Genomic DNA, 57,671 nt, shown 5'->3' on the forward strand with positions numbered 1-57,671 from the left:
GTTGTTAAAGAGCGGTTGGTTAAGATCTTTYGTCTCAACCGAGGCGCGCATTCTACAGCAGCCTCTGTTGCTGTCAAGCGGTTATTTTCCGAAGTTTTCAAAGTTTCCTCTGCAACTTCAACCACTTGCGCTTTCGATCTCTCGTTAGCGGGAGGCGAATTCTACAGCGTTAGTCGCTGCTGTCAACACCTCTTTTCACCGCTTTCGACCGAGAAGATCGAATCGTTAAAAGAGCCAAACAACCTCGCTCTTTCAACTCCTTCTGGGCTTCGRTRACCTGAAGCAACTCGCTGTCGAAAACYGCGTAACTCATTGTTTACCAAGGAGTTTTCCGTTTCGACTGCGCCGGAAGTGGGGCGAATTATAGACTTCCGTCGAAAACTGCGTAACTCATTGTTTACCAAGGAGTTTTCCGTTTCGACTGCGCCGGAAGTGGGGCGAATTATAGACTTCCAGAATCTGCCGTCAACCCTTAATTATGCTTTTCTATAAGGATGCTCAAAATCGCTGCTTATATATAGACGCGCCCGCCATGAATGCGCAGTATATTGCCCAATAACACTCTCGCTTCCTACTTCGGACGATGCCACGCCATGAATGACCAACCTCGCAGCCTTGCCTCGACCCTGTTTTCGGTTGGCCTGCTATTGATAGCCATGGCATCAATCCAGTCGGGAGCCTCCCTGGCTAAAAGCATGTTCCCCATTATCGGCGCGCAAGGGACCACCACCCTGCGGCTGATCTTCGCCAGCGTGATAATGATGTTGATACTGCGCCCCTGGCGAGCGAAGCTCACCGCAAAATCCCTGCGCACTGTCATCGTCTACGGAATGGCGTTGGGCGGCATGAACTTCCTCTTCTATATGTCGTTGCAAACCGTCCCCCTCGGTATCGCGGTTGCGCTGGAATTCACCGGCCCACTGGCGGTAGCCATTTACGCCTCACGTCGCGCGATCGACTTTTTGTGGATCGCCCTGGCAGCCGTCGGCTTGCTGCTGTTAATACCTATGGGAGAGACGACCGCGGGGATCGATCTGGTAGGCGCCGGTTACGCATTGGGCGCAGGTGTCTGCTGGGCGCTGTACATTCTGTTCGGCCAAAAGGCCGGCGCCGACAATGGCGTGCAGACCGCGGCACTGGGGGTGATGATTGCGGCACTTTTTGTAGCCCCTATCGGCATCGTCCATGCTGGCGCCGCGCTGCTCACTCCCTCACTGATCCCCGTGGCCATCGCTGTCGCCATTCTGTCCACCGCCGTGCCCTACACGCTGGAGATGGTCGCCCTCACCCGAATCCCGACCCGGACCTTCGGCACGTTGATGAGTATTGAACCTGCGATCGGCGCACTGTCAGGTCTGTTGTTTCTCCATGAGTACCTCTCACTGTCACAATGGATGGCCATCCTGTGCATCATTCTGGCTTCCATAGGCGCGACCATGACGATGGGGAGTGCAGCCAAGCCTGCTGTCGCTGCAGATTGAGACAGGATTTGACGAGGGTCTGGTATTTGCCGCGCAATTAGGCCATGTTTAGACCCGTAACCCAGTGTCAGACATGGATTTTTCAGATAGGGATATCAGAACGCTTCAAGCGAAAGCGAATGCAGCCAGACCCGGGCGCAAAGATCCGGGGACGCTATAAGGACAGTAATGAAACGAATTTTGATACTGATCGCCGTACTTGCGGTTGCGGGCTGCGCGGCGACATCGAAAACCCAGGTAAAACACGGCAAGAGAGGGCTGCATATCAACTGTTCCGGGCTGTCGTCATCCTGGGACAAGTGCTACACCAGCGCTGCCAACTCGTGCGCTCCCAAAGGTTACAAGGTCATCGCCAAGTCAGGGGACGCTGTGGAAGAACCAGGCGATTACCCGTTCGGCCTCAACCCTGCCGGCTATACCAGCCGCAGCATGATCGTCATCTGCAAATAGATTGATGCCGCCTTGTCAGGTTCGTGGACCTGCGATCTGGCGGCCAATCTCATCGTAACTGGACTTCAGTACCGCACGCTGAATGTCCGGTGTGGCCAGCATTCGCGCAATGACCAACGCACCGATACATTGCGACAGAATCGCCCAGGCCAGGCTGTCGCTCTCCAGAACTTGCGCCCAACTCTTCTGAAGCCGACAAATCCAGTTTTCCGCCTGCTGGCGAATCATCACGTCTGAACGTGCAATCTCAGCCCCCAATGCCGGCAAAGCACATCCGGATTCCGGGTGCTCGACATGGGCCATGCTCAGATAGTGTTTCAGGCAGCGCTTGAGCCTGTCACGATTCTGGTCCGCCCCTAAACGCTCCAGACTTTGAGACAGCTCACGCTCGACGATTGAAGCGAACAGCTCATCCTTCGACGAAAAGTGACTGTAGAAAGCCCCGCCACTCAAGCCGATTGCCTTCATCAAACCGTCGACACCCACTGTTGAAAAACCAGACTTCTTGGCCGACACCGCACTGCTTTCAAGTAGTTTCTCTTTGGTTTCCAGTTTGTGATTGGCCGAGTAACGCATTGCCTTGCCCTCAGGATTGATCGCCTTGACGCTTGCCGAATCGTAGCATAACGTTCGTTTAGTTAACGATCGTTTAGCAAAGGGAACTACCCATGAATAACAAGAAGGTCGTACTGGTTGTAGGTGCAGGGGATGCCACCGGCGGCGCCATTGCAAAACGCTTTGCGCAGGAAGGATTTGTGGCGTGTGTCACCCGCCGCAGCGCGGACAAACTCCAGCCGTTGGTGGACGCCATCGAGGCCGATGGCGGTGAAGCCCACGGGTTTGCCTGCGATGCGCGCAAGGAAGAGGACGTGATTGCGTTAGTTGAGCAGATCGAAAGCCAGATTGGCCCAATCGAAGCGTTCGTTTTCAACATCGGCGCCAATGTGCCTTGCAGCATTCTCGAAGAAACCGCGCGCAAATATTTCAAGATCTGGGAAATGGCCTGCTTCTCAGGATTTCTCAACGCTCGTGAAGTGGCCAAGCGCATGGCCAAGCGTCAACGCGGGACAATTTTGTTCACCGGTGCTACCGCCGGCCTGCGTGGGGCCTCAGGATTTGCGGCGTTCGCCGGCGCCAAACACGGAATTCGTGCCCTGGCGCAAAGCATGGCGCGTGAACTGGGGCCGATGAACATTCACGTCGCCCATGTTGTAGTCGACGGTGCCATCGATACCGATTTTATCCGCGAGAGTTTCCCCGAAAAGTACGCGACCAAGGACGAGGACGGCATTCTCAATCCAGAGCACATCGCCGAAAACTATTGGTACCTGCACAGCCAGCCCCGTGACGCATGGACCTTCGAGCTGGACCTGCGCCCCTGGAGCGAACGCTGGTAAGCCCTCCCCCACAATAATAAACAGAGCGCATCGACCATGAGCAAAACCGTGGAGTTCTACTTCGACCTCGGCAGCCCCGCCACCTACCTGGCCTATACCCAACTACCGAAGATCTGCGAGCAGACCGACAGCCAGTTGATCTACATACCCATCCTGCTGGGTGGCGTCTTCAAAGCCACTGGTAACGCCTCCCCCGCGATCATCCCCGCCAAGGGCCGCTACATGTTTCAAGACCTGGACCGCTATGCCAAGCGCTATGGCGTGCCACTGAAGTTCAATCCCCACTTTCCTATCAACACCCTGATGCTGATGCGCGCCGTCACCGGCATGCAATTGCGCCATCCCGAACGCTTTCTGGCGTTCATCGATTGCCTGTTTCACGCCCTGTGGGTAGAAGGCCGCAGCCTCGATGACCTCGCAACCGTTGCGTCAGTACTGACACAGAACGGTTTCGAGCCCAATGCGGTGCTGGCCCTGACCGCCGACGAGGAAGTCAAAGCGGCGCTCAAGGACAACACAGAGAAAGCGGTGCAACGGGGCGTATTCGGTGCCCCAAGCATGTTTGTCGATAATCAGCTGTTCTTCGGGCAGGACCGCCTGGATTTCGTCCTTGAAGCCCTGAGTTAAATCTCGACAACCAACCGCCCCTGCGCAGCTCCCGAATCGAGCAGCTCATGGGCGGCCTCGGCGGTTTGCAGGGTGAACTGCCGAGGGTCGAGCAACGGTTTCAACTGACCCGCCTCGATCAACTGCGCAGCCTCCCGAAGTATCTCCCCGTGATGCTCGCGCCCCTTGCCAGTCAGCAACGGCAACAAGGTAAACACTCCGGAGTAAGTCGCCCCACGAAACGAGAGCGGCGCAAGACTGTGCTGCCCCCATCCAAGACAACTCACGACATGCCCCTCGTAGACCCGGGCAGCCTTGAATGAAGCGTCCAGCGTCTCACCACCCACCGTGTCGTAGACAATATCGAAACCCTCCCCCGCCGTGTGCTCAGCCACATACTCCTCAACCGAAGATTTACGGTAATCAATAAACGTCGCACCAAGCCCTTCAATGATCGCCTGCTTCCCGGCCGACCCGGTGGCAAACACGTCGGCACCGAAAGCCCGGGCAATTTGCACCGCCACATGCCCGACACCACCCGCACCACCGTGAATCAGCACTTTCTGCCCCGCCCGCACCCGCGCACGATCCACCAATCCTTCCCACGCCGTGATCAGTACCAACGGCAACCCAGCCGACTCGCGCATGCTCAGATTGCCTGGCTTGTGCGCCAGCAGTCGTGCATCGACGGCGGCGTATTCAGCCAGTGAACCCTGCGCACCGCCAATGCCGGTGGCCATCGCATAGACCTCATCGCCCGGCAGCCATCCACTGACGCCCTCCCCCAATGCCTCCACTGTTCCCGCCAGATCCATCCCCAACACCGCCGGCAACGGTTGACGTGCATGAGCAGCCTGACCCGACCGAATCTTTCCATCCAAAGGGTTCACTCCACTGGCCTTGATCCTGACCAATACCTGACCCGCACCAGGCACGGGGCGTTGAATGGAAGCCAAGCGTAAAGGCCCATTGGCCGAATCAACAATCAGAGCGCGCATTTCAAGTGAGTCAGTCATTTCGCAATTTTCCGTCAGAGGTGGCTGTGGGATTAATCTTCCTCCCACTCACTCATGCCTATAAGACGCTATATAGCTATAGTGACCATGCCCATTTGGCATCAATGAGAAACCCCGTGGACAAACTCAATGCAATGGCAATCTTCGTCCGCGTTGTCGAACGTGGCAGCTTTTCTGCCGTCGCCCGGGAATTGCAGACCAGCCAGCCGACCATCAGCAAAGTGCTGAGAGCACTGGAAACTGAGCTGGGTGGAAAGTTGATTTCCCGCAGCACCCGACAACTGTCCCTGACCGACGAAGGTCAGCGGTACTACAGCGAATGTCGACAAATTCTGGCGGCCGTAGACTCCGCAGAACACAGTTTTCACTCCGGCCGCGAAGCTGTTGCCGGAAACCTGAAAATCGGATCTTCCGTGAGTTTCGGGCGCTTGCAGATTGCTCCGCGACTGCCGGCATTCCTCAAAAAACATCCTCAGGTGCAGGTTGATCTGCAACTGAGCGATCAAAATCAGGACCTAGTCAGTGAAGGACTGGACGTCACGTTCAGGATCGGCGAGTTGAACGACAGCGGATTGATTGCCCGCCGCATCGGCACCACCCACCGTGTGACCGTCGCAGCGCCCGACTACCTTGCGCAACACGGCCGGCCGCAAACACCGCAAGAACTGAGCGAGCACAACTGCCTGCAGTTCAACCTGCTGAACAGTCAGAACCTATGGGTTTACGAGAGAGAGGCCCAACGTCACGAAGTGCGAATCAAGGGCAACGCACAAAGTAACAACTCTGAGGCAATCCGCGAGATGGTTTTGGGGGGATTGGGGATTGCGCTGTCGCCGGTTTGGCTGTTCAGCGAGGACTTGAAGGCGGGACGCGTGACCGCGATTTTGCTGGAATACAGCGCGCAGTCGCTGCCGATTCATGCCGTGTCCCCGGCGAATCGTCGCCAATCCGCCAGGGTCAAAGCCTTTGTCGACTACATGAGCCAGGCGCTCGAAGAAGCGCCTGAACTCAAACCGATCAAATAGCCACAGTCCGGGTGTTCAACCACTCAAGGGCTGCGCCGTCGAGCAACGGGCTCAAGCGCTGGCGCACCTCGGCGTGGTAGGCGTTGAACCACTGCTTTTCGTCATCGGTCAGCAGCGACGGCTCCAGGCAGCGAGTGTCGATCGGGCACAAGGTCAGGGTTTCGAACTTCAGGAACTCACCGAATTCGCTTTTGCCCGCCTCACGGTTCAACACCAGGTTCTCGATCCGCACACCCCAGCGGCCTGGACGGTAAGTGCCCGGTTCGATGGACGTGATCATGCCCGGCTGCATCGCGGTTTGCGGTGCAGCAGCGGCCTGATAGGCGATGACCTGCGGGCCTTCGTGCACGTTGAGGAAGTAGCCGACGCCGTGACCGGTGCCGTGACCGTAGTCAACGCTTTCAGCCCAGATCGGCGCTCGGGCAATCGAATCGAGCAACGGCGAGAGAATGCCACGAGGGAATTGCGCACGGGACAACGCAATCACGCCTTTGAGCACCCGCGTGCAATCGCGCTTCTGCTCATCAGTCGGCGTACCGACCGGCACCATCCGCGTGATGTCAGTGGTGCCGCCCAGGTACTGGCCGCCGGAGTCGATCAACAACAGACCGTCGCCTTCGATCACCGCGTGTTCTTCTTCGGTGGCGTGGTAGTGCGGCATCGCGCCATTGGCGTTGAACGCGGCAATGGTGTTGAAGCTCAGCGATACATACCCCGGACGTCGGGTACGCGCGGCCGTCAGGTGTTCGTCGATGGTCAGTTCGGTGATGCGTTCACGACCCAACGCAGTGTCCAGCCAGGTGAAGAATTCGCACAGCGCCGCGCCGTCCTGCTCCATGGCCTGACGAATGTGCTCGGCATCGGCCAGGCTTTTCTGCGATTTGGCCAACGTCGTCGGGTTCAGGCCTTCGACCAGCTTCACACCGCTATCCAGGTTTTCCAGCAAGCCAGCGGTGACGCGCGCCGGATCGACTTGCAGGCTCGCCCCGCTCGGTACGGCGCGCAAGGCGGCGGCCACTTCGCTGTAATCACGCAGGGTCACGCCGTCCTGTTCGAGGACGGCGCGCAGTTCGGGATTGACCTTGCTCAGCGCCACGAACAGGGTCGCCTGCTGCTGACTGATCAAGGCAAAGGAAACAAACACCGGGTTGAACGACACATCACCGCCGCGCAAGTTGAACAGCCAGGCGATGTCGTCGAGGGTGGCGATGAAGTGCCAGTCGGCACCGCGATCTTTCAAAACCTCACGCAGCTTGGCAAGTTTCTCGCCGCGGCTGACCGTCGCCTGAGGCGGCAGGTGTTGATAGATCGGCTCATTCGGCAGCGTCGGACGGTCGCTCCAGACTTCGCTCAACACATCGATGTCAGTGCGCAGTCGAGCGCCGCGTTCTTCGAGCTTGCCGCCCAGAGTACGCGCCGAAGCCACGGCCATTACCGCGCCATCTACCGCGACGACGCCGCCTTCAGGGGTTTGCTCGGCCAGCCAGTCCAGCGGGCCGGGCTGACCCGGTTGCAGCTTGACCAGTTCGATCCCGCTGCCTTTGAGTTCCTTGGTCGCTTGTTCCCAATAACGGCTGTCGGCCCAGACGCCGGCAAAGTCCGGCGTAACGATCAGCGTACCGACCGAGCCATGGAAGCCCGACAACCATTGCCGCCCTTGCCAGTAACCCGGCAGGTATTCAGAAAGATGTGGGTCGGCCGACGGCACCAGCAGAGCATGAATGCCCTCCCGGCTCATCAGTTCGCGGGTTTGCGCCAGGCGTTGGGGCACCGATCCATTGATCGAAGGCTGCGTACTCATCATGTCTCCTGCTAATCACTTCATCATTATTGTTGAGTGCCGATCAACGCCGACACTTTCAGACCTTATTGCCAGAATGCCGGAGCACTGGCGCAGGCCGCTTTAATCAGGTGTACCGCTTGGTCGATGTCCTGCTCGGTGGTGAACCGGCCGAGACTCAAGCGAATGGTGCGACTCGCCGAGCGGGCGTCATGCCCCAGGGCCAGCAGCACATGGGAGGGCGCATTGCTCGCGGAATTGCAGGCCGAGGTCGCGGAAAACGCGATCGAGGTGCTCAACGCCGCGGAATTGAACTCGCCTTCGTTGAAGGTCAGGCTCAAGGTATGAGGGATGCGCTGGGTCGGACTGCCATTGAGGCGAACCCCGGGAATACTCAGTAGCTGTTCGAGCAAGCGTTCACGCAACCGGACGATCGTGGCTTTCTCTTCATCGAATGAAGAGGCCGCCAACGCGAACGCCACACCCATGCCAGCGATTTGGTGAGTCGCCAGGGTGCCGGAACGCAAACCGCCTTCGTGACCACCGCCGTGAATCTGCGCCTGCAAACGCTGCTGTGCGCGCGGCCCGACGTACAGCGCGCCGATGCCTTTTGGGCCGTAAATCTTGTGGGCGGAAAATGACATCAGATCCACTGGCAACCGGGCCAGATCGATCAGCACTTTGCCTGCACCTTGAGCCGCGTCGACATGGAACAACGCATCGCGTGCACGTACGACTTCGCCGATGGCCGAGATGTCGTTGACCGTGCCCAACTCGTTGTTGACCAGCATCAGCGACACCAGAAAGGTGTCTTCGCGCATCGCTTCGCTGACCGCTTGCGGGGTAATCAAGCCCTCGGCGTCAGGCACCAGATAAGTCACCGCGACGCCGGCATCCTGCAACTGCTTTGCCGTGTCGAGAATCGCTTTGTGTTCGATCTGGCTGGTGATGATGTGGCCGCCGGAAACGCCGCGGGCCTGGGCCACGCCCTTGAGGGCAAGGTTGTTGGATTCAGTGGCGCCGGAGGTCCAGACGATCTGGTCCGCCTGGGCGCCGACCAGCTCGGCGACCTGACACCGCGCCTGCTCGACCGATTGCCGGGCCTGTTGACCGAACGCATGGGAGCTGGACGCCGGGTTGCCGAAGTTGCCGGTAAAACCCAGACACTCGACCATGACCTTGATGACTCGCTCATCCACCGGCGTGGTGGCGGCGTAGTCGAAATACAGAGGACGTTTATTCATAGAAGACTCGCAGAGCATGTTCCGGGATCAGGAGGCTCGTCACTGAAACATCAAAGCGCAGCCTCGTGAGCTGCGCCGATATGCAGAGCGTTAGAAATACCTGATCGGAGGCCGTTAAAGAAGAACAACTTCATTTAAAAGTGCGTAGGAACGCTCCTGAAGTCGAGCTTAACAGGCATCGGGCAACCGGTTGAAGCAATGCGTCAGCTAAAGCTTTCGAGCAACAACGGATACAGAGAAGCCACCAGCAGCAAGGCCATGCCCCAGTTGAACAGCCGCAACCAGCGGCGATCCTTCAGCACGTTGCGCAACAACGTACCGCAGCCTGCCCAGACACTGACGCTCGGCAGGTTGATCAAGGCGAACACGGCCGCAATCACGATCACGTTGGTGAAATAACCCTGCATTGGCGTGTAGGTGCTGATGGCACCGATGGCCATGATCCAGGCTTTGGGATTGACCCACTGGAACGCTGCGGCGCCCAAATAGCTGATCGGCTTGCTCTCGCCCTTTTCACTCTCGGAAACCGGTCCCGAACGGGCGATTTTCCACGCCAGATACAACAAATACGCCGCGCCGACGTAACGCAAAACGCTATAGAGCAAAGGATAGGTTTGAAACACGGCGCCCAAGCCGAAACCTACCGCGACGACGAGTACGAAGAAGCCACAGGTAATGCCAAGCATGTGGGGGATGGTGCGGTTAAAGCCGAAGTTCACACCCGATGCCAGCAACATCGTGTTGTTGGGGCCGGGGGTGATCGAGGTGACAAGCGCAAACAGGGCGAAGCCCAGCAGCAAATCGAGCGAGAGCGTCATGGGTGGCAGTCCATTGGGGTCAGTCAGGTGTTGACCCTATCGCAGGACTTCAGGGAAACCCACGGACAGTTGCGTGAAACTTCGAGCGGTACAGTTTTCGATCAGCTAGGACGACCGTGAAGCTGTACAGCACGTTCGGCGTTCATCTCGCCTTGTTTGTCGAAACTGAACGACTTTTGCGGCTGGCCGAGCAATTCGGCTTTTTTCGCGTGGTATTCGTCGAAAGACAGACCGCGACGATTCAACGCCTCAAGTGCCAACTCTCTGGTTTCTTCCGCGGTGTACGGCCGTAATTCCGGGGAAACATGGCTGGCACATCCGGCGAGCACGGAGACCGCAAGCAGCAAGAAAGTAGCGATTAGAGGTTTCATGGTGAGCGTCCTGGTGTATCTGGGTTCGGGCAATGAACACAGGCTACGCCGGGCATCCGATCAGCAGAAATCAACGCTCTCGATAGTGGCTATCGACTTTGCCTAATGCCGCTCAGGAAGAGCGCCTTATATCTCCAAACGATCTATAAATATTAATTTTAGGTCTTTTACGGAATAACACCGAGCCTTTATAACAACTGTCATCGCTTCACCCACTGTTGCCCAAGCAACTGTTTGCCGGGCAACAGTCATTCAACAAACAGCTCTGCCATTCGTACAGCGTTTACCGGCCAACGCGCTGAAAGCCCCGTAAATCGCGGCTCCGAGGGATTGGTACAGCTCTTGCTCTCTGTCAGTGACTACTCACTGCTCCCTGAGCAACTGTTTAAAAAGGAACTGATCATGTCGCGTCCATTGAAAGTCGTTGCCCTCTCCGGCGGTACCTGGCGTCCATCCCGCACGTTGGTGCTGACCCAGGCGTTGTTGGCGCAACTGGCCGAGCAATTGCCGATTGAAAGCAAGCTGATTGAACTGGGTGACATCGCCCGACCGTTGGGTGCCGCGCTGTCCCGTCAGGAGTTGAGCGCCGAGATCGAAGCCGAGCTGCAAGCGATCGAGAACGCTGACCTGCTGATCGTCGCCGCGCCGGTTTATCGCGGTTCCTACCCTGGACTGCTCAAGCATCTGTTCGACCTGATCGACCTCAATGCATTGATCGACACGCCGGTGTTACTGGCCGCCACCGGTGGCAGCGAACGCCATGCGCTGGTGCTGGATCACCAGTTGCGGCCGCTGTTCAGTTTCTTCCAGGCATTGACCTTGCCGATTGGCGTCTATGCCACTGAAGCCGATTTCTCCAATTATCAAATAACCAGTGAGCCCTTGAAGGCCCGCATACGCCTTGCTGCAGAACGCGCGGCGCCGTTGTTTGGCGTGCACCCCAAAAATCTGCTGAAAATCGCTTAAGGATTTCTTCATGGATGTTTTCTGGTTTCTGCCGACTCACGGCGACGGCCATTACCTGGGCACCACTCAGGGCGCACGCCCGGTGACACTCAACTACCTGAAACAAGTGGCTCAGGCGGCCGACAGCCTCGGCTACCACGGTGTACTGATTCCCACCGGGCGCTCCTGCGAGGATTCGTGGGTGATTGCTTCGGCGCTGGTGCCGCTGACCGAACGCCTGCGTTACCTGGTGGCGATTCGGCCGGGGATCATCTCGCCGACGGTCTCGGCGCGCATGGCCGCCACGCTGGATCGACTGTCCAATGGCCGCTTGCTGATCAACGTGGTCACGGGCGGTGACCCGGATGAAAACCGTGGCGACGGCATCTTCCTCGATCACAGCGAACGCTACGAAGTGACCGACGAATTCCTGAAAATCTGGCGCCGGGTGCTGCAAGGCGAATCGGTGGACTTCGAAGGCAAACACCTGCAAGTGCAGAACGCCAAGGCGCTGTATCCGCCGGTGCAAAAACCGTATCCGCCGCTGTACTTCGGCGGATCTTCCGAGGCAGCGCATGAACTGGCTGCCGAGCAGGTTGATGTCTACCTGACTTGGGGCGAACCACCGGCCGCGGTGGCGGAAAAACTGGCCGATGTGCGTGAGCGTGCCGCGCGAAACGGTCGCACGGTGAAGTTCGGGATTCGCTTGCACGTGATCGTTCGCGAGACCGCCGAAGAGGCCTGGAAAGCCGCGGATAAACTCATCGAGCACATCAGCGACGAGACCATCGCGGCCGCGCAGAAGTCGTTCTCGCGTTTCGATTCCGAAGGTCAGCGGCGCATGGCCGCGCTGCATGACGGGCGTCGTGACAACCTGGAAATATCCCCGAACCTGTGGGCCGGTGTTGGTCTGGTGCGTGGCGGTGCCGGGACGGCGTTGGTGGGCGATCCGCAGCAAGTGGCGGCGCGAATCAAGGAGTACGCGGACCTGGGAATCGAGAGCTTCATCTTCTCCGGCTATCCGCACCTCGAAGAGGCTTATCGCTTTGCCGAGTTGGTGTTCCCGCTGTTGCCTGAGCCGTATGCCAGCCTGGCCGGGCGTGGGGTTACCAACCTTACCGGGCCGTTCGGCGAAATGATCGCCAATGATGTGCTGCCTACAAAAGCCACGGCCTGACCAGGCAATCCCTGTGGGAGCGGGCTTGCTCGCGAAGAGGCCATAACATTCAACATCAATGTTGACGGTACGGACGCCTTCGTCGGAACGCCGCCCGGAGCAAGCCCGCTCCCACAGGGGATCTGTGTCGATTTCAATAAGGATTATCTGCGTGACGGCCAAACCACAAAGCGCCCTGTTGTCCCCCTTGCAAACCGCCCGTCTGTTGGCGGCCGAGTTTGCCCTGACCGCTGTCGAGCGCGATGAACGTGGCGGTACGCCCAAAGCCGAACGTGATGCCTTGCGCCACAGCGGTCTGCTCGCCTTAAGCATTCCCACCCAGTACGGCGGCCTCGGCGCCAGCTGGAGTGACACCCTGAGCATCGTGCGCGAGTTCGCCAAGGTCGACAGTTCAATTGCCCATGTCTTCGGCTTCCATCACCTGATGCTCGCCACCGTGCGCCTGTTCGCCCGGCCCGAGCAGTGGCAGCCGTGGTTCGAACAAACCGCGCGCAAGAACTGGTTCTGGGGCAACGCCCTGAACCCGCTGGACACCCGCACCGTGGTGAAGAACCTCGGTGGCTGGCGTGAGTTTTCCGGCAAGAAAAGCTTCTGCTCCGGCGCCAGTGATTCGGAAATGCTGATCGCCTCGGCGGTGGATGAAAGCGCTGGCGGCAAGCTGTTGATCGCGGCGATTCCCAGCGGTCGCAGCGGCATCACCTTGCATAACGACTGGAACAACATGGGCCAGCGCCAGACCGACAGCGGCAGCGCGACGTTCGAACGGGTACGGGTCGAAGAGTCGGAATTGCTCCTCGATCCGGGTCCGCTGAGTACGCCATTCGCCTGCCTGCGGCCGTTGATTGCCCAGCTGACCTTCACCCACATGTTCCTCGGCATCGCCGAAGGTGCCTTCGAAGAGGCGCGGCAATACACCCTCACCGAGACTCGTCCGTGGCACAAATCCAGTGCTCAGGATGTGCGCCAGGATCCTTATGTACTCGGCCACTACGGCGAATTCTGGGTCGCCCTCGAAAGTGTTCGACTGCTGGTGGAGCGCGCTGCCGGGTTGCTCGACAAGGCCTGGGCCAAAGGCCCGAACCTCAGCGCCGAAGAACGCGGGCACCTGGCTAACGCCATCGCCACGGCCAAGGTCGCTGCCACCCGCAACGGTCTGGAGCTCTGTAGCCGATTGTTCGAAGTGACCGGCGCCCGTTCAACTCATGCCTCACTGCGACTGGACCGCCACTGGCGCAACCTGCGTACGCAAACTCTGCACGACCCGGTGGATTACAAACTCCATGAACTCGGTGACTGGGCGCTCAACCAGTCCCTGCCGATTCCGACTTTCTATTCATAGCCTTCTATTCATGGAGCCTGCCCATGCAACTGCTGACCTTGCCGCCCTCGCCCGCTCTGGCCACCTCGATCCGCGCCACGGCGCAGGTGTTCGAAGACCCTAAATCCCAGGCCTTGCTCGCCCACATTCAACAAGTCGCACCGAGTGAAGCCAGCGTGCTGATCATCGGCGAAACCGGCACCGGCAAGGAGCTGGTGGCGCGACATATCCACAACCTCAGCGCCCGCCGTAACCGGCCTTTTGTGGCAGTGAATTGCGGCGCGTTCTCCGAATCCCTGGTGGAAGCCGAATTGTTCGGCCATGAAAAAGGTGCCTTCACCGGTGCGTTGAGCGCCAAGGCCGGATGGTTCGAAGAGGCCGACGGCGGTACGTTGTTCCTCGACGAAATCGGCGATTTACCGATGGCGATTCAGGTCAAGTTGTTGCGGGTGTTGCAGGAGCGCGAAGTGGTGCGACTGGGTTCGCGCAAGAGCATTCCCATCAACGTGCGCGTGCTGGCCGCGACCAATGTGCAATTGGAGAAAGCCATCAACGCCGGGCATTTCCGCGAGGATTTGTACTACCGCCTCGACGTGGTCAGCCTGGAACTGAGCCCGCTGCGCGACCGCCCCGGGGACATCCTGCCGCTGACCCGACACTTCGTCGAAGCCTACAGCCAGCGCCTCGGCTACGGCACCATCACCATCAGCAAAGAGGCCGAACTGAAACTGCGCAGCTACAGCTGGCCGGGCAACATCCGCGAACTGGAAAACGTCATTCACCACACCCTGCTGATCTGCCGAAACGGCGTGATCGAACGCGACGATTTGCGCCTGTCGAACATGCGCATCGAGCGTCAGGACGATTACCACAGCACCGTCGACGACTCACCGGAAGCCCTGCTCGATCGGGCCTTTCAAAAGCTCTTCGAAGAACAGGCTGGAGCGCTGCATGAGAAAGTCGAAGACGCTTTACTGCGGGCGGCCTATCGATTCAGCCATTACAACCAGGTGCACACCGCTGCTTTGCTGGGGCTGAGCCGCAACGTAACGCGCACGCGACTGATCAAGATTGGCGAACTGGCGGTGAACAAACGCCGGCCCACGGAAAACCTTCAAGGCGAGCGCGTCATGCAGCTGTCGATCTAACCCACCAGATTGCAGTGCAGCGCGTTGTCGTGGCTGCGTTCCAGGCTGTGCAGCACCTGGAACGAGCCGAAGGTCACGGTTTTCGCCTGATGGGCGCGGATCAGTTGCCAAAAATCCTGCTCGCCGCTTTCAAAGCTTTGAAACGCGGCTTCTCCCGCCTCGCGTGTTTGCCATTGCAGGTAGTTGAGCACCCGCCGGCCGTCGTCGCTGGCCTGGATGCTGGCGCTCAAAAAACCTGTGAAGTCCTGGGCCAGACGTTCGGTCTGTTTCGACAGCGCCGACACCAGTGCGGGCTGCTGATGGGGTTCAATCTCGAATTCAATCAATTGGGTGAAGCTACGATTTTTCTCTGACAGTTGCATGAAGAGTCCCCACTGACCTGTAAGCCGGATCTTGCGATCCGAAGGCTTGCAGGGTAAAACCTCGAGTTAACTTGAGGTCAAGGGGCATTTTTTAAATGATCACCTCGGAAAATCTGCATAAAGAACTCACCGTCGGCCAAGTGGCTGCGCGCAGTGGCGTCGCGGTCACCGCATTGCACTTTTACGAATCCAAGGGTTTGATCAAAAGTAATCGCAACCAGGGCAACCAGCGGCGTTATCCCCGGGAAGTGTTGCGCCGGGTGGCGTTGATCAAAGTGGCCCAACGATTGGGGATTCCGTTGGCGGAGATTGGTGAGGCGCTCAAGTCCCTGCCGGATTACCGCGCCCCGACGGCGGCGGACTGGAAGGTGTTGTCGGCGCAGTGGAGTCGGGATCTGGATGAGCGGATCAATCAGCTGACCTTGCTGCGAGACCGGCTCAATGGCTGCATTGGCTGTGGGTGTCTGTCGATGGAGGCCTGTCCGTTGCGCAACTTTGGCGATGTGCTGGGGGAGCAAGGGCCCGGCGCGCAGCTGTTGGAATCCGGGAATGATCCGAAAATGAGTTGAGCCCTTCGCGAGCAAGCCCGCTCCCACATTGGTTCTGTGAGCGCCCCAGTTCAAATGTGGGAGCGAGCTTGCTCGCGATGGCGTCCTAATGGTCAGCGAAGATCTAGAACCCCGGCGCAATCTGCCCTTTATAGCGGGTCAGGATGAACTGCCGAACCTCATCGGAATTCAACGCCTTGGCCAGTTTCTGCAAGCCTGGATCATTGATGTTGTCCGGCCGCGCGACCAGAAACTCGATGTACAAACTCTTGCCCTTCTCGACAATCAACGCGCTGTTGGTATCAATCCCCGCTTCCAGTGCGTAGTTGGCAAAGACAAACGCCAGGTCCACCTGGCTCACCGAACGCGCCAGCAACGCGCCCTCCAGTTCACGAATTTTCAGGCGCTTGGGGTTTTCGATGATGTCGCGCTGAGTGGCCAGGGTGTTGCTCGGGTCCTTGAGTTTGATCAGGCCGGCTTCGTGTAGCAGAACCAGCGCACGACCAGTGTTCACCGGGTCATTGGGAATCGACACCGTGGCGCCATCTTTCAGTTCGGCGATGTTTTTGATCCTGGTCGAGTAAGCACCAAACGGTTCAATGTGCACGCCGACCACCGGCACCAGATCGGTATGACGGGTTTTGTTGAAATCATCGAGAAATGGCCGGTACTGGTAATAGTTGGCGTCGAGGTTCTTCAACGCCAGTTGCTGGTTGGGCTGGATGAAGTCGGTGAAAACCTTGATGTCCAGGTCCACGCCTTCCTTGGCCAGGGTCGGTTTGACGAATTCGAGGATTTCCGCGTGCGGCACCGGGGTGGCGCCGACGATGAGTTTTTCGTTGGCGTGAGCGTTGAACGACAGGACGGCAGCCAGAATGGCCAGGGTCTTTTTCATGGTGTGCTCCTAGGCAGATTGAGTGGCCGTCGTGGGGCGGACGTTGGGCCGATTTTTAAGGGTTGAATCGAACTGTTTATCGTCGGCTGTAGCGCGCAACCAATCGGTCGCCAGTCATTTGCAGGGCCTGGACCAGGATCAGCAGAAGCACCACGGTAACCACCATCACGTCGGTCTGAAAACGCTGATAGCCGTAGCGGATCGCCAGGTCACCAAGGCCACCGCCACCGATCACCCCGGCCATCGCCGTGTAATCCACCAGCACAATCGCGGTCACCGTGACCGCGGCCAGCAACCCTCCCCGTGCTTCGGGCAACAAGGTGTGGCGGATGATCTGCCACGTGTTGGCGCCCATGGCCTGAGTTGCTTCCACGACCCCGCGATCGACTTCGCGCAAGGCGCTTTCCACCAGCCGCGCGAAGAACGGCGTGCAACCCACCACCAGCGGCGGGATCGTCCCCGGCACGCCAAGTGAAGTGCCGACCAACAACGTGGTCAGGGGAATCAGCACGATCAGCAAAATGATGAACGGCAGCGAACGCAGCATGTTCACGATCACCGACAGCACCCGATAAACACCGACCGCTTCATGCAATTGGCGCTTGCCGGTGAGAAACAACACCACGCCCAGCGGCAACCCCAGCAGCACGGTAAAACCGAGGGCGGCGCCGAGCATGCTCAGGGTGTCGAGGCAGGCCTGGGCAATGTCGGCCCAATAGATGTTTTTCAACCATTCGGCCATGGTCACGACCAGTCGTGGCGCGGGGGTTTGACGCCATTGAGCAGCCAGTTGCCGACCACATGGTACTTCCAGCGCACCGGATCATGCAGGGTGTGGACCCGGGCGTTGCGCCAGTGGCGGTCGAAGTTGTGTTTCCTCAGGGTCGAGCGAGTGCCGCCGAGTTCGAAGAGTTTGTTGCTGGCTTCGATGGCGATTTCGGTGGTCAGTACTTTGGCTTTGGCGACGGCCAATGAGGCTTGTGCAACGTTGTCTTCGTCAGGTGCCGAACGTGCGGCATCCAGCGCCCAACCGGCGCGTTCCAGCAAGGCTTCGGCCGCTTCCAGACGAATCTCCAGGCCGCCGACCTGAATGATGGTCAGCGGATCTTCACTGGCCTTTTCCACTCCGGCGTCGATCCACGGTCGAGCGAACTGCTGGACGAATGCGATGGTGTCGCGCAGCGCCGCGCGAGCGATGCCGGCATCGATGGCGGCGGTGGTCAACTGCGCGAACGGGCCCGCCAGGGTGGGGGTTTCATAAGAGCGATACGTCGGGAACAGATTGAACGCCGAGACGTGCAGGTCCTCGGCCAGCACCGTGCCGCTGGAGGTGGTGCGCTGACCGATGCTGTCCCAGTCGTCGACGATCACCAGCCCTTTGGTGCCGCGTTCGACAAAGGCCAACTGGCCCTTCTGCTCTTCATCCAGCGCCAGCACCGCCAGCCAGTGGGCGTAGAGCGAACCGGTGCAATAACCCTTGCGACCGTTGATCACATGGCCGTCGCCGTAACGGCGAATGGTCGCCTGAATGTCCTGAACGTTCTTGCCGCCGGTTTCCGACAAGGCATTGGCAAAGCGGTGACCTTGCAGCGCCAGCCCGAAGAAGTGCGCTTGCTGCTCAGGCGTACCTTGCAGGCGAATGTCTTCCAGCAGGCAATAGTGGTTTTGCGGGATTTGCCCCAAGGACGGATCGGCCGCCGAGATGATCGCGATGACCTGCGCCAGCACCGCATAGGACACCTGCGCGCCACCGAACTCTTTCGGCACGCTGATGCCCCACAAACCACTGTTGGAATACAGATCGACGATCTCGGCGGGCACTTGGCGGGTGCGGTCGCGCTCGGCGTCTTGCTCCAGCAACACCGCGGCAATGCGTTCGGCGACGCGCAAGGCTTCGGCTTCGTTGGCGATCCGATGGGCGGCCGGTGGGTTGATCGGATAAACGGCAGATTCAGGCATACAAGTCTCTCGGTACCAATGTTTACCAGAGGGCATTGCAGCTTCTGTGCCTGACCGTCCGAGCCAATGTTTTCAGGGAGTTCAGCGGTATTTTCGCGATCTCAAGATAATGAGCAAGAGCAATCTGCTGCTTCGCTGTTGATGGCTGAACAGTGCTGCTGCTCGTCGGACACTCGGTTGCAGAAAAGAGGCTGACCTATAGTTATTCGGCCGGAAAACGGCACAGGATCTTTCTCGACGGACAACAAAAACAAGGAGAACAGCCATGAGCGTCAAACCTATTCCAGAGGGTTATCACAGCATCACCCCGTATCTGGGCATTCAAAAAGCGGCGGAAGCCATCGAGTTCTACAAGAAAGCCTTTGGCGCCACCGAAGTCATGCGCCTGTCCATGCCCGATGGCGGCATCGGCCACGCTGAACTGCGTATCGGCGATTGCCCGATCATGCTTGGCACGCCGTGCGATCAGGGCCCATTGAGCAATCCGGACAAGTCGCCTTCCGTGGGGCTGCATCTGTATGTGAACGATGTGGACAAGTCTTATAAACAGGCGATTGCGGCGGGTGGCACGGTGGTTTCCGAGGTCAAGGATCAGTTTTATGGTGACCGCTCGGGGACCTTGAAGGATCCCTATGGACATCTGTGGTTTCTGGCCACGCGCAAGGAAGATCTGACTCAGGAGCAGATTGAGCAGCGGGCGCAGGAGATGTTTAAACAGGGTTGAAATCTTCAGTGCCTGTTCTGGCCTCATCGTCGGAACGCCGCCCGGAGCAAGCTCGCTCCCACAGTTTGATCTTGGGTGTTCACAAATAATGTGATCACAGAAGATCAACTGTGGGAGCGGGCTTGCTCGCGAAGGCGTCGTGTCAATCGACATCAGTTTGACTGACACACCGCTTTCGCGAGCAAGTCGAATCGTCGCACCGCCGCTCCCACAGGGTTATGTGCTTACCGGAACACGAAACATTTTCTTTCATATCCCCCTTCGGGATTTTCGATGCTCATCCGTCTTATTTAGATGCAGTCGGCCCGCGTAGGCAAAAGCCACAGCTCGGCCCTTCATGGACCTCATCGCTGCGAAGCCCACAGCAGAGGCCCACTCATCGAAACAAGACCTTTAATCATGTCGAAGAAATCCCGTTCAAAACTCTGGTTTCTGGTCCATAGCTGGCTGGCATTGCCGATCTGGTTTTTTGTGTTGATCGTGTGCGTGACCGGCACCCTGGCGGTGGTCAGCCAGGAAATCGTCTGGCTGGCCAACCCGCAAATGCGCGCCAGCCAACCTTCGGACGATGCGCCGCTGCTCAGTTATGACCAGATCATCGCCGCCATCAAGAAAGCTGAGCCCAACACTCTGGTTGAGGCCATCAGCCGACCCGATGAATCGCACTTCGCCCTCGACGTGGACGTCAGCTATCCCGACGGTCGCTCGGTGACGGTTTACGTCAATCCCTACAGCGGCGTGATTCAGGGCACTGCCCCGCCATTCAATTTCAAGGCGTTTACCCGCGCCCTGCATGGTTGGTGGCTGGTGCCGTTCACCAACGGTTACAGCTGGGGCTGGTACCTGGTGTCGTTTCTCAGCCTGCCATTACTGGCGTCGTTGGTCACCGGGTTGGTGGTCTACAAGCGCTTCTGGAAAGGTTTCTTGCGCCCGACGTTGCGCATTCGTCACGGTGCACGAATTTTCTGGGGCGACTTTCACCGCCTCAGCGGCATCTGGTCGATCTGGTTTATCGCGGTGATTTCCATCACCAGCACTTGGTTTCTGATCCAGGCGTTCATGTTCGATAACCAGATTTCGATCAGCACCGCGCCGGTGGCTGCTGTGGTTCCGCGTGAAAGTGTCCCGCTGACTGCCGATGGTTCGCCGGCGCCGATGATCAGCCTGGAGACGGCGATCCGCGAAGCCAAGGAACGTATTCCCGGACTGGACGACAGCTTTGTCAGTATGCCCGCCAACGCCTACAGCTACCTCTCGGTGGGCGGACGCAGTTGGTATCCGTTGATGTTCCAGACCGCCGACATCAACCCATATACCGGCGACATCGCCGCCACCCGCCTGTTGTCGGACCGTTCCGGCCTGGAGCTGGTGACCGAGTCCATGCGTCCTCTGCACACAGGGGATTTCGGCGGCATCTGGATCAAGCTGATCTGGTTCTTCTTCGGCCTGATCCTGAGCATGATGGTCCTCAGCGGCCTGTTGATCTGGACCAAGCGCACCGCCCTGGCCACGGCCAACGCCCTCAAGCGCGGCCATAAACGCCCGCGCAGTCAGGCCGCTCCGGCCAACAGCCGTGAAACCACGGAGGTCAGCCAATGAGCCTGTTCGCCGCTGATAAACCGGGCTCGAAACTGAGCCGTTTCTGGCACAAATGGCGCTTCCACATCAACGTTCTGCTGTTGCTGGTGCCGCTGGGTTTTATGCCCAAGTACTTTGCCGACGCTGCGCTGTTTCGCGGTGACACCGGCCTGGGTGAGCGGGAAATCGGCGAGGTTCAGGTCGGCCCCTGGAGCCTGCGCCTGGCCGAGTTGCGAAACGAAGCGCCGACCCTCGATGGCCCGGCCGGCTACATGAAAAGCTTCAACGCTGCGCTGTGCGACAGCTGCCGCGATCAGGTCAAGGCGACGTACCTGCGCATTGGCAAACCGCGCAGCCTGCGCGCTGCCGGGGTGATTTTCTTCGGCACGCCGTACCGCATGGGCGCGATGTTGCCGATCCCCGAGAAGACCAAAGCCGACGCCGAGCTGTGGATCACCATGGAAGGCTGGGACGGCGCCATGCATCAGGCCTCCGTCCCCCTGAGCCAGGCATCCCCGGCCACCCTCGCCTGGCTGAACCAACAAGGAGGCAAACCATGACCAACGTTTTACGTCCTCTAAGCGCCGCGCTGCTGGTGCTCTGCGCCGGCTTCAGCGCCAGCGCCCTGGCCCACAACCCGATGTGCGAATGCAAAGCCATCGACGCCGAGCAGATCAAATGCACCGGCGGTTTCTCCGACGGCAGCGGCGCGCCGGGGGTGACCCTGGACGTGATCGGTTACGACGAAACCATCCTGGTGCCGGGCAAGCTCGGTGCCGATTCGACCCTGACCTTCAAGAAACCCGGCGCCGAGTTCTACGTGCTGTTCGATGCCGGTCCCGGTCACGTCGTCGAGATTGACCAAGCGGACATCGAAGCCCCATGAGTACGCCGACTACGCAAATCGTCCGCCCGGCCGGTGCCGGCCATGAAACCCTTTACGTGTTGCTGTTGTGCCTGATGATCCTCGCGGTTGCCGGCTCGGTGGTTGCCTGGCGCGGTGAGTCTCAGGAAGTCAGCAGCGTGGGCAGCCATCAACTGGATGCCCGCCGTGACTTGAGCGCGTCCGAGCAAGGCATCTACGCCGACCTGCGGGTGACGCTCGACGAAATTCATCTGCTGCGTCAGGAGCAACAAGCGCTACCCGCCCCCGCGGCCCTCGCCGATGAAGGTTTTGCGCCATTCGCCCAGGACGCCAGTTCCGTCAGCCGCGGCGGTCATGCCTGGCAATTGCTCGACGCCAAGGCTTACTTCGGCCAGAGCCAGACGCCCACCGTGGCGGGCTCGTTTCTGATGCGTTTGACCGCTGACGACGATGCTCCGGACGTCTGGCTCAACCGCCGCAACGCCCTCGCGGCCCCGACCGACCTCACCGACGCCGCGCTGGAAAGCGCCGGCTGGCAGCAGATCGTCGCGCAATTCGATGCCGGCGTGACCCGCCAGCACCGGCACTGAATCCTCGCCTTCACCCGAGAGAAGACCGCTTTCCCATGCCTATTTCATCTCAACGTTCTTTCTTGCGCCTGATGTTGGTCGGCTTACTGACTTGTCTGCTGACCCCGCTGGCCAGTGCCGACGAGGCCAAGCGCCTGCGCATCGGCATCACCCTGCACCCTTATTACAGCTACGTGGCGAACATCGTCGGTGACAAGGCCGAGGTGGTGCCGCTGATTCCGGCCGGTTTCAACCCGCATGCCTACGAGCCGCGCGCCGAAGACATCAAGCGCATCAGCGGTCTGGACGTGGTCGTGCTCAACGGCGTCGGCCATGACGACTTCGCCGACCGCATGATCGCCGCCAGCGAAACGCCGAACGTCCCGGTGATCGAAGCCAACGAAAACGTGCCGTTGCTGGCCGCCACCGGCGTCGCCGCTCGTGGCGCCGGCAAGGTCGTAAACCCGCATACGTTCCTGTCGATCAGCGCCTCGATTGCCCAGGTCAACAACATCGCCCGGGAACTGGGCAAGCTCGACCGGGCCAATGCCAAGACCTACACCCAGAACGCCCGCGCCTACGGCAAACGCCTGCGGCAGATGCGCGCCGATGCCCTGGCGAAACTGACCCAGGCACCGAACGCCGAACTGCGAGTGGCCACGGTTCACGCGGCGTACGACTATTTGCTGCGTGAATTCGGCCTGGAAGTGACCGCGGTAGTCGAACCGGCGCACGGCATCGAACCGAGCCCGAGCCAGCTGAAAAAGACCATCGATCAACTGCGCGAACTGGACGTGAAAGTGATCTTCTCGGAGATGGATTTCCCGTCCACCTACGTCGAGACCATCCAGCGGGAATCCGGGGTGAAGCTGTACCCGCTGTCGCACATTTCCTATGGCGAATACACCGCCGACAAGTATGAAAAGGAAATGACCGGCAACCTCAACACCGTGGTCCGGGCGATTCAGGAGTCCGGCAAATGACTGCTAAAGAAACCATCAGCGAATCCCCTGTGGGAGCGGCGGTGCGACGATTCGACTTGCTCGCGAAGAGGGAGTGTCAGTCGACCTCAATGTTGACTGACCCACCGCTTTCGCGAGCAAGCCCGCTCCCACAGGTTTCGGGGCCGACGCTGGATTTTGCGGAAGTCAGCTTGACGCTGGGCCGCACGACGATTCTCGACAACGTCACGTTTCAGGTCCAGCCCGGCAGCGTGCATGCGCTGGTCGGCCCCAACGGCGGCGGCAAGAGTTCGCTGATCAAGACTCTGCTCGGGCAGATGCCGCATCAGGGTCGCTTGAGTCTGCAATGGCCCGGCACACCGGGGACCATCGGCTACGTGCCTCAAGCCCTGGAATTCGATCGCGGTTTGCCGATGACCGTCGACGATTTCATGGCCGCGATGTGCCAGCGGCGCCCGGCGTTCCTCGGTTTGAGCAAGCATTACGCCGCAGCGATTGGCGAAGCGCTGGAGCGGGTCGGCATGCAGGACAAACGCAAGCGGCGCATGGGTGCGTTGTCCGGCGGTGAGCGTCAGCGTGTGTTGCTGGCTCAAGGGTTGATTCCGGTGCCGCAATTGTTGGTATTGGATGAACCGATGTCGGCTTTGGATGAGGCGGGAATTCAGGTGTTCGAACGGCTGCTTGGCGACTGGCGCCAGAGCGGCATCACCGTGCTGTGGATCGAGCATGATCTGGAAGCCGTGGGTCGTCTGGCGGATCGGGTCACCGGGCTCAATCGCCGGGTACTGTTCGATGCCACGCCGAAACAGGCGCTGACCCCGGAACGCCTGCTGAACCTGTTCTCGACCCATCCACGGAGCGCTGCCTGATGAGTTACGAAGCCTTTCGTTTGATGGTTCAGGGCTGGGCCTCGTCGGGTTATCTGCCCGAGGCGCTGGCCTATGGATTTGTGGTCAACGCGTTGCTCGCCGGCTTGCTGATCGGCCCGGTGCTGGGCGGTTTGGGCACGTTGGTGGTGGTCAAGCGCTTCGCTTTTTTCTCCGAAGCGGTGGGCCACGCGGCGCTGACCGGCGTGGCCATCGGCATTCTGCTGGGCGAACCGTACACCGGGCCTTACGGCAGTCTGTTCGGCTACTGCTTGTTGTTCGGCATTTTGCTGAACTACCTGCGCAACCGCACGGGTCTGGCGCCGGATACCTTGATCGGCGTGTTTCTGTCGGTGTCGTTGGCGCTGGGTGCCAGTCTGCTGCTGATTCTGGCGGGCAAGATCAACGTGCACATCCTCGAAAACGTGTTGTTCGGTTCGGTGTTGACCGTCAACGGCAATGACCTGCTGGTGTTGGCCATCGTCGGTTCGCTGGTCATGGCGCTGGCCTTGCCGCTGTACAACCGCATCATGCTCGCCAGTTTCAATCCGCAACTGGCGGCGGTCCGTGGTGTGGCGGTGAAGACCCTGGATTATCTGTTTGTGATTCTGGTGACCCTGATCACCGTGGCGGCGGTGAAAGTCATCGGCGCGATTCTGGTCGGTGCTCTGCTGGTGATTCCAGCGGCGGCGGCGCGATTGCTGAGTCAGTCGCTGAAGGGTTTCTTCTGGTGCTCGGTGCTGATTGCCACGGTCAGCACGTTGTGCGGGATCCTTGCACCGATTGTCTTCGACCTGCCTATTCCGTCCGGCGCCGCGATCATTCTGGTGGCCGGTATCGCCTTCGCTTTCGCCGCCATTGCGCGTGGCGTTGTCCCCAGCCTGAAAGGGAATCTCGGATAAATGTCTTTCTCTCTGCGTCAACTGACCCTGGCCGTAGCCCTGTGCGGGCTGGTCAACACAACCTTTGCAGCTGACAGCGCCAAACCGCTGCGCGTGCTGGCGTCCTTGCCGATCACTTATGGTCTGGGTGAAGTCTTGCTCAAAGGCACCGACGTCAACCTTGAACGTGCCGCACCGGCGAACCTGCCCGGTAGCCGTCAGACTGCGTACTTCACAGGTCGTGGCGCTCCGGCGCTGGCCAAACTGGCGACCGACGCCGATGCAGTGATTGGTCTGCGTTCGCTGTGGGCGGATGATCCGCTGTACCCAATCTCCCGGCGCAGCAACATCCGCATCGTCGAGGTCGACGCCGCCCGCCCGGTGGACGGCGCCCTGCCCGGCATCGCCGTGCAGCCTGGCAACAAGGTTGATGGGTTGAACAGTCAGCCGTGGTTTTCCAGCAACAATATGGGACGGATGGCGGACGTGATGGCGGCGGACCTGGTGCGTCTGGCGCCCGAGGCCAAGCCGAAGATAGAGGCCAACCTGGCGGCGCTCAAACAGCGCTTGCTCAAGTTCAGCGCCGACAGCGAAGCGCGATTGGCCAATGCCGACAACCTCAGCGTGATGAGCCTGAGTGATCACTTTGGCTATCTGATCGGCGGCCTCAACCTGGAGCTGATCGGCCTCGATGCGCGGCCGGATGCCGAATGGACACCTGAAGCGCTCAAGAAATTGGGCGCGACGCTCAAGGACAATGACGTGGCGGTGGTGTTGCACCACCGGCAGCCGTCGGAGGCGGTGAAAGCGGTGATTGCCGAGGCCGGGAGTCGGTTGGTGGTGTTGAGTGTGGATGCGGCGGATCCGGTGGCCGAGCTGGAGGGGAATGTGGATTTGCTGATCAAGGGGTTGAGCGGGGTGTAGTCAGCTACACCGCGTTATCGTTCTTCGCGAGCAAGCCCGCTCCCACATTGGATTTGTGGCGCGATACAGATCCAATGTGGGAGCGGGCTTGCTCGCGAAGGCGGCCTGACAGGCGACATAAATTCCAGACTAAAAAAAGCCCGCTGACTGTAACCAGTTCAGCGGGCTTCTTTTTGCGAGGTGACTTAATTAGCCACAGCCGCTTGTTCTTCCATTTTCTGCCGCAAGCTCAGTGGACGCATGTCAGTCCAGGTTTCTTCGATGTAAGCCAGGCATTCCTTCTTCAAGCCGCTCTTGCCCACGGTACGCCAGCCTGCAGGCACGGCTTTGTAGTCGGGCCAGATCGAGTACTGCTCTTCGTGGTTGACCACGACCTGAAAGAGGATGTCCTCGCGGTCGAATACTGAAGTCATGGTGTATCTCCATCGCTATAGGGTGGGCTGCACTGCGTGCGCAGCCGTTATGTAGAAGGAACGTGTCAGAGGCTGAAAAATTTAGAGGCTGGTGGTGGCAGCGGCCATGGCCCTGCCGAAAATCTCCGCTACCCGATCGATTTCCGCGGCAGTGATCACCAGCGGCGGCAGGAAACGCACCACGCCGCCATGACGCCCGCCCAGCTCAAGAATCAAGCCGCGCTTGAGGCATTCACGCTGCACCAGCGGCGCCAGACGACCGAAGATCGGCGGATGACCCAAGGCATCCGGCGCGCCCGTCGGATCGACCAATTCGACGCCAAGCATCAAGCCGCGACCGCGAATATCACCCAGTTGCGGGAAGTCCCGTTGCAGGATGCGCAGGTGTTCGCTCAAGCGTTCGCCCATGGCAGTGGCATGTTCGCAGACCTTGTGTTCGGTCAGGTAACGCATCACCGCAGAACCTGCGGCCATGGCCATTTGATTGCCGCGGAAGGTCCCGGCATGGGCGCCCGGCAGCCAGGTGTCGAGCCAGTCGCGATAGACCACCACGGCCAGCGGCAAACTGCCGCCGATGGCTTTGGACATCACCACCACGTCCGGAAGGATCCCGGCGTGTTCGAAGGCAAACATCTTGCCGGTGCGGGCAAAACCGCTCTGAATCTCGTCGACGATCAGCGCCACGCCGGCCTTTTCGGTAATCCGCCGCAGGCCGCGCAGCCAGTCGAGATCGGCCGGGATCACCCCGCCCTCGCCCTGCACCACTTCGACGATCACCGCTGCGGGTAATTGCACGCCGGCTTCTGGATCATTGAGCAGGTTTTCCAGGTAATTCAGGTTGACCTGCACGCCTTGCGCGCCGCCGAGCCCGAACGGGCAGCGGTAATCGTAGGGATACGGCATGAACTGCACGCCGCTGCTGAGCAAAGCGCCCAAAGGCTTTTTCGGCCCCAGACTGCCCATCAGGCTCAGCGCGCCTTGGCTCATGCCGTGATAACCGCCCTGAAACGACAGCACGGTGCTGCGTCCGGTGGCGGTGCGCACCAGTTTCAGCGCGGCTTCCACCGCGTCGGTGCCGGTCGGGCCACAGAACTGGATCTTGGCTTCAGCGGCCAATGCCTGTGGCAATAGACCAAACAGGTCCTGGACGAATTGATCCTTGACCGGGGTGGTCAGGTCGAGGGTGTGCAGCGGCAGTTCATCGGTCAGCACTTGCTGGATCGCTTCGATCACCACCGGATGGTTATGCCCAAGGGCCAACGTCCCTGCGCCAGCCAGGCAGTCGATGAAACGGCGGCCTTCGACGTCTTCGACATAAATGCCCTTGGCACGTTTGAGGGCCAGGGGAATGCGTCGCGGGTAGCTGCGGGCATTCGATTCCTGCTGGTTCTGACGGGCCAGCAGCGGCGATTCGTTGAACTGATAAAGCGTCTCGGTCGGCACCGGAGTGATCCGGGCCGACTGATCTTCCATAAGGCTGGTAGCGACTGACATCTCTCGACCCCTCAATAAGGTTTTCCTGTTCTGGAAACGCATCAGGGCGCCGAGGATTTAGACCCTCGATCAGCTTTCTATGAAGGGGGTGGCAGCACTTTGTGCATGGGAATCGCATGGAGCCCGGCCACGGCGAAGGTTTCGGCGCAAGGCTGGTAACCCAGATGACGGTAAAACGCTTCACTGGTGCGGGTGCTGTTGAGTCGTACCTGGCGCAAACCCTGATCGGTCAGCCAGCCTTCGAGGTCGCGCACCAGCGCTTGCCCGGCCCCGCGACGAAACCATTCCGGTTGCACGTAACAAAACGCGACCTTGCCGCTGATCGCAGCCATCGCGACGCCGACCGGTTTGTCGTGCAACAGGGCGATGCTCAGGTACAACCGCTCGTCGGTCAGCCAGGGCTGCACGTGTTCGATGGTTTTGTTGTGGGTCCAGGTGGCGACGGTGAGCGGATCGTTGCGATGATCGAGCGCGCAACCCACGCGAATGGAGCGCTCGACGATCCGACTGATGATGCCGGCGTCGGCGGGGGTTGCCTTGCAGATTTGTATGGGGGCATCCATGGCGCTGTTACCTCAATCCATTGAGAAAAAGCTGCCGGGGACGATAGCGCCGGTGGTGGCTCGAATGCCAATGGAGAGGAGTTACATTTGATGTGCGACGCAGAACCAGAGTGGGAGCGGGCTTGCTCGCGAAGGCGGACTTACAGCCAACATCATCGTTGAATATTAAACCGCTTTCGCGAGCAAGCCCGCTCCCACATTTGCTCTGCGGTGCTTGTTAGACCGGTTGCAACGGCATGGTCAGTTCGACTCGCAACCCGTCCGGCCGGCTGTCGAAATGCAGGGTGCAACCACAGCGCTGGACGATTGCCTGAACAATCGCCAGACCCAGGCCGCAGCCGGTGCTCTGGCCGTTGCGCCAGAAGCGTTGGGTCAGGTGTTGCAGATCGTCTTCGGCAATCCCCGGGCCGTGGTCGCGGACCAAAAACTGCACGCGGTTGCCGGTGGTTTCCAGGCTCAGCTCCACCGCGCCGTCGCCCGGGGTATGACGCAGGGCGTTATCCAACAGGTTGCGCAGCGCGGCAATCGACAGCACCGCGGGCATTTGCACCGGGGCGTGAGAGATTTTCGACGGCATTTGAAATTTGATCCGCTGACGATCACCACTGGCGGCGTCCTGAATCGCCAGTTTCGCCACCTGCTCGGCGCTGCATTGCACGCCGTCATCGAACGACAGACTGCCCTCGACCCGCGCCAGCAACAGCAATTGTTCAAGGGTCCGGTGCAGGCGATCGGCGCCCTCTTCGGCCCGGGCCAGGGATTGATCCCGGGCCGCGCCGTCGGTCATGCGCGCCACTTGCAGGTGGGTCTTGATCGCTGTTAGAGGGCTGCGCAATTCATGGGCGGCGTCACCGGTCAGACGGCGTTCCCGTTCGATGGTCTTGCCGATCCGTTGGAACAGCTGATTCTGGGTGTCCAGCAACGGTTGCAGCTCGCTGGGCAACGGCTGGATCTGCAGCGGTTCCAGGGAGTCGGCGCTGCGGCGCATCAAGGCATCGCGCATGCGGTTGAGCGGCGCCAGCCCCTGGCCGATCCCCAGCCAGAGCAGACACAGGCAACCGAGCAAGGCCACGCCCACCGGCACCGAAGCCGCCAGCAGGATCGACATGTTCAAGGCCTCACGCTCGATCTGCCGGTCGGCGGTGGTGATGCGCACGTCGCCGCGGGCCAGGGTGAAACTGCGCCACGGCGCACCGTCGATCATCTGGTCGTGGAAGCCCATTTTCTCGGCTTCCAGGGTTTGTTGCGGATCGGTGTGACTGCGGGCGAGGATTTCGCCGCGCAATGAACTGACCTGGCAGGCCATGCCACCGGGGAGGCTCAGTTGTTCAGCGCTGAAATGGGTGCCCTCGCCCTTGCTCGGTAATGGCGGCAGTTGCTCCATCAGGCCGGCGACCATGCGTGCCGACGCCACCAGCCGCTGGTCGAGGGAAAACATCATCTGATTGCGCAGGTCGCTGAGCATCCAGGCCGCAGCCAAGGCCCAGATCAGGGCAAAAGCGGCGCCGAGTGTCAGGCTCAGGCGCAAACGCAGACTCATCACTTTTTCAATTCCTCTCCACCATCGGCCGGCCCCAGGCGATAGCCCAGGCCGCGCACCGTCTCGACAATGCCATTGCCGAGTTTGCGCCGCAGGTGATGGATGTGCACGTTGAGGGCGTTGCTTTCAAGTTCGTCGTTGAAACCGTAGACGCTGTCTTTGAGTTGCTCGGTGGACAGCACCCGGCCCCGGTTATGCAGTAAGGCCTGCAACAGCGACTGCTCACGACGGGAAAGGTCCACCGGCTGGCCGCCGAGCATGGTTTCGCGGCTGCTTGGGTCGTAGGTCAGGCGACCGTGTTCGATCAGGTTGACGCTGCGTCCGGCCACTCGTCGTAGCAGCGTGTGCAGACGCGCCGCCAGTTCGCGCAGGTCGAACGGCTTGAGCAGGTAATCGTCGGCGCCGGCTTGCAAGCCATCAACACGGTCGGTGACTGAATCCCGGGCGGTGAGGATCAACACCGGGATTTCCAGACCGCTATGTCGCAACTGCTGCAATAGCTTCAAGCCATCCTCATCGGGAAGACCAAGGTCGAGCACCATCACATCGAACTCGGCGACCTTGAGCATCGCCCGGGCAGACGATGCGGTGGCGACATGCTCTACCGTCAGGCCCTGAGCGGTGAGGCCGGCGACAATGCCGCTGGCGATCAACTCGTCGTCTTCGCAAACCAGTACGTGCATGGTGAGACCTGTTGAAAAAAGGTGATTAGGCCGGCGGCCGATTAAGCGGACATTATGCCGCAAGCGCCATTGCCACAAGGCCACTGTGGTTAATCATCGGTTAATCGCCGCCTCCCATCCTGCACCTCACTTGCACAGGGATAAGGCTTACCCATGCGTCGACTGTTTCTATTTTTTGTTCTCTTGATCTCGGGTGTGGCCCAGGCCGGGACCAATCCGTTCGAGACCAAACCTGAATTTTTGCCTGTGGAAAAGGCATTCGTTTTCACTTCCGAACGCCTTGAATCGGGCGAAACACAGCTCTACTGGCAGATCACCGACGGGTATTACCTTTATCAGAAACGCCTGAAATTCGATGGTTTGCCCGCTGAGCACCATCCCGTATTACCTGAAGGCGAAGCGCACAGCGATGAGTTTTTTGGCGATCAGCAAGTTTATCGCCAAGGTCTGGAACTGAAGATTCCGGCAGGTGCGACCGGCCAGATCAAGGTCGGCTTCCAGGGCTGTGCCGATGCCGGGTTGTGTTACCCGCCGCAAACTCAGGTCGTGGATCTGGGCGGCAACGCGGCCACTTCTGCGACAAACGAGGCGCCGGATCAAGCCTTGGCCAGCGGATTGCAACAGCGCGCCTTGGGCTGGAGTTTGCTGGTGTTCTTTGGCTTGGGCCTGTTGCTCGCTTTCACCCCTTGCTCGTTGCCCATGCTGCCGATTCTCGCCGGATTGATTGTCGGCAGTGGCGCGACGCCTAAACGTGGTTTCTCTCTCGCCACCAGTTATGTAATCAGCATGGCGCTGGTGTATGCCGCGATGGGCGTGCTGGCCGCGCTGCTCGGGGCGAATCTGCAGGCGTTGTTGCAGAACCCCTGGTTGCTGGGCAGTTTCGCGGCGGTGTTTGTGTTGCTGGCGTTGCCGATGTTCGGCTTCTTCGAGTTGCAACTGCCGGTGGCCGTGCGTGATCGATTGGAAAATGTCTCGCGCAGTCAGCGCGGCGGCAGCCTGTTCGGCGCCGGTGTGTTGGGGGCCTTGTCCGGTTTGCTGGTGGGTCCGTGCATGACCGCCCCGCTGGCGGGCGCCTTGCTCTACATCGCGCAAAGCGGCAATGCGCTGCATGGCGGGCTGATTCTGTTCGCCATGGGCATCGGCATCGGTGTGCCGCTGCTGTTGTTGGTCACCGTCGGCAATCGATTCCTGCCCAAACCCGGCGCCTGGATGAACTTGCTTAAGGGCATATTCGGCTTCCTGTTCCTCGCCACCGCGTTGCTGATGCTACGCCCGGTACTGGATGAATCACTGTGGATTGGTTTGTGCGGTGCGTTGCTGCTGATTGCCGCGTACAGCGCCTGGAAGCAGTCGGAAGGTTTCAGTCGCGTCGCCCATGTGTTCGGCGCCAGCTCACTATTGCTGGGTGTGTGGGGCAGCTTACTGCTGATCGGTGCTGCCGGCGGCAGTGATGACTTGGTGAAGCCTTTGCAGGTCTACAGCGCTGCAAACTCGAGCAGCGCCGCAAACCCGGGCGGGCACGACGCATTCACCACGATCAAGGACCCGGCAGCTCTGCAACGGGAACTCGACGCGGCACAGGCTCAAGGCCAATGGGTGCTGCTGGACTACTACGCCGACTGGTGCGTGTCGTGCAAGGTCATGGAAAAACAGGTGTTCGGCAAAACTCATGTACTGCAAGCCTTGAGCGATGTGCGCTTGCTACGGCTGGACGTCACCGCCGACAATGCCGCCAGCCGCGAACTGCTCGGCCGTTATAAAGTGCCGGGGCCACCGAGCCTGCTGTGGATCGGCGCCGACGGCATCGAGCGTCGCAGCCTGCGCATCATCGGCGAAGTCGATGCCGACACTTTCCTGCAACGCTGGACCACCACCCGAGACGCCCGTTAATGCTGACCTTTACCCTCGGCACTTTTGCCATCGCGCTCAATCACCTGCTGCTGATCAGTGCCCTGGCGCTGGCGACTTTCGTCGGCTGGCGGGTGGCCAAGCGCGGCGGCGAGAATCCGGAGTCGGTGCTGTTCAGCCTGTTCCTGCTGGGCATGCTGGCCGCCCGGGTCAGTTTCGTGGCCGTTTACTGGACCCATTATCGCGATGACCCCTGGCAGATCATCGACCTGCGCGACGGCGGTTTCCTCGCCTGGCCGGGCGTAATCGCACTGCTGCTTGCCGCGTTGTATCGAGGCTGGCGTCGCCCGGGCTTGCGCCGGCCGTTGGGCTTTGGCGTGGCCAGCGGCCTGGCGTTCTGGCTGCTGGCGACCTTCTCCCTGACTATTTACGAACAAGGTACGCGCCTGCCGGAAATTACCCTGCGCAATGCCGCCGGTGAAACCGTGCAACTGGCCGATTACAAGGGCGGCCCGTTGGTGATCAATCTCTGGGCCACCTGGTGTCCGCCGTGCCGCCGGGAAATGCCGGTGCTGGAAAACGCCCAACAACACCGTCCGGACCTGACGTTCCTGTTCGTCAATCAGGCTGAAAGCATGCAAAGCGTCAGTACTTTTCTGGAAACCCAGGGCCTGAGCCTGTCCAACGTGCTGTTCGACGGCAGTGGCCGATTGGGCCAGGCCGTCGGCTCCATGGCGTTGCCGACGACGCTGTTCTATAGCCCCGACGGTCGCCTGCTGGGCAGCCATCTGGGTGAGCTGTCGGAAGCCAGCCTGGCCCGCGCCCTGGAAAACTTCGACACCCCGAATCCTGCCGTACCGGCCACCTCTTCAAGGAAATTGCCATGCCCCGCCTCCGCCACCTGCTGACGTTGACCCTGGGCGCTGCCCTGCTGCATCTGCCGTCGGTGCAGGCCGCCGAAGAATTGCCCGAAGCGATCAAGAAAATCGAAGCCAAGGGCGCGAAAATCGTCGGCCAATTCGACGCTCCCGACGGCTTGCGCGGTTATGCGGCGCAGTACCAGAACCGTGGCATAGCGTTGTACCTGACCCCGGATGGCAAGCACGTGCTGCTCGGCAATCTGTACGACGCCGACGGCAACGACTTGAGCAGCGCGCCGTTGCAGAAGCTGGTTTACGCACCGATGGCCAAGGAAGTCTGGGGCAAGATGGAAGCCAGCAACTGGATCGCCGACGGGAAGAAAGATGCACCGCGGATCGTGTACCTGTTCAGCGATCCGAACTGCCCTTATTGCAACGTGTTCTGGGAACAGGCGCGGCCATGGGTCAAGGCGGGCAAGGTGCAGTTGCGGCACATCATGGTCGGCATCATTCGCGAAGACAGTCCGGGCAAATCGGCAGCACTGCTGGCCGCCAAGGATCCGCAGAAAGCGCTGGAAGACCATGAAAAGGCAGGCAAGAACAGCTCGCTAAAAGCCCTGAAAAACGTGCCCCCGGCGATTCAGGCGAAGCTGGCGGCCAACATGCAGTTGATGGAAGACCTGGAACTGCAGGCCACCCCGGCGATTTTCTACATGGACGACAAGGGCGAGCTGCAACAACAGCAAGGTGCGCCGTCGCCGGAAAAGTTGGCGCAAATTCTCGGGCCGAAATAGTTCTTTCTGATAGGGCGTTGGTGAATTCACTGACGTCTTCGCGAGCAAGCCCGCTCCCACATTAGTCCTGCGAACACAGATCAAATGTGGGAGCGGGCTTGCTCGCGAAGAACGATTACCCGGTTTTGCGGGTTCTCTCACTTAAAAACTTCAGCAGTGCGTCGGTGACAAACTGCGGGTTTTCCAGATTGGAGATATGCCCCGCCTCCGGCACCAGCAGATACGGGCAACCGATCAACTCGGCCATCTCCCTTGTCTCCGATGGCGGCCGCGGTTTGTCCTGATCGCCACACATCAGCAGCGTGGTGTCAGGATCCAACTCGCCCAGACGCGGCAACAGATCATCCCGCCCAAACGTAATCCGCCCCATCGGCACAATGCTTTGACGCAAACGGTCGGCCGGCAGTGCGGCCAGTTTGGCGCGGAAGTCCTGATACAGCGCCGACTGTGGATCGATGCCCGGACGGAAGAAGATCGGCACGACGATATCGAGCAACTGCGGCGCAATCACGCCGGTGTCTTCGATCTGTTTGAACAGCGAGAAATAGTACTGGCGAGTCGGTTCCGGCTCGACGCCGACGTAGGTGTCCATCAGCACCAGACCGTTGATCCGCTGCGGCGCCGACAGCGCCAGACGCACGCCCCACATGCCGCCGACCGAGAGACCGACCAGCGTGACACGGTCGATGTCCAGGTGATCAAGCAGCGCCAGTGCCTGGCGCGCAATGTCATCCAGCGACTGTGTGCACTCGGGTAGCGGCCCGGATTCACCGTGGCCCCAGAGGTCCAGAGCGATCACCCGGTATTGCTGCGACAGGGCGGCGATCTGCGGCGCCCACATGGCCTGGTCCCACAGATAACTGCCGGCCAGCAGAACGGCAGGGCCAGTGCCTTGATCAATGTAGTGAAGGGGTTGTCCATCTATTGTTGCGAAGGGCATCGTTTGTCTCCTCTCCAAAATGGCACAGGCAGACTGTGCCGGTGTCGTTCCACAGTCAACCTGCCAAAGATCAAAAGATCGCAGGCTTCGCCAGCTCCTACAGGGGTCTAAGTACACCCGTAGGAGCTGCCGCAGGCTGCGATCTTTTGACTTTAAAGCCCCTCCAGCTCCGCCATCAGATCATTGAGGCGATCCACCTTCTCCTCGGTGATATCACTCGCCGCCAACCCATCGATGTACTCGGCCAACTCCGCCACCGTGCTGCATTCAAACATCGCCCGCAGCGGCACATCACGTTGCAGGGCTTTCTGCACCCGCGAAGCGATCTGCGTCGCCAGCAATGAATGCCCGCCCAGCTCGAAGAAGTTGTCGCGAATCCCCACCTTATCGACCTTCAGCACCTCGGCCCAGATATCCGCCAGCGTCTGCTCCAGTTCATTGCGCGGTGCCTGATAGTCCTGACTCTGCAACTGACCGATTTCCAGCACCGGCAAAGCCTTGCGATCAAGCTTGCCGTTGGCGTTGAGCGGCATCCGATCGAGCCACAACCAGTGCAGCGGCACCATGTATTCCGGCAGTTCGGCGCGCAGGCGTTGCTTGATGCGTTCCAATCGCTCGGTTGGATTGATCAAAGCATCAGCCGCTACCAAATAGCCGACCAGATGTTTGCCGTTCACGCCGTCCTGTACACCGACCGCCGCTTCGCGCACTTCCGGTTGCTCATGCAGACGCGCTTCGATTTCACCCAGCTCAATGCGGTAGCCGCGGATCTTCACTTGATGGTCGATCCGCCCGACGTATTCCACCACGCCGTCACTGCGACGACGGGCCAGATCGCCGGTGCGATACAGACGATCACCCGGTTTACCAAACGGGTTCGGGACAAACACTTGAGCGGTGCGCAACGGATCACTGATGTAGCCACGGCCGACACCGGTACCCGCGACGCACAACTCACCCACCGCACCCAACGGCACCAGTTCCAGCGCACCATCAAGCAAGTACAAGCGGTTGTTGTCGGTCGGCGTACCAATCGGCAGGTAGCTGCCGCGCGTCGACGCCATGTCGACGCGGAAGAACGCCACGTCATCCGAGCACTCCGCCGGCCCGTAAGCATTCACCAACCCGATCTCCGGGTAGCGCAGCAGCCACTGGTGCGCCAGCTCCGGCGGCATTGCCTCACCGGTCGGCAGCATCCAGCGCAGGCCGTCGAGGCTCATGCGTTCCTGGGCGAGCATGCCCTGAATCAGCGACGGCACGCTTTCCAGCACGGTGATGCCCTGGGCCGCCACATGCGCCAGCAACCCTTGCGGATCATGGGCGATGGTGTTCGGCACGATGTCCACTCGAGCGCCGAACAGCGGTGCGGCGAGGAACTGCCAGACCGAAATGTCGAAACTTTGCGAGGCGGTCTGAGCGATCACATCGGCATCGCTCAAGTTCAGGTAAGGCACCTTGCTCAACTGGTTATTGAGCATGCCGCGTTGTTCGACCATCACGCCTTTCGGCAGGCCGGTCGAACCCGAGGTATAGATCACGTAGGCAAGGTTGTTCGGGCCGCTGTAGATGCCCGGATTCGCAACCGAAATTTCGCTCGCCTGCACCTCTTCCCAGACCAACAACTTCGGCCGGTTGGCGCAACCGAACTCATCCAGCAGCGCCAGCGCTTGCTCGCGGCAGGCCTGAGAACACACCAGCAACGGCGTGCGGCTCAGGTCGATGATCCGGCTCAGACGCTGACTCGGCAGCCCCGGATCCAGCGGCAAATAACCCGCGCCAGCCTTGAAGCTGCCGATGATCATGCCCAGCAGATCGAGGTTACGTTCAGCCAGCAACGCCACCGGTTGATCCAGCCTCACGCCTGCAGCGATCAAGGCGTGACCGAGACGGTTACTGCGCTCATTCAGCTCAAGGTAGCTGTGCTGCTGACCCAGGCAACTGGCGGCAATGCGCTGTGGATGCGCGGCAACCTGCGCTTCAAACAATGAGACATAACTCTGCTCCAGCGGGTAATCGTGTTCGCTCTGGTTGCAGCCATGAATCAGGAAGTTTTGCTCCTCGGCACCCAGCAACGGCAGATCGGCCATGTCGCCGTGGAAACCTTCGACCAGCGCCAACAGCAAACGCTTGAACTCGCCGAGCATGCGCTCGACGGTCGACTCATCGAAATAACGCTGGTCGTAAGACAGGTGCAAGCCCAGGTCATCGCCCGGGTAGCAGACCGCCGTCAGCGGGAAGTTGGTGTGGGTGCGGCCCGAATCCGAGGTCGCGTTGAGGCTTTGCGCACGGTCCAGCACCGAGACTTCCACCGGGGCGTTTTCGAACACGAACAGGCTGTCGAACAACGGCTGGCCCTTGGGCAGTTCGCTGTTTTCCTGAATGCTCACCAGCGGCAGGTATTCGTACTCGCGCAGTTGCATGTTGCTGTCGAGCAAACCGCTCAACCATTGACGAACGCTGCAGCGCTGATGGTCTTCCGGCATTTTCACCCGCAGCGCGATGCTATTGATGAACAGCCCGACGGTACGCTGCATCTCCGGCATGTCCACCGGACGCCCGGCCACCGTGACACCAAACAGCACGTCGCGATCACCGCTCAAACGGCGCAGCACCAGCGCCCACGCCGCTTGGGCAAAGGTGTTGATGGTCAGCTGATGAGCTTGAGCCAGTTCGCGCAGTTGCACACCGTCACGGGCATCGAGCCGTGTGTAGCGGTCGCCGACGATCATGCCGCCACTTTCGCCGGCATGTTCGTGCAGGAACGGCCGGTCGCTCGGAATCGGCGTGGTCCGCTCGAAGCCTTGCAGGTTGGTTTTCCACCACTGCCGCGCCTCGGCCAGGCTCTGGCGTTGCAGCCAGCCGATGTAGTCGCGATAACGCGGCGGCACGGCCAGTTGCACCTCTCGACCTTCGTCCAGAGCGGTGTAGATTTCGAAGAAATCGCTCATCAGCAGCGAACGGCACCAGGCATCGATGAGGATGTGGTGGTTGCTCATCATGAACCAGTAGCGTGCCGCGCCGACCTTGATCAGGCGCAGGTGGAACGGTGCCTGATTGAGCAGATCGAACCCGGCCTCGCGCTCGCTTTTGAGCAGCGCCTGCAACTTCGGCTCTTGCTCGGTTTCGGCGATTGCCGTCCAGTCCAGATACTCGATCGGCGTGCTGCCCGGCTTGTGGATAACTTGCAGCATGTCTTCGCCGACGTTCCAGCAGAACGATGCGCGCAGGGCTTCGTGACGGGCGATCACCGCTTGCCAGGCCTGGTCGAAACGCTGCGGATCCAGTTCGCTGTTGATGCGGTAGCGATCCTGCATGTAGTAGAGGCCGGTGCCCGGTTCCAGCAAGGTGTGCAGCAGCATGCCTTCCTGCATCGGGGTCAGCGGGTAGACGTCTTCGATGGCGGCGGCCGGGATGGGCAACGCGTCGAGTTGCGGCTGGGTCAGTTTCGCCAACGGGAAGTCCGACGGCGTCAGGCCTCCCGCATCGTCGTGCAGGCAATGCTCGATAAGGCTCTGCAATTCGCCGAGGTAGGCGTCCGCCAGGTCTGTGATGGTCTGCAGATCGTGGCGTTCGGCGCTGAAGGTCCAACGCAGCACCAGCTCACCACCATAGACCTGACTGTCGACGCTCAGCTCATTGGGCAGCGGCGCGCGAGGATCATGGGCCGCGCCGACCGCTTCATCGAGAGGACGGAACAAGGCGTCCGCGCCGAAGCTCTGGTCGAACTGACCGAGGTAGTTGAAGGTGATCGGCGCCCCCGGCAAGGCAGCCATGGTCTGCCGGCTCGAGTCATCGGCGAGATAACGCAACACGCCATAACCCAGACCTTTGTGCGGCACCGCGCGTAGTTGTTCCTTGATCGCCTTGATCGAGGCGCCCTGCTCGTCCGCTGGCATCAGCCGCAGTGGATAGGCACTGGTGAACCAGCCGACGGTGCGGGTCAGGTCGATCTCGTCGAACAGCGTTTCGCGGCCGTGACCTTCGAGTTGAATCAGCGCCGATTCGTGACCGCTCCAGCGGCACAGCACACGGGCCAATGCGGTCAGCAGCAAGTCATTGACCTGAGTGCGATAGGCACTCGGTGCCTGTTGCAGCAGTTGGCGAGTGCGCTCGACATCGAGGCGCACGCTGACGGTTTGTGCATGGCGATTCTGCCGGCCACCCTCGGGGCGATCACACGGCAATTCAGCGCTTTCACCGGCCAGCTGCGACTGCCACCAGCCCAGTTCTTCACGCAAGGATTCGCTACCGGCATACGCCTGCAAGCGTGCGGCCCAGTCCTTGAAGGCACTGGTTTTCGCCGGCAGTTTTGCCAACTGTCCCGCGTCCAGTTGGCGATACACCGTTTGCAAATCGTCCAGCAACACCCGCCACGAAACCCCATCCACGACCAAGTGGTGAATGGCGATGAACAGCCGCTGTTGCCCCTCGGGACCATCGACCAGCAGCGCGCGCATCAGCGGCCCGTCCTCAAGGTCGAGGCTGCGCTGGGCATCGGCGAACAGTGCCGCGCATTTGTCCATGGACGAAACGCGTACTTGCCACAGCACCGGCGCGTCGGAAACCGTTTGGTGCTCGGCCTGCCATTGCCCTGCAATTTCAGAGAAGCGCAAACGCAAGGCGTCGTGCTGTTCGATCACAGCCAGCAGCGCTTGCTCCAGACGATGGGGCTCCAGCGCCACGGTCGGTTCCAGCAGCAACGCCTGGTTCCAGTGTTGGCGCTGGGGGATGTCGGTGTCGAAGAACCAGTGCTGGATCGGCGTCAGGCGCGATTCGCCGGTCAGCAAACCTTGTTCAGCGGTGACCTGCTCGGTGCGGGTCGCCACGGCAGCCAGGGTCTGCACGGTCTGGTGCTGGAACAGGTCACGCGGGCTGAAGTGAATGCCCTGCTGCCGCGCACGGCTGACCACCTGGATCGACAGAATCGAATCGCCGCCCAGTTCGAAGAAGTTGTCGTTGAGGCCGACCTGTAGAACGTTCAGCACTTCGCACCAGATAGCGGCCAGCGTCAGTTCAAGCGCGTTGCTCGGCGCCACGTACTGCTGACGGTTCAACTCCGGATCCGGCGCCGGCAATGCGCGGCGGTCGAGTTTGCCGTTGGCGGTCAGCGGCATGCTGGCCAGCAGGATCAAATGCGTTGGCACCATGTAATCCGGCAACTGGGATTTGAGGTGCGCCTTCAACGCCTCACGCAGTGTGTGTTGTTGCGCTTCGTCTTGCTCGGTGACTTCAGTCACCAAATAGCCGACCAGTTGTTTGCCGCTCGGGGCATCCAGCGCCAGCACCACGGCTTCACGGACGGAGTCGTGTTCCAGCAGACGGGTTTCGATTTCGCCCAACTCGATGCGGAAACCACGAATCTTCACTTGATGGTCAATACGCCCGAGGTATTCCACCAGACCGTCGGCGCGCTGACGCACCAGATCGCCGGTGCGGTACAGACGCCCGCCAGTGGCGGCGAACGGATCAGCCACAAACCGTTCGGCGGTCATCCCCGCACGCTGGTGATAACCCTGCGCCAGACCAGCGCCGCCGACGTACAACTCGCCGGTCGCGCCTTGCGGCACCAGTGCCAGATCGGCATCGAGGATGTAGGCCACGCGTGCACCGATCACACTGCCGATCGGTACGCTGCCGAGGCCTTCTTCCAATTGCTCAGGCGCCAGACTGGCCAGGGGCATGACCACGGTTTCGGTCGGGCCGTAGGCGTTGAAAAACAGGCTCGGCTTGAATGCCGCGCGAATTCGCGCCAGATGCTCGCCGGTCAGCGCTTCACCACCGGTGATGCACATGCGCACCGGCAGGATTTCGCCCTGAGTCGCCAGCCACTGCGCCAATTGGCTGCCGTAGCTCGGGGTGAAGCCGAGAATGTTGATGTTGTGACGGCGAATCAGCCCGCAGATTTCTTCCGCGTCCCACTGGCCCTGTGCTCGCAACACAACCTGAGCACCACTCAACAACGGCACCAGCAAACGCTCGGTCGCGGCGTCGAAGTTGATGGAATAGAAGTGCAGCTCGCAATCGTCCGGGCGCATGCCGAAGCGTTCAATGACCGCTTGGCAGTGCATGGCGATTTCACCGTGGGACACCACCACGCCTTTCGGTTTGCCGGTAGAGCCTGAGGTGTAAATCAGGTACGCCTGATGCTGCGGCAGGCTGATGAACGGCAGCTCAGTGGCCGGGTAGTTGGCCAGTTCTGCTGCGTCTTCTTCCAGACACCAACGCGCAACGGTCGATGGCAATTCACCGAGCGCCTTGAACATCGCCGCATCGCTGAGCAGCAAACCGATGCCGCTGTCTTCGATCATGTAGTGCAAACGGTCCAGCGGGTATTCCGGGTCCAGCGGCACGTAGGCGCCGCCCGCCTTGAGGATCGCCAACAGGCCGACGACCATGTCCAGCGAACGCTCAAGCGCCAGACCCACCCGAACCTGCGGCCCCACGCCCCGCTCGCGGAGCATCCAGGCCAGGCGATTGGCGCGGCTGTCGAGCTCGGCGTAGCTCAGGGTTTGCCCGGCGAAGGTCAGTGCCGGCGCGTCTTTACGCGCCAGCGCCTGCTCGCTGAAGAGGTGATGAATGCACTGGTCGAGTCGGTGTTCACCCGGTTCGACTCCGAGGCTGTCGAGCAGGTTTTGCTGTTCGGTGGCTTCCAGCAGCGGCAGCTCACTGAGGCGCTGTTGCGGATCGGCCAGCAGCGCTTCCAGCAGGTTGCGCCAATGCCCGGCCATCCGAGCGATGCGCGGCTCATCGAACAGATCGGTGCTGTAGGTCAGACAGCAGCCCAGGCGATGGTCGAGGTCGGTGACTTCCAGGTTGAGGTCGAACTTGGTGGCGCGGGCATCGTTGGCCAGGTATTCGACGGTCATGCCGGCGAGTGTGCGGCTCTGCTGGAATTCCCAGCGCTGCACGTTGCACATCACCTGGAACAATGGGTTGTAGGCGGCGCTGCGCGGTAGCTGCAAGGCTTCCACCAAGTGATCGAACGGCAGGTCTTGATGGGACTGGCCTTCGATCACGGTGTGGCGAACCTGCTCGAACAATTCGCCGACGGACATCTGCCCGTCGAGCTGGCAACGCAGGACTTGGGTGTTGAGGAACGCACCGATCAGCCCTTCGCTTTCCGGACGAATCCGGTTGGCCACCGGCGCGCCGATGCGCAAATCGGTCTGGCCACTGTAGCGGTAAAGCAGCACGGCCAGCGCGGCGGTCATGGTCATGAACAGGGTCAGACCGTTTTGAGCATTGAAGGCACGAACGCGCGCGGCAAGAGTATCGCTCAGGTCGAAACGGAACAGTTCACCCTGATGGCTTTGCACCGGCGGACGCGGACGGTCGCCCGGCAACTCCAGCAGCGGATGTTCGCGGCCCAGTTGCGCGGTCCAGTAATCGAGTTGGCGCTGACGTTCGCCGGACTCCAGCCACTGGCGCTGCCAGACGCTGTAATCCAGGTATTGCACTGGCAGCGGTTGCAGCGGCGATTCACGGTCATCGACGAAGGCCTCGTAAAGCGCGCTCAGTTCCCGGGCGAAGATGTCCATCGCCCAACCTTCGGTGACGATGTGGTGCAGGGTCAGCACCAGATAATGTTCGTGCTCGGCGGTCTTGACCATGCAGGCGCGCAGCAGCGGTCCGGTTTCCAGATCGAAAGGTTTATGCGCCTCGTCGTCGGCCAGTTGCTGGACGCGTTGTTCGCGGTTATCAGCGTCGAGCGCGGAGAAGTCCTTCCAGTCCATGCGCATCCCGGTGTCCGGGTGAACCCGTTGCCGGGCCACGCCATCGATGCTCGGGAACGTGGTGCGCAGGGTTTCATGACGCATGATCAGTGCGTGCAGCGCGGCTTCGAAGCGCCCGACATCAAGCACCCCGCGCAACCGCGCCATGCCGCCAACGTTGTAGGCCGGGCTGTCCGGCTCCATCTGCCAGAGGAACCACATGCGCTGCTGGGAATAGGACAACGGCACCGGTTGGCTGCGGTCGACTTTCTCGATCGGCGGCTGCTGGTTGGTTTTGCCGCTGGCCTGGATCAGTTGAACCTGTTCGGCAAACGCGCCCAGTTCACTGTTTTCGAACAGCGCGCGCAGCGGCAATTCGACGTCGCAGGCCTGACGGGTGCGGGAAATGATTTGCGTGGCCAGCAAGGAATGGCCGCCGAGGGCGAAGAAATCGTCACGCAGGCCGATCTGTGCTTGGCCCAGCACTTCGCGCCAGATGCCGGCGATTTGTTGCTCGAGGGCAGTGACCGGCTCGACGTGTTCGCGCACTTGCCATTGCGGTTCCGGCAATGCTCGACGATCGAGTTTGCCGCTTGGGCTCAGGGGCATTTCGTCCAGACGCATGAGTTGCGCTGGAACCATGTATTCCGGCAACTCGGCGGCCAGCGCAGCGTTCAGGCGTGCGGTTTGAGCATCAACATCTTCTGTGGAATCGGTTGCGGTGTAGTAACCGATCAACTGCCCGCCGGCCGCCGTTTCGCGCACCAGCACCACGGCTTGAGCGACGCCGTCCTGAGCCAGCAATCGTGCTTCGATTTCTTCCGGTTCAACGCGGAAGCCACGCAGTTTGACCTGCTGATCGAGTCGGCCGAGGTATTCGATCACGCCATCGGCGGTCCAGCGTGCGCGGTCACCGGTGCGGTACAAACGCGCGCCCTGCTCTCCCAGCGGATCGACGACGAAGCGTTCAGCGGTCAGACCCGGACGACCCAAATAGCCACGGGCCAGACCGATGCCGCTGATGCACAGTTCGCCCGGCACACCGGCCGGAACGGGATTGAGTGCCTCATCGAGCACGCGGCACAGCACATTGCCCAGCGGACGACCAATCGGCGAGCGTTCTCCATCGGCGGTTGTGCAGTGCCAATGAGTGACGTTGATCGCGGTTTCGGTCGGGCCGTAGCGGTTGTGCAATTGCACGGCGGGCAGTTGTTCCAGCACGCGGTTGCGCAGTTCGGCGGGCAAGGCTTCGCCGCCGGAGAAAACGCGGCGCAGGCTGGTGCATTCGGCGGTCAGCGGTTCGTCGATGAATAACGAAAGCAGCGGCGGTACGAAGTGCAGCGTGGTCACGCCGAATTGCTGAACCAGTTGCGCGATGCGGTGCGGATCGCGGTGTTCACCCGGCCCGGCGAGCAGAAGACGGCATCCGGTAATCAGTGGCCAGAAGCACTCCCACACCGACACGTCAAAACTGATCGGTGCCTTTTGCATGAGCACGTCGGTGTCGTTCAGGCGATAGGTGTTCTGCATCCATTGCAGGCGCTCGGCGAGGGCTGCGTGGGTGTTGCCGACGCCCTTCGGCTGGCCGGTGGAGCCGGAGGTATAAATCACGTACGCCAGGTTGTCGCCGTGCAAGTGCAGACCCGGTGCATGGCTCGGCCAGCTCTCCAGATGCAAGGCGTCCATGGCGATCATGCTGACGCCATCGGTGGCCGGCAAGCGCTCGAGTAATTGGGTTTGGGTCAGCAGCAATTCGACACCACTGTCGCTGAGCATGTAAGCCAGGCGCTCGGCCGGGTAATCCGGGTCCAGCGGCACATAGGCGCCACCGGCCTTGATGATCGCCAGCAGACCGATCAGTAACTGCGGCGAACGCTCGGCGGCGATGGCCACGCAGACGTCCGGGCCGACACCTTTGTCGCGCAGGTAATGGGCCAGGCGATTGGATTGGGTGTGCAGTTCGGCGAAGTCCATGGCGCCGCCGTCCCACATCAGCGCGGTGCGCTCCGGGGTCAGGCGAGCTTGTTGGTTGAGCAGTTCTGGCAGCCAAACGCTGGCCGGCGTACACGGTTCGGCGCTCCACGATGCTTGCTGATCGAGCTCGGGCGGGGTCAGCAGTTGCAGGTCGCCAATGGCGGTTTTCGGTTGTTCGCAAACGGCTCGCAGCAGGTTGCTGAAATGCTCGGCCAGACGCTCGATGGTCGCGGCGTCGAACAGCTCGCTGGAGTAGTCGAAGGAGAGGCTCAGGCGACCATTTCTGTCTTCCTCGCTATGCAATTGCAGGTCAAACTTGGCTTCGCGGCTATGCCAAGGCAGCTCTTCGGCCAGCAGCCCAGGCAGGCGGCGCAATGCGCTCAAATCCCGTTGCTGGTGGTTGAACATGACCTGGAACAAACCTTGTTCGCGGGCTTGCGGGAAGGCTTCGAGCAATTGTTCGAACGGCAGGTCCTGATGCGCTTGTGCGCCCAACGCGGCCTGACGGGTTTGCGCCAGCAGCTCCACGAATGGCAACTGCGAATCCAACTCGGCGCGCAGCACCTGAGTGTTGATGAAGAAGCCGATCAACCCTTGGGTTTCCAGACGCGGACGGTTGGCGTTGGGCACGCCGATGCGGATGTCGCGCTGGCCGCTGTAGCGGTGCAGCAGGCTCTGGAACGCGGCGAGCAACAGCATGAAGGAGGTGGATTCATAGGCCTGGGCGGTCTGGCGAATCGCATCGCTCAGGGTCGCGCCCAACCGTACGGTGTGGCGCGCGGCGCTGTGAAGGTGGTGCGCCGAGCGCGGATGGTCAGTGGCCAGGCTCAGGGTTGGATGCTCATCGCCCAATTGCGCTTTCCAGTAAGTCAGCTGACGCTCGCCCTCCCCTTGCGCCAGCCATTGGCGCTGCCAGCTGCCGTAGTCAGCGTACTGGGTCGGCAATGCCGGAAGCGTTGCCTTTTGTCCTTGGGACGCTGCGGCATACAGGCGCGAGAACTCGTCGATCAGCACGTTCAGCGACCAACCATCGGCGATGATGTGATGCAGCGTCACCAACAGTTGATGGTCCTCTTCATCAAGGCGCACCAGGGTCACCCACAGCAGCGGGCCTTTCTCCAGATCGAATTGAGTACGGGCTTCGTCCTCACGAATTTGCTGCGCACGGACTTCACGCTCGGCCACCGGCAGGTCGCTGATGTCGATGAGTTGCAGATTGAATTCGCTCGCTGCATCGACCTGTTGCAGCGCCACACCATCACGTTCGAAGAACCGCGTACGCAGGGATTCATGGCGTTCGATCAACTGTTGGAAACTGGCGCGCAACGCGTCTTCATCCAGTTCGCCGCGCAGGCGCAAGGCGCCAGGAATGTTGTAGGCGCTGCTCTGCGGGTCGAGTTGCCAGGTGATCCACAGACGGTTTTGCGCCAGCGATTGCGGCATGGCTTCGGTGCGCGACAACGGGGTGATTGCGCCTTGGGCGAGTCCGCCGTCCTGCTGTTGTTGAGCGACTGCGACGGCAAACGCGCCAAGGGTCGGCGCTTCGAACAGCAGGCGCAGGTTCAGCTCCAGACCGAGTGCTTCGCGCAGACGTGCGACCACCTGGGTGGCGGCGATGGAGTTGCCACCGAGCAGGAAGAAGTGGTCGTCGACGCTGATCTGTTTGACGCTCAGTTGCTCGCACCAGATCTGGCCGATCAGGGTTTGCAGTTCGGAACCTGATTCAGTCGCGGATTTACTTTCGATGTCTGCCGACGGGAACAGCGCATAGCTGTCGAGGCTGCCGTCCGCCAGACGATTGCGGCAAGCCGAGCGTTGCAACTTGCCGCTGGAGGTCTTGGGCAACGCGCCCGGATTGAGCAGCACCACCACGCTTGGCGTTTCCTGATACGACTCGGCCACGGCTTGGCGGATGGCTTTGATCAACGCGTCGGGCGGGAGGATCTTTTGCACGCTGCGACTGATTTCCGCCGCAATGCCGATGCCTTCCTGACCCTCGATGTTCACGGCGAACGCGGCGACACGACCTTTGCGCACCACCTCCACTTCGCGTTCGATGGTTTGCTCGATGTCCTGCGGATAAAGGTTGTGGCCACGGACGATCAACATGTCTTTCAGGCGCCCGGTGATGAACAGTTCGCCGCCGCGCATAAAACCCAGGTCGCCGGTACGCAGCCAGGTACGACCAGCGTGCTGAACGAAGGTTTTGGCGCTGGCCTCCGGGTTGCGCCAGTAGCCGTGGGCGATGCTTGGCCCGGCGGCCCAGACTTCGCCGACCGTGTTGTCAGCCAACTCGTTAAGGGCTGTTGGATCGACAATCAGCACCGCGTGATCCGGCTGACTGATGCCGCAACTCATGATCGCGCTGCCCTCGCCTGGCTCGGCACGGTTTTGTGCCAGGGCCTGATCGTCCACACGCAGGTTGCCAATGCCCTGACCGCGAGGGCTGCCGGCCACGAACAGCGTCGCTTCGGCCAACCCGTAGGACGCCATGAAACTGTCTTGGGTGAAGCCGCAGGCCGCGAATTTCTCGGCGAAGCGTTCCAGCGTATCGAGGCGAATCGGTTCGGAACCGGAATACGCCACGCGCCAGCCACTCAGGTCGAGGCGTTCCAGCGCCGATTCACTGACCCGCTCACAGCACAACCGATAGGCAAAGTCCGGCCCGCCGCTGATGGTGCCGCCGTACTCGCTGATCGCTTCCAGCCAGCGCAACGGCCGGCCGAGGAAATACGCCGGCGACATCAACACGCACGGCACACCGCTGAAAATCGGCTGCAACAGACCGCCAATCAGGCCCATGTCGTGGTACAGCGGCAGCCAGCTGACGATCACATCGTCGGGATTCAGATCAATGCCGAAGCCGTGGCGAATCAGCAGTTCATTGGCCACCAGGTTGCCGTGGCTGACTTGCACTCCTTTAGGCAATGCGGTGGAGCCCGAGGTGTATTGCAGGAACGCGATGTGGTCGTCTGCAAGGTTCGGCGCCACCCAACGTTCGGCCAACGCACTGTCGAGCGTATCGACACACAGCAACGGCGGCGCGCCCTCAATTTGCTGCAACGCATCGCGCAGACCGGCGCTGGTCAGCAGCAGACGCGGTTCGGCATCGCTGATGATCGACAGCAGACGCTCCTGGTGATGACGACGCGCCGACTCCGGCGGATAGGCCGGCACCGCGATCACACCGGCGTACAGGCAGCCGAAGAACGCCGCGACGTAATCCGGGCCGCTGGGGAACAGCAGCACCGCGCGATCGCCAAACGCAGCCTCGGCCTGCAACGCGCCGGCAATGGTCCGCGCCCGCTGATCCAGCTCGCGATAACTGAGCACCACAGCCTGATCCTCGGTTTCGGCGAGAAAACGCAAGGCCACCCGGTCCGGCGTCAGGGCCGCACGGCGCTGAAGGGCTTGGACCAGTGTGCTGGGGAGTTCGAACGCGTCGGTCATGAGGTTTCCTGCCTGAATTCGGCTTGCAAGTGAAATCGGTTTTCTGACGTCACGCCCCTTCGAGGACGTGCAGGACGCGGTCTTCGCCGACCGCGCAAGGCTTGGGAATGCTGTTTTGGCCGCAGCCGCTACCCGGAACCATTCACCAATGAGAACGGTTGACCTCTTGAAATAATTAGTCGGCAGGCCTGATCGCCAATGGGACTGCGGTGCCGCAAGCGGGCGCCGCAAGCGGGCGCGTCAGCGGGCGCGTCAGCGTGTCGCAGTTCTCACTCTGCACCTTCGTGCAGCATTAGTTCTCTTTCTCATTTGACAATCATTATCATTCAGAATAATTTGTCGCTCGATGTGTTGGACGGCTCAGCCCCCGCGAGCCGTCCCACGAACCTATTGGCAGCAAGGTGATTTCCATGACGGAACAAGTATCCACAAGCAGGTGCGATTCACCGCTACTTCAGGCATTCGTCGACAATCGACTGATTCTGGTCAAGATTGCAGCCCGCATTACCGGCTGCCGGTCGCGGGCTGAAGACGTGGTGCAGGATGCGTTCTTCCGGCTGCAATCCGCGCCGCAGATCACGTCCTCGTTCAAGGCTCAGCTCAGCTACCTGTTCCAGATCGTGCGCAACCTGGCGATCGATCACTACCGCAAACAGGCGCTGGAGCAGAAGTATTCGGGCCCTGAAGAGGAAGGTCTGAATGTGGTGATTCAAGGCGCTTCGCCGGAAACCTCGCACATCAACTTCTCGACGCTGGAACACATCGCCGACGCGCTGACCGAGCTGCCCAGCCGCACCCGCTACGCCTTTGAGATGTACCGCCTGCACGGCGTGCCGCAAAAGGACATTGCCAAGGAGCTAGGCGTCTCGCCGACCCTGGTGAACTTCATGATTCGCGATGCGCTGGTGCACTGCCGCAAGGTGTCGGGCAGTCGTGTGGATACCTTTGCCCGTCGTTAAGATCTGAAATCTGCGTCGCTCCCTTCGCGAGCAAGCCCGCTCCCACATTTGATCTCCAGTGTTCACAAAGCTTGTGTTCACAGAAGATCCAATGTGGGAGCGGGCTTGCTCGCGAAGGCTGACTCAAGACCGCAACGGATCTTGAGCCTTAAGCATCAAGCCAACTTACACCGATCAAAAAACCGCTCACGCCCCAACACCATCAACGCCGCGCGCTTGTGCGGGAAGTCGAACGCTTTCTCGCAGTAGTAACCCTGGTTCTGCATATGCCCGATCATCTTCGCGTTGTCGGCACGAGGCTCGGCAACCACTCGCTGAGTGCGTGGATCGTCGAGAAACAGGTAATGCGTCAACGCCGATAACCAGCTCGCCACCTTGTGCGGGCCACGGTGATTTTCCTCACCCACCAACATGTGAATACCGCGGTCGTAATCGCCGGCGTCATAGAACGGCGCGATGCGATCTTCCTTGGCCCAATAGGTTTCAAAGTAGGCGAACGGTTGATCATCGAAACAACCGATCAGCGTCAGGGTATGGGGATCGGCTTCAAGTTTGCTCAGGTACTCGTGATGCTGCTCGAGGCTGCCCTCCTCCTGCCAGAAACTCGCCACGCGCGGGCTGTTCTGCCAACGATTGAAACGCTCCAGGTCCAGGTCGATGTCCACCGTGCGCAGGGAAATCCAGGCACCAAGGCGCGCATCAAAACGCCGATAGACTTCACCACGCGGTTTCACCGGGCGCAGCGGATGACGCTTGCCGCCACTGATGACCATTTGCTGCGGATAACCCGATGTCAGTGACGCGCCCAGCCAAGGCTGAGGCAACTGCCAGAACAGCGTGCGTTCGCAACGATACTGGCCGACGATTTCGGTAGGGATCAGCAACCCGCTGAGCAATGCTTCGGTGGGGGTTTCATCGAGTTGCCAGGTCAGGCGCTGGCAGGCCGGGTCACGGGCAAACAGCCAATAACAGGCCGCCCAGACGGTACGATTGTCGGCGTGGTCGAAGCGCTCTTCTACTTGCACCTGCAACTCGGGCTCGCGAGTCAGCTGCAGCTGAATCAGCGGCTGCCCTTCAAGGCTGAGACACAGGCGGCTTTCGGTTTCATCAGCTACAAGACGGCTTCCTGTCGGCAAGGCCAGGGCAGTCAGGTGATTCAGAGTGGACATGGGTCGGGCTCACGTTAATCGTCGACAGTTCAACGAGGTGACGTGAGCCAGTGCGGGAAATTTAAGAGAAGTCGGTAAATACGCGTCCCGTGGCATGAATCAGGGTTTGTGCACCGGCACCAGGGCAATTTTATAGGGATCGAAAATCTTCAGCATCTGGCCATTGTCTCGCAGGTCTTGCAGCAACCTGCCGAATGCTTCGCCAGTAATCGGCGCCTGAGGGCGGATCAGCGCGTAATGGTGATAGACCTGATCGATGCGTTGGGAAACCAACAATTGCTCGCCGACTTTCTCGTTACGCAGCAGGTAATCGCTCAAGTAGGAACGTGTGACCAAGGCAATGTCCGCTCGTGCGCGCAGCACCATCAGCAAGTTGCTGTCGTGGGAATAGGTCAACGTGGCCTTGTAGGTGTCGGCCAGATACTTGGGATCGGCATTGAAATTGGCAAACTCGTAGTGATAGCCGCTGTACAGCGCCAGGCGTTTGCCTGTCAGGTCCTTGAAGTAATTCTCATCGCGATCGGGTTTCTTCTGCGCGACAAAGATTTCTGCATCTTCCAGGCCCATGTCGACGAGGGTATGCGGGATGTCCTTCCAGCCCCAGTCCGGGTTCTCGAAAATCGCCATATCGACCCGGCCTTCCTTGAAGTCGTTGAAACGTCGAGGAATGGAAGTGGGCACCAACTCAAACTGATAGTCGTTCTGAAGGGCATTGAGCGCCTCGACCATCTGAGGCAGCAAACCGGTGTCGGCCCCGGATTCCGGGCGCACGGTATAAGGGGGGAAATGTGCGGCACCGACCCGCACCAACTGTGCAGCCTGGACCGGAACCACGCATAACACCGCAAGCGTCGCCAGCAAAAGCCGCGAAGCCGTCCGAATTGGCGAAGACATCAAAACAATCCACTCCCCAAAAAAATACGCATCAATGCATTCAAGCTAGGCGGTTTCGGCTACTTAGCCAGTTTCATGCCGAGATAGACGGCTCACTGCCGCTCTTCCAGCACTAGAATCAATGCCTCATCGGCCAATTGATCGAGGCTCATGCTGCCGCCGGCGCGAAACCAGGTGGTAGTCCAGGACAATGCTCCCGTCAGAAAACGACGTGTAATAAACACATCGCCGCGGATAAAACCGGCCTCCTTCGCCTCGCCCAGCACCTGAAGCCAGAGCTCTTCATAAATGTCGCGCAGCGCCAGCACCTGCGCCTGCCCGTCTGCGGACAGCGAACGCCATTCATACACCAACACCGCCATGGCCTCGCCGCTGCCGCCCATGATCGACTGCAATTCACAACGAATCAACGCCAGTACCCGCTCACGCACACTGCCGGCTTCTGCCAGGGCTGCACGCATCAACGCGGTGTTGTAGCGAATGGTTTCCTCCATCACCGCCCGCAGGATCTCGTCCTTGCTTTTGAAGTGATGAAAAATACTGCCGGACTGAATCCCCACGGCGCCGGCCAGATCGCGCACGGTGGTGCGTTCATAACCTTTGTTACGGAACAGGTGAGCCGCCACTTGCAGCAGTTTGCCGCGGGCGCTATCCGGGTCGGTCAATTGGCCGCTGTCGACCAATTCGCGCATCACCCTCAGGGCATTTTGCTCGTCCACCCGTTCTCTCCTACAGTCGATCAATCAAATACGCCGCTCACCGCTAAAACTGCGGGGTTGCGCGGGCAATTTAAGCTGGCCGGAGCGACCAAGCAAGCGCTCGGGCAGAAGATATTTCAGCCATTTACAAACCAAGCGCTTGCTTGGTAGTCTCGATGTACTTCTGTCGGGGGTGGTTATGGAGTTGACTGTGCCAAAAACAATCCGCATCGGTTGCGCCAGCGCCTTCTGGGGTGACACCTCGACCGCCGCCGCGCAACTGGTGGAAGGTGGGCGTCTGGACTATCTGGTCTTCGATTATCTGGCCGAAATCACGATGTCGATCATGGCCGGCGCACGGATGAAAGATCCCCAGGCCGGTTACGCCAGCGACTTCATCGAAGTCCTCAACCCGCTGCTGGGTCAACTCGCCGAACAGAAAATCCGCGTCATCAGCAACGCCGGCGGGGTCAATCCGCAAGCCTGCGCCGCCGCCCTGCAAGCGGCCTGCGACAAGGCCGGAGTGGCGCTGAAAATCGCCGTGCTGCTGGGCGATGACCTGCAGCCGCAGCTCAAACAGCTGGGCAGCAGCGGTATCCATGAAATGTTCAGCGGCGCGCCCCTGCCGCCGATGTGCGTCTCGACCAACGCCTACCTCGGCGCACCGGGCATCGTCGAAGCCCTGCGCCTGGGCGCCGACATCGTCATCACCGGGCGCGTGGTCGACAGCGCCGTGGTCAGTGCCGCGCTGGTGCATGAGTTCGGCTGGTCGTGGCACGACTACGACAAACTCGCCCAGGCCGCATTGGCCGGGCACATCATCGAATGCGGCGCCCAGTGCACCGGCGGCAACTTCACCGATTGGCGCGAGGTGCCCGACTACGAACACATCGGCTTCCCCATCGTCGAAGTCAGCGCCGACAGCCAGTTCATTGTCAGCAAACCCGAAGGCTCCGGCGGGCTGGTCACCGCGCTGACGGTCGGCGAGCAGATGCTGTATGAAATCGGCAACCCGCAGGCGTATCTGCTGCCGGACGTGGTCTGCGATTTCACTGAAGTCAAACTCGTGCAACAAGGCAAAAATGCGGTTCAAGTGCACGGCGCAAAAGGCTTGCCGCCGACCGATCAGTACAAGGTCAGCGCGACGTACCCGGACGGTTTCCGCTGCACCGCCAGTTGCCTGATCGCCGGGATCGATGCGGTCGACAAGGCGCGTCGAGTCAGCGAAGCCATCATCAACAAGACCTCGGAAATCTTCAGCCAGCGTGGCTGGGCGCCCTACAGCGAAGTGAACATCGAACTGCTCGGCAGCGAGGCCACTTACGGCCCCCACGGTCAGCGTCAGGACAGTCGCGAAGTGGTGATCAAACTCGCGGTGCGCCATCCGGGTAAACAGGCGTTGATTGTGTTCTCCCGTGAGATCGCCCAGGCCGCCACCGGCATGGCGCCGGGACTGACCGGGATTGTCGGTGGACGGCCGACGGTGTATCCGCTGATCCGGCTGTTCTCGTTCCTTATCGACAAAACCGCCTGCACGCTGGAAATTGATCTCAAGGGCCAGCGCCACCCCTGCGCCCTGCCCGCCGTCGATGTACTCGACACCGCCGACTTGCCGCTGGCGTGCGCCCCACCGAAACCCTCAGGCCGGGCCGATGCCAGCGTGGCCCTGGTCAAACTCGCCGTGGCGCGCTCCGGCGACAAGGGCAATCACAGCAACATCGGCGTCATGGCCCGCAAGCCGGAGTACCTGCCGTGGATTGCCGAAGCCTTGACGCCGGAAGTGATCGTCGACTGGATGAGTCACGTCCTCGACCCGATCCACGGACGTGTCGAACGCTGGTACCTGCCGGGCACCCACAGCCTTAATTTTCTGCTGGAAAACGCCCTGGGAGGCGGTGGCGTGGCCAGCCTGCGGATCGATCCGCAAGGCAAAGCCTTCGCCCAGCAACTGCTGGAAATCCAGATACCGGTGCCTCAGCGCATCGCCGACCAGGTCAACTAGAGGACTGTCGCCATGGCTTACGATTCGATTTTCAAAGCCGATTTGTTTGCAGGCCAAAACATCATCGTCACCGGTGGCGGCAGCGGCATCGGCCGTTGCACCGCTCACGAACTGGCGGCCCTCGGCGCCCATGTGCTGCTGCTCGGACGCAAGGCCGACAAGCTGAAAAACGTCGTGGCCGAGATTACCGAAGATGGCGGCAAGGCGGATTGGATGGTCTGCGATATTCGTGAGGAAGAAGCGGTCACGCATGTGGTCAGCGAGTTGATCCGCAAGTACGGACCGATTCACGGCCTGGTCAATAATGCCGGCGGGCAGTACCCGTCGCCGCTGGCGTCGATCAATCAAAAAGGCTTCGACACGGTGTTGCGCACCAACCTGATGGGCGGCTTCCTGATGGCCCGGGAAGTGTTCAATCAGTCCATGAGCAAACACGGCGGCGCCATCGTCAATATGCTCGCCGACATGTGGGGCGGCATGCCCGGCATGGGCCACTCGGGCGCGGCGCGTTCAGGCATGGACAACCTCACCAAGACTGCCGCGTTCGAATGGGGTTACGCCGGGGTGCGGGTCAACGCCGTGGCGCCGGGCTGGATCGCGTCCAGTGGCATGGACACCTACGAAGGCGCGTTCAAAGCGGTGATCCCGACGCTGCGTGAGCACGTTCCACTGAAACGCATCGGCACCGAATCGGAAGTCAGCGCGGCGATCGTTTTCCTGCTCAGCCCGGCCGCGGCGTTTGTCAGTGGCAGCACCTTGCGCATCGACGGCGCCGCCAGCCTGGGCGGGCGCGCCTGGCCGATACACAAGGCGCAGATCAGTACGTCGTATAACGGTTTTCACCGCGCGTACTTACCAGACGTGCTTAGTCCGGACGTCCTCAAGGATAAGGAATAAGTCATGCCGGTGATTCAGTCGCAAGTGGACCCGTTCAGCGAACAGTTCGCGCGCAATCGCGCGGCGATGTTGGTCGGCATCGAGCACGTCCGTCAGCTCGAACAGAACGTGCTGAACAAGGCGGCCGAAGCCAAGCCCAGGTTCGACAAACGCGGGCAACTACTACCCCGTGAACGCCTTAATTTGCTGCTAGACCCCGGCGCCCCGTTCCTCGAACTGGCCAGCCTGGCGGGCTACAAGCTGCACGACGACAAGGACGGCAGCTCCGCAGGCGGCGGCTTGATCGCCGGGATCGGCTACGTGTCCGGTGTGCGGGTACTGGTGGTGGCGAACAACAGTGCGATCAAGGGCGGGACCATTTCCCCCAGCGGTTTGAAAAAATCCCTGCGCCTGCAACAGATCGCCATGGAGAACAAACTGCCGGTCATTACCCTGGCCGAAAGCGGTGGCGCCAACCTCAATTACGCGGCGGAGATTTTCGTCGAAGGCGCCCGCAGCTTTGCCAATCAGGCGCGGATGTCAGCCATGGGCCTGCCGCAAATCACCGTGGTCCATGGCTCGGCCACGGCGGGCGGCGCCTATCAGCCAGGGTTGTCGGATTACGTGGTGGTGGTGCGTGGCAAGGCCAAGCTGTTTCTGGCCGGCCCGCCGCTGCTCAAGGCTGCCACTGGCGAAGTGGCCACCGATGAAGCACTGGGCGGCGCCGAGATGCATGCGCAAATCGCCGGCACCGCGGAATACCTGGCCGAGAACGATGCCGATGGCGTGCGGCAGGTGCGCGAGATTATCAGCCTGTTGCCGTGGAATGATCAGCTGCCCTGGGTACCCGAACGTCGGTGGGAAGAACCGCTCTACCCCATCGACGAATTGCTCGGGCTGATTCCTGACGACGCGAAAAAACCTTACGACGTGCGCGAAATCATCGCGCGGATTGCCGACGGCTCGAACTTTCTCGAATTCAAGGGCGAGTTCGATCAGCAAACCGTCTGCGGTCATTTGCAGATTCAAGGCCGCGCCTGCGGGTTCATTGGCAACAATGGGCCGATCACGCCCAAGGGTGCGAGCAAGGCGGCGCAGTTCATTCAGCTCTGCGACCAGAGCCAGACGCCGCTGCTGTTTTTTCACAACACCACCGGGTTCATGGTCGGCACCGAGTCGGAACAGCAAGGCGTGATCAAACACGGCGCGAAAATGATTCAAGCGGTGGCCAATGCCCGCGTGCCTAAACTGACCATCGTCGTCGGTGGCTCCTACGGCGCCGGCAACTACGCGATGTGCGGCCGCGGCCTCGACCCGCGCTTCATTTTCGCCTGGCCCAACAGCCGCACGGCGGTGATGGGCGGCGCCCAGGCCGGCAAAGTGCTGCGGATCGTCACCGAGGCCAAACAGGCCAAGGACGGTCTGGTGCCCGACCCGAAAATGCTCGACATGCTGGAACAGGTCACCGCGCAGAAACTCGACAGCCAGTCCACCGCACTCTATGGCAGCGCCAGTTTGTGGGACGACGGGTTGATCGATCCTCGCGACACCCGGACCTTGCTCGGGTACTTGCTGGATATCTGTCATGAGGCTGAAGTGCGGCCGCTGCAATCCAACAGTTTTGGTGTAGCCCGTTTCTAAGGGCGCTCAGGAGAACAATAAGAATGATCTTCACCCAGGAACACGAAGCACTGCGCCGCACCGTCCGCCAGTTCGTCGATCACGAGATCAATCCTCACGTCGAGGTATGGGAAAAGGCCGGGCGCTTTCCGATCCACGAGATCTTCCGCAAGGCCGGCAACCTCGGCCTGCTGGGGATTTCCAAACCGGAAAAGTTTGGCGGCATGGGGCTCGATTACAGCTATTCGATCGTCGCGGCTGAAGAGTTCGGCACCATCCACTGCGGCGGCATTCCGATGTCCATCGGCGTGCAAACCGACATGTGCACCCCGGCGCTGGCGCGTTTCGGCTCCGATGAGCTGCGTGAAGAATTCCTGCGGCCGGCGATCACTGGCGAGCAGGTCGGCTGCATCGGTGTTTCCGAAGTCGGCGCCGGTTCCGACGTGGCCGGTTTGAAAACCACCGCCCGCAAGGACGGCGACGACTACGTGATCAACGGCAGCAAGATGTGGATCACCAACTCGCCGAGCGCGGATTTCATCTGTCTGTTGGCCAACACCTCGGACGACAAACCGCACATCAACAAGTCGCTGATCATGGTGCCGATGAATACGCCGGGCATCAGCCTCAGCTCGCACCTGGACAAGCTCGGTATGCGCAGCTCGGAAACCGCCCAGGTGTTTTTCGACAACGTGCGCGTGCCGCAACGCAACCGCATCGGCCATGAAGGCGCGGGGTTCATGATGCAGATGCTGCAGTTCCAGGAAGAACGGCTGTTCGGCGCGGCGAACATGATCAAGGGCCTGGAGTACTGCGTCGACAGCACCATCGAGTACTGCAAGGAACGTAAAACCTTCGGCAGTGCGCTGATCGACAATCAGGTCATCCACTTCCGACTGGCCGAACTGCAAACCGAAATCGAATGCCTGCGGGCGCTGGTCTATCAGGCTACAGAGCAGTACATCAAAGGCCAGGATGTCACGCGCCTGGCATCGATGGCCAAACTCAAGGCCGGGCGTCTGGGCCGTGAGGTCAGCGACAGCTGCCTGCAATATTGGGGCGGCATGGGCTTCATGTGGGACAACCCGGTGGCCCGCGCTTACCGTGACGTGCGGCTGGTGTCGATCGGCGGCGGTGCCGACGAAATCATGCTGGGGATCATCTGCAAACTCATGGGCATCCTGCCGGGGAAAAAGAAATGAGTACCCTGCCGGTTTGCCAGACCTTGTTGCTGGAATCGCACAACGGCGTCCTGCACATCACCCTCAACCGC

At 60.5% G+C, this 57,671-nt stretch carries 48 protein-coding genes (1 of these 48 running past the window's edge); 28 read left to right on the forward strand and 20 right to left on the reverse strand.

The window, feature by feature from the left end:
* Positions 1-593 precede the first annotated feature (593 nt).
* The gene (gene rhtA, locus ASC74_RS15895) at positions 594-1,481 is read left to right on the forward strand and encodes a threonine/homoserine exporter RhtA (protein ID WP_056742334.1); all 888 of its coding nucleotides are present in this window, start codon (positions 594-596) and stop codon (positions 1,479-1,481) included.
* 168 nt (positions 1,482-1,649) lie between these two features.
* Positions 1,650-1,931, forward strand: a complete 282-nt coding sequence (locus tag ASC74_RS15900; RefSeq protein ID WP_008156219.1) for a hypothetical protein — start codon at positions 1,650-1,652, stop codon at positions 1,929-1,931.
* A 15-nt stretch (positions 1,932-1,946) separates the two neighbouring features.
* On the opposite strand, the gene ASC74_RS15905 is transcribed toward ASC74_RS15900, so the two are convergent.
* A complete protein-coding gene (locus ASC74_RS15905) occupies positions 1,947-2,507 on the reverse strand; it encodes a TetR/AcrR family transcriptional regulator (protein ID WP_056742336.1) in 561 nt (186 codons plus the stop codon).
* A gap of 92 nt (positions 2,508-2,599) precedes the next feature.
* Here ASC74_RS15905 and ASC74_RS15910 point away from each other — a divergent pair, with 92 nt between their 5' ends.
* Together ASC74_RS15910 and ASC74_RS15915 are read left to right on the forward strand one after the other, a co-directional pair.
* Positions 2,600-3,328, forward strand: coding sequence for an SDR family oxidoreductase (locus ASC74_RS15910; protein ID WP_056742338.1), 729 nt, complete (start codon positions 2,600-2,602; stop codon positions 3,326-3,328).
* A 36-nt stretch (positions 3,329-3,364) separates the two neighbouring features.
* The gene (locus tag ASC74_RS15915; RefSeq protein ID WP_056742340.1) at positions 3,365-3,955 is read left to right on the forward strand and encodes a 2-hydroxychromene-2-carboxylate isomerase; all 591 of its coding nucleotides are present in this window, start codon (positions 3,365-3,367) and stop codon (positions 3,953-3,955) included.
* On the opposite strand, the gene ASC74_RS15920 is transcribed toward ASC74_RS15915, so the two are convergent.
* Positions 3,952-4,950, reverse strand: a complete 999-nt coding sequence (locus tag ASC74_RS15920; RefSeq protein WP_056742342.1) for a zinc-dependent alcohol dehydrogenase family protein — start codon at positions 4,948-4,950, stop codon at positions 3,952-3,954. The two genes, ASC74_RS15915 and ASC74_RS15920, sit on opposite strands and share 4 nt — an antisense overlap.
* 104 nt (positions 4,951-5,054) lie before the next feature.
* On the opposite strand from ASC74_RS15920, the gene ASC74_RS15925 reads away from it, so the two are divergent.
* Entirely contained in the window at positions 5,055-5,975 is a 921-nt protein-coding gene (locus ASC74_RS15925; protein WP_177338864.1) for a LysR family transcriptional regulator, read from the forward strand.
* On the opposite strand, the gene ASC74_RS15930 is transcribed toward ASC74_RS15925, so the two are convergent.
* From ASC74_RS15930 to ASC74_RS15945, 4 genes are all read right to left on the reverse strand, one after another.
* Positions 5,968-7,776: an aminopeptidase P family protein gene (locus tag ASC74_RS15930; RefSeq protein WP_056742345.1), complete on the reverse strand. Its 1,809-nt coding sequence runs from the start codon at positions 7,774-7,776 to the stop codon at positions 5,968-5,970. The two genes, ASC74_RS15925 and ASC74_RS15930, sit on opposite strands and share 8 nt — an antisense overlap.
* 65 nt (positions 7,777-7,841) lie before the next feature.
* On the reverse strand, positions 7,842-8,999 hold the full coding sequence (locus tag ASC74_RS15935) for a cysteine desulfurase family protein (RefSeq protein ID WP_056742347.1): 1,158 nt from the start codon (positions 8,997-8,999) through the stop codon (positions 7,842-7,844).
* A 203-nt stretch (positions 9,000-9,202) separates the two neighbouring features.
* Entirely contained in the window at positions 9,203-9,817 is a 615-nt protein-coding gene (locus tag ASC74_RS15940) for a LysE family translocator (protein WP_046054456.1), read from the reverse strand.
* 101 nt (positions 9,818-9,918) lie between these two features.
* Positions 9,919-10,188 carry a hypothetical protein gene (locus tag ASC74_RS15945; protein WP_056742349.1) on the reverse strand — a complete coding sequence of 90 codons (270 nt, stop codon included), beginning with the start codon at positions 10,186-10,188 and terminating at the stop codon, positions 9,919-9,921.
* A 402-nt stretch (positions 10,189-10,590) separates the two neighbouring features.
* Between ASC74_RS15945 and msuE the strand changes: the two genes are divergently transcribed.
* The 4 genes from msuE (at position 10,591) to ASC74_RS15965 (ending at position 14,776) form a co-directional block, all read left to right on the forward strand.
* Positions 10,591-11,154, forward strand: a complete 564-nt coding sequence (gene msuE, locus ASC74_RS15950) for an FMN reductase (RefSeq protein ID WP_046049228.1) — start codon at positions 10,591-10,593, stop codon at positions 11,152-11,154.
* Between the two features lie 10 nt (positions 11,155-11,164).
* The gene (gene ssuD / locus ASC74_RS15955; protein WP_033059220.1) at positions 11,165-12,310 is read left to right on the forward strand and encodes an FMNH2-dependent alkanesulfonate monooxygenase; all 1,146 of its coding nucleotides are present in this window, start codon (positions 11,165-11,167) and stop codon (positions 12,308-12,310) included.
* A 151-nt stretch (positions 12,311-12,461) separates the two neighbouring features.
* Positions 12,462-13,649, forward strand: a complete 1,188-nt coding sequence (locus tag ASC74_RS15960; RefSeq protein WP_056742351.1) for an acyl-CoA dehydrogenase family protein — start codon at positions 12,462-12,464, stop codon at positions 13,647-13,649.
* Positions 13,650-13,672: 23 nt separating this feature from the next.
* Positions 13,673-14,776 carry a sigma-54 interaction domain-containing protein gene (locus tag ASC74_RS15965; RefSeq protein WP_046049225.1) on the forward strand — a complete coding sequence of 368 codons (1,104 nt, stop codon included), beginning with the start codon at positions 13,673-13,675 and terminating at the stop codon, positions 14,774-14,776.
* On the opposite strand, the gene ASC74_RS15970 is transcribed toward ASC74_RS15965, so the two are convergent.
* Positions 14,773-15,138, reverse strand: a complete 366-nt coding sequence (locus ASC74_RS15970; RefSeq protein WP_056742353.1) for an antibiotic biosynthesis monooxygenase — start codon at positions 15,136-15,138, stop codon at positions 14,773-14,775. The genes ASC74_RS15965 and ASC74_RS15970 overlap by 4 nt on opposite strands.
* Positions 15,139-15,233: 95 nt before the next feature.
* Here ASC74_RS15970 and soxR point away from each other — a divergent pair, with 95 nt between their 5' ends.
* Positions 15,234-15,707 (forward strand): redox-sensitive transcriptional activator SoxR, encoded by a 474-nt coding sequence (gene soxR, locus ASC74_RS15975; protein WP_056742355.1) that lies wholly within the window; start codon positions 15,234-15,236, stop codon positions 15,705-15,707.
* A 103-nt stretch (positions 15,708-15,810) separates the two neighbouring features.
* Here soxR and ASC74_RS15980 read toward each other — a convergent pair whose 3' ends face one another.
* From ASC74_RS15980 to ASC74_RS15990, 3 genes are all read right to left on the reverse strand, one after another.
* Positions 15,811-16,581: a MetQ/NlpA family ABC transporter substrate-binding protein gene (locus tag ASC74_RS15980; protein ID WP_056742357.1), complete on the reverse strand. Its 771-nt coding sequence runs from the start codon at positions 16,579-16,581 to the stop codon at positions 15,811-15,813.
* Positions 16,582-16,657: 76 nt separating this feature from the next.
* Positions 16,658-17,323 (reverse strand): methionine ABC transporter permease, encoded by a 666-nt coding sequence (locus tag ASC74_RS15985; protein WP_056742360.1) that lies wholly within the window; start codon positions 17,321-17,323, stop codon positions 16,658-16,660.
* 2 nt (positions 17,324-17,325) lie between these two features.
* A complete protein-coding gene (locus ASC74_RS15990; protein WP_056742362.1) occupies positions 17,326-18,540 on the reverse strand; it encodes an SfnB family sulfur acquisition oxidoreductase in 1,215 nt (404 codons plus the stop codon).
* Positions 18,541-18,805: 265 nt separating this feature from the next.
* Between ASC74_RS15990 and ASC74_RS15995 the strand changes: the two genes are divergently transcribed.
* The 9 genes from ASC74_RS15995 to ASC74_RS16035 all read left to right on the forward strand — a co-directional run bounded on the left by ASC74_RS15995 (position 18,806) and on the right by ASC74_RS16035 (position 25,909).
* On the forward strand, positions 18,806-19,264 hold the full coding sequence (locus tag ASC74_RS15995; RefSeq protein WP_056742364.1) for a VOC family protein: 459 nt from the start codon (positions 18,806-18,808) through the stop codon (positions 19,262-19,264).
* 399 nt (positions 19,265-19,663) lie between these two features.
* A complete protein-coding gene (locus ASC74_RS16000) occupies positions 19,664-20,863 on the forward strand; it encodes a PepSY-associated TM helix domain-containing protein (protein ID WP_056742366.1) in 1,200 nt (399 codons plus the stop codon).
* Positions 20,860-21,402, forward strand: a complete 543-nt coding sequence (locus ASC74_RS16005; RefSeq protein ID WP_008152768.1) for a hypothetical protein — start codon at positions 20,860-20,862, stop codon at positions 21,400-21,402. Before ASC74_RS16000 ends, ASC74_RS16005 begins: the two co-directional genes overlap by 4 nt.
* Positions 21,399-21,728, forward strand: coding sequence for a hypothetical protein (locus ASC74_RS16010; protein WP_056742368.1), 330 nt, complete (start codon positions 21,399-21,401; stop codon positions 21,726-21,728). The genes ASC74_RS16005 and ASC74_RS16010 overlap by 4 nt, the downstream gene beginning before the upstream one ends.
* Entirely contained in the window at positions 21,725-22,297 is a 573-nt protein-coding gene (locus ASC74_RS16015) for a DUF6162 family protein (protein WP_056742370.1), read from the forward strand. Before ASC74_RS16010 ends, ASC74_RS16015 begins: the two co-directional genes overlap by 4 nt.
* A 35-nt stretch (positions 22,298-22,332) precedes the next feature.
* Positions 22,333-23,259, forward strand: coding sequence for a metal ABC transporter substrate-binding protein (locus tag ASC74_RS16020; protein WP_056742371.1), 927 nt, complete (start codon positions 22,333-22,335; stop codon positions 23,257-23,259).
* 89 nt (positions 23,260-23,348) lie between these two features.
* Positions 23,349-24,107: a metal ABC transporter ATP-binding protein gene (locus ASC74_RS16025; protein ID WP_162247446.1), complete on the forward strand. Its 759-nt coding sequence runs from the start codon at positions 23,349-23,351 to the stop codon at positions 24,105-24,107.
* Entirely contained in the window at positions 24,107-25,006 is a 900-nt protein-coding gene (locus ASC74_RS16030) for a metal ABC transporter permease (RefSeq protein ID WP_056742375.1), read from the forward strand. Before ASC74_RS16025 ends, ASC74_RS16030 begins: the two co-directional genes overlap by 1 nt.
* Positions 25,007-25,909 carry a metal ABC transporter substrate-binding protein gene (locus tag ASC74_RS16035; protein ID WP_056742377.1) on the forward strand — a complete coding sequence of 301 codons (903 nt, stop codon included), beginning with the start codon at positions 25,007-25,009 and terminating at the stop codon, positions 25,907-25,909.
* 185 nt (positions 25,910-26,094) lie between these two features.
* Here the strand turns inward: ASC74_RS16035 and ASC74_RS16040 are convergent, their stop codons facing one another.
* The 5 genes from ASC74_RS16040 to ASC74_RS16060 all read right to left on the reverse strand — a co-directional run bounded on the left by ASC74_RS16040 (position 26,095) and on the right by ASC74_RS16060 (position 30,602).
* A complete protein-coding gene (locus ASC74_RS16040; RefSeq protein WP_046049211.1) occupies positions 26,095-26,322 on the reverse strand; it encodes an MbtH family protein in 228 nt (75 codons plus the stop codon).
* An 81-nt stretch (positions 26,323-26,403) separates the two neighbouring features.
* Positions 26,404-27,816, reverse strand: a complete 1,413-nt coding sequence (locus ASC74_RS16045; RefSeq protein ID WP_056742378.1) for an aspartate aminotransferase family protein — start codon at positions 27,814-27,816, stop codon at positions 26,404-26,406.
* Positions 27,817-27,893: 77 nt separating this feature from the next.
* A complete protein-coding gene (locus ASC74_RS16050) occupies positions 27,894-28,379 on the reverse strand; it encodes a GNAT family N-acetyltransferase (protein WP_056742380.1) in 486 nt (161 codons plus the stop codon).
* Between the two features lie 217 nt (positions 28,380-28,596).
* Positions 28,597-29,922 (reverse strand): ATP-binding protein, encoded by a 1,326-nt coding sequence (locus ASC74_RS16055; RefSeq protein WP_046049208.1) that lies wholly within the window; start codon positions 29,920-29,922, stop codon positions 28,597-28,599.
* The gene (locus ASC74_RS16060) at positions 29,919-30,602 is read right to left on the reverse strand and encodes a response regulator (RefSeq protein ID WP_046049207.1); all 684 of its coding nucleotides are present in this window, start codon (positions 30,600-30,602) and stop codon (positions 29,919-29,921) included. Before ASC74_RS16060 ends, ASC74_RS16055 begins: the two co-directional genes overlap by 4 nt.
* 153 nt (positions 30,603-30,755) lie before the next feature.
* On the opposite strand from ASC74_RS16060, the gene dsbD reads away from it, so the two are divergent.
* Genes dsbD through dsbG form a run of 3 tightly spaced genes read left to right on the forward strand, consistent with a single transcriptional unit; the run spans position 30,756 to position 34,104 of the window.
* Complete coding sequence (gene dsbD, locus ASC74_RS16065; RefSeq protein WP_056742382.1) at positions 30,756-32,492, forward strand: protein-disulfide reductase DsbD; 1,737 nt, start codon at positions 30,756-30,758, stop codon at positions 32,490-32,492.
* The gene (locus tag ASC74_RS16070) at positions 32,492-33,358 is read left to right on the forward strand and encodes a TlpA disulfide reductase family protein (RefSeq protein ID WP_056742384.1); all 867 of its coding nucleotides are present in this window, start codon (positions 32,492-32,494) and stop codon (positions 33,356-33,358) included. The genes dsbD and ASC74_RS16070 overlap by 1 nt, the downstream gene beginning before the upstream one ends.
* Positions 33,334-34,104: a thiol:disulfide interchange protein DsbG gene (dsbG, locus tag ASC74_RS16075; RefSeq protein ID WP_056742385.1), complete on the forward strand. Its 771-nt coding sequence runs from the start codon at positions 33,334-33,336 to the stop codon at positions 34,102-34,104. Before ASC74_RS16070 ends, dsbG begins: the two co-directional genes overlap by 25 nt.
* Positions 34,105-34,219: 115 nt before the next feature.
* On the opposite strand, the gene ASC74_RS16080 is transcribed toward dsbG, so the two are convergent.
* Positions 34,220-35,044, reverse strand: coding sequence for an alpha/beta fold hydrolase (locus ASC74_RS16080; protein WP_056742388.1), 825 nt, complete (start codon positions 35,042-35,044; stop codon positions 34,220-34,222).
* A 152-nt stretch (positions 35,045-35,196) separates the two neighbouring features.
* A complete protein-coding gene (locus ASC74_RS16085; protein ID WP_056742390.1) occupies positions 35,197-48,180 on the reverse strand; it encodes a non-ribosomal peptide synthetase in 12,984 nt (4,327 codons plus the stop codon).
* Positions 48,181-48,590: 410 nt separating this feature from the next.
* Here ASC74_RS16085 and ASC74_RS16090 point away from each other — a divergent pair, with 410 nt between their 5' ends.
* Positions 48,591-49,139 carry an RNA polymerase factor sigma-70 gene (locus ASC74_RS16090; protein ID WP_008145913.1) on the forward strand — a complete coding sequence of 183 codons (549 nt, stop codon included), beginning with the start codon at positions 48,591-48,593 and terminating at the stop codon, positions 49,137-49,139.
* A gap of 155 nt (positions 49,140-49,294) precedes the next feature.
* Here ASC74_RS16090 and ASC74_RS16095 read toward each other — a convergent pair whose 3' ends face one another.
* The 3 genes from ASC74_RS16095 to ASC74_RS16105 all read right to left on the reverse strand — a co-directional run bounded on the left by ASC74_RS16095 (position 49,295) and on the right by ASC74_RS16105 (position 51,921).
* Complete coding sequence (locus ASC74_RS16095; protein ID WP_056742392.1) at positions 49,295-50,308, reverse strand: GNAT family N-acetyltransferase; 1,014 nt, start codon at positions 50,306-50,308, stop codon at positions 49,295-49,297.
* A 99-nt stretch (positions 50,309-50,407) separates the two neighbouring features.
* Positions 50,408-51,202, reverse strand: coding sequence for a substrate-binding periplasmic protein (locus ASC74_RS16100; protein WP_056742393.1), 795 nt, complete (start codon positions 51,200-51,202; stop codon positions 50,408-50,410).
* A 92-nt stretch (positions 51,203-51,294) separates the two neighbouring features.
* Positions 51,295-51,921 (reverse strand): TetR/AcrR family transcriptional regulator, encoded by a 627-nt coding sequence (locus tag ASC74_RS16105; protein WP_056742395.1) that lies wholly within the window; start codon positions 51,919-51,921, stop codon positions 51,295-51,297.
* Between the two features lie 190 nt (positions 51,922-52,111).
* Between ASC74_RS16105 and ASC74_RS16110 the strand changes: the two genes are divergently transcribed.
* The 5 genes in view from ASC74_RS16110 to ASC74_RS16130 are tightly spaced (at most 23 nt apart) and all read left to right on the forward strand, a layout consistent with a single transcriptional unit that may run on beyond the window.
* Positions 52,112-53,902 carry an acyclic terpene utilization AtuA family protein gene (locus ASC74_RS16110; RefSeq protein WP_162247445.1) on the forward strand — a complete coding sequence of 597 codons (1,791 nt, stop codon included), beginning with the start codon at positions 52,112-52,114 and terminating at the stop codon, positions 53,900-53,902.
* A 12-nt stretch (positions 53,903-53,914) separates the two neighbouring features.
* Positions 53,915-54,799, forward strand: a complete 885-nt coding sequence (locus ASC74_RS16115; protein WP_056742400.1) for an SDR family oxidoreductase — start codon at positions 53,915-53,917, stop codon at positions 54,797-54,799.
* A 3-nt stretch (positions 54,800-54,802) separates the two neighbouring features.
* On the forward strand, positions 54,803-56,419 hold the full coding sequence (atuC, locus tag ASC74_RS16120) for a geranyl-CoA carboxylase subunit beta (protein ID WP_056742402.1): 1,617 nt from the start codon (positions 54,803-54,805) through the stop codon (positions 56,417-56,419).
* A 23-nt stretch (positions 56,420-56,442) separates the two neighbouring features.
* Positions 56,443-57,600: a citronellyl-CoA dehydrogenase gene (atuD, locus tag ASC74_RS16125; RefSeq protein WP_056742404.1), complete on the forward strand. Its 1,158-nt coding sequence runs from the start codon at positions 56,443-56,445 to the stop codon at positions 57,598-57,600.
* Positions 57,597-57,671, forward strand: the start of a protein-coding gene (locus tag ASC74_RS16130; RefSeq protein ID WP_056742406.1) for an enoyl-CoA hydratase/isomerase family protein. 723 nt of this gene lie beyond the right edge of the window; 75 of the gene's 798 nt are visible here — the first part of the coding sequence; its start codon is at positions 57,597-57,599; its stop codon lies beyond the right edge, outside the window. The genes atuD and ASC74_RS16130 overlap by 4 nt, the downstream gene beginning before the upstream one ends.

Origin of the sequence: Pseudomonas sp. Root329 (assembly GCF_001424925.1) — a bacterium.
Classification (GTDB): Bacteria; Pseudomonadota; Gammaproteobacteria; order Pseudomonadales; family Pseudomonadaceae; genus Aquipseudomonas; species Aquipseudomonas arabinosi.

Excerpts from the sequence above, each read along its gene's own strand:
- rhtA (WP_056742334.1), top strand. The coding sequence starts at position 594 with ATGAATGACCAACCTCGCAGCCTTGCCTCGACCCTGTTTTCGGTTGGC.
- ASC74_RS15900 (WP_008156219.1), top strand. The coding sequence starts at position 1,650 with ATGAAACGAATTTTGATACTGATCGCCGTACTTGCGGTTGCGGGCTGC.
- ASC74_RS15905 (WP_056742336.1), bottom strand. The coding sequence starts at position 2,507 with ATGCGTTACTCGGCCAATCACAAACTGGAAACCAAAGAGAAACTACTT.
- ASC74_RS15910 (WP_056742338.1), top strand. The coding sequence starts at position 2,600 with ATGAATAACAAGAAGGTCGTACTGGTTGTAGGTGCAGGGGATGCCACC.
- ASC74_RS15915 (WP_056742340.1), top strand. The coding sequence starts at position 3,365 with ATGAGCAAAACCGTGGAGTTCTACTTCGACCTCGGCAGCCCCGCCACC.
- ASC74_RS15920 (WP_056742342.1), bottom strand. The coding sequence starts at position 4,950 with ATGACTGACTCACTTGAAATGCGCGCTCTGATTGTTGATTCGGCCAAT.
- ASC74_RS15925 (WP_177338864.1), top strand. The coding sequence starts at position 5,055 with ATGAGAAACCCCGTGGACAAACTCAATGCAATGGCAATCTTCGTCCGC.
- ASC74_RS15930 (WP_056742345.1), bottom strand. The coding sequence starts at position 7,776 with ATGAGTACGCAGCCTTCGATCAATGGATCGGTGCCCCAACGCCTGGCG.
- ASC74_RS15935 (WP_056742347.1), bottom strand. The coding sequence starts at position 8,999 with ATGAATAAACGTCCTCTGTATTTCGACTACGCCGCCACCACGCCGGTG.
- ASC74_RS15940 (WP_046054456.1), bottom strand. The coding sequence starts at position 9,817 with ATGACGCTCTCGCTCGATTTGCTGCTGGGCTTCGCCCTGTTTGCGCTT.
- ASC74_RS15945 (WP_056742349.1), bottom strand. The coding sequence starts at position 10,188 with ATGAAACCTCTAATCGCTACTTTCTTGCTGCTTGCGGTCTCCGTGCTC.
- msuE (WP_046049228.1), top strand. The coding sequence starts at position 10,591 with ATGTCGCGTCCATTGAAAGTCGTTGCCCTCTCCGGCGGTACCTGGCGT.
- ssuD (WP_033059220.1), top strand. The coding sequence starts at position 11,165 with ATGGATGTTTTCTGGTTTCTGCCGACTCACGGCGACGGCCATTACCTG.
- ASC74_RS15965 (WP_046049225.1), top strand. The coding sequence starts at position 13,673 with ATGCAACTGCTGACCTTGCCGCCCTCGCCCGCTCTGGCCACCTCGATC.
- ASC74_RS15970 (WP_056742353.1), bottom strand. The coding sequence starts at position 15,138 with ATGCAACTGTCAGAGAAAAATCGTAGCTTCACCCAATTGATTGAATTC.
- soxR (WP_056742355.1), top strand. The coding sequence starts at position 15,234 with ATGATCACCTCGGAAAATCTGCATAAAGAACTCACCGTCGGCCAAGTG.
- ASC74_RS15980 (WP_056742357.1), bottom strand. The coding sequence starts at position 16,581 with ATGAAAAAGACCCTGGCCATTCTGGCTGCCGTCCTGTCGTTCAACGCT.
- ASC74_RS15985 (WP_056742360.1), bottom strand. The coding sequence starts at position 17,323 with ATGGCCGAATGGTTGAAAAACATCTATTGGGCCGACATTGCCCAGGCC.
- ASC74_RS15990 (WP_056742362.1), bottom strand. The coding sequence starts at position 18,540 with ATGCCTGAATCTGCCGTTTATCCGATCAACCCACCGGCCGCCCATCGG.
- ASC74_RS15995 (WP_056742364.1), top strand. The coding sequence starts at position 18,806 with ATGAGCGTCAAACCTATTCCAGAGGGTTATCACAGCATCACCCCGTAT.
- ASC74_RS16000 (WP_056742366.1), top strand. The coding sequence starts at position 19,664 with ATGTCGAAGAAATCCCGTTCAAAACTCTGGTTTCTGGTCCATAGCTGG.
- ASC74_RS16005 (WP_008152768.1), top strand. The coding sequence starts at position 20,860 with ATGAGCCTGTTCGCCGCTGATAAACCGGGCTCGAAACTGAGCCGTTTC.
- ASC74_RS16010 (WP_056742368.1), top strand. The coding sequence starts at position 21,399 with ATGACCAACGTTTTACGTCCTCTAAGCGCCGCGCTGCTGGTGCTCTGC.
- ASC74_RS16015 (WP_056742370.1), top strand. The coding sequence starts at position 21,725 with ATGAGTACGCCGACTACGCAAATCGTCCGCCCGGCCGGTGCCGGCCAT.
- ASC74_RS16020 (WP_056742371.1), top strand. The coding sequence starts at position 22,333 with ATGCCTATTTCATCTCAACGTTCTTTCTTGCGCCTGATGTTGGTCGGC.
- ASC74_RS16025 (WP_162247446.1), top strand. The coding sequence starts at position 23,349 with ATGTTGACTGACCCACCGCTTTCGCGAGCAAGCCCGCTCCCACAGGTT.
- ASC74_RS16030 (WP_056742375.1), top strand. The coding sequence starts at position 24,107 with ATGAGTTACGAAGCCTTTCGTTTGATGGTTCAGGGCTGGGCCTCGTCG.
- ASC74_RS16035 (WP_056742377.1), top strand. The coding sequence starts at position 25,007 with ATGTCTTTCTCTCTGCGTCAACTGACCCTGGCCGTAGCCCTGTGCGGG.
- ASC74_RS16040 (WP_046049211.1), bottom strand. The coding sequence starts at position 26,322 with ATGACTTCAGTATTCGACCGCGAGGACATCCTCTTTCAGGTCGTGGTC.
- ASC74_RS16045 (WP_056742378.1), bottom strand. The coding sequence starts at position 27,816 with ATGTCAGTCGCTACCAGCCTTATGGAAGATCAGTCGGCCCGGATCACT.
- ASC74_RS16050 (WP_056742380.1), bottom strand. The coding sequence starts at position 28,379 with ATGGATGCCCCCATACAAATCTGCAAGGCAACCCCCGCCGACGCCGGC.
- ASC74_RS16060 (WP_046049207.1), bottom strand. The coding sequence starts at position 30,602 with ATGCACGTACTGGTTTGCGAAGACGACGAGTTGATCGCCAGCGGCATT.
- dsbD (WP_056742382.1), top strand. The coding sequence starts at position 30,756 with ATGCGTCGACTGTTTCTATTTTTTGTTCTCTTGATCTCGGGTGTGGCC.
- ASC74_RS16070 (WP_056742384.1), top strand. The coding sequence starts at position 32,492 with ATGCTGACCTTTACCCTCGGCACTTTTGCCATCGCGCTCAATCACCTG.
- dsbG (WP_056742385.1), top strand. The coding sequence starts at position 33,334 with ATGCCCCGCCTCCGCCACCTGCTGACGTTGACCCTGGGCGCTGCCCTG.
- ASC74_RS16080 (WP_056742388.1), bottom strand. The coding sequence starts at position 35,044 with ATGCCCTTCGCAACAATAGATGGACAACCCCTTCACTACATTGATCAA.
- ASC74_RS16085 (WP_056742390.1), bottom strand. The coding sequence starts at position 48,180 with ATGACCGACGCGTTCGAACTCCCCAGCACACTGGTCCAAGCCCTTCAG.
- ASC74_RS16090 (WP_008145913.1), top strand. The coding sequence starts at position 48,591 with ATGACGGAACAAGTATCCACAAGCAGGTGCGATTCACCGCTACTTCAG.
- ASC74_RS16095 (WP_056742392.1), bottom strand. The coding sequence starts at position 50,308 with ATGTCCACTCTGAATCACCTGACTGCCCTGGCCTTGCCGACAGGAAGC.
- ASC74_RS16100 (WP_056742393.1), bottom strand. The coding sequence starts at position 51,202 with ATGTCTTCGCCAATTCGGACGGCTTCGCGGCTTTTGCTGGCGACGCTT.
- ASC74_RS16115 (WP_056742400.1), top strand. The coding sequence starts at position 53,915 with ATGGCTTACGATTCGATTTTCAAAGCCGATTTGTTTGCAGGCCAAAAC.
- atuC (WP_056742402.1), top strand. The coding sequence starts at position 54,803 with ATGCCGGTGATTCAGTCGCAAGTGGACCCGTTCAGCGAACAGTTCGCG.
- atuD (WP_056742404.1), top strand. The coding sequence starts at position 56,443 with ATGATCTTCACCCAGGAACACGAAGCACTGCGCCGCACCGTCCGCCAG.